The 55,370-nt window shown below is 72.4% G+C and carries 57 protein-coding genes (2 of these 57 cut by a window edge); 22 read left to right on the forward strand and 35 right to left on the reverse strand.

The annotated features are described in order from the left end of the window. Window positions 1–452, reverse strand: the 5' portion of a protein-coding gene (locus B7R87_RS05545; protein ID WP_006350066.1) for a DNA-3-methyladenine glycosylase. 190 nt of this gene lie to the left of the window's left edge; the window shows 452 of its 642 coding nt (coding positions 1–452); its start codon is at window positions 450–452; its stop codon lies beyond the left edge, outside the window. An 84-nt stretch (window positions 453–536) separates the two neighbouring features. Between B7R87_RS05545 and B7R87_RS05550 the strand changes: the two genes are divergently transcribed. The 3 genes from B7R87_RS05550 (at window position 537) to B7R87_RS05560 (ending at window position 2,628) form a co-directional block, all read left to right on the forward strand. Then, window positions 537–1,319: a sporulation protein gene (locus B7R87_RS05550; protein ID WP_006350065.1), complete on the forward strand. Its 783-nt coding sequence runs from the start codon at window positions 537–539 to the stop codon at window positions 1,317–1,319. 52 nt (window positions 1,320–1,371) lie between these two features. After that, entirely contained in the window at window positions 1,372–1,908 is a 537-nt protein-coding gene (locus tag B7R87_RS05555; RefSeq protein ID WP_006350064.1) for a YbhB/YbcL family Raf kinase inhibitor-like protein, read from the forward strand. 207 nt (window positions 1,909–2,115) lie between these two features. Then, complete coding sequence (locus tag B7R87_RS05560) at window positions 2,116–2,628, forward strand: HNH endonuclease (RefSeq protein WP_006350063.1); 513 nt, start codon at window positions 2,116–2,118, stop codon at window positions 2,626–2,628. Between the two features lie 74 nt (window positions 2,629–2,702). On the opposite strand, the gene B7R87_RS05565 is transcribed toward B7R87_RS05560, so the two are convergent. The 5 genes from B7R87_RS05565 to B7R87_RS05585 form a co-directional block, all read right to left on the reverse strand. Then, window positions 2,703–3,479 carry a sulfite exporter TauE/SafE family protein gene (locus tag B7R87_RS05565; RefSeq protein WP_006350062.1) on the reverse strand — a complete coding sequence of 259 codons (777 nt, stop codon included), beginning with the start codon at window positions 3,477–3,479 and terminating at the stop codon, window positions 2,703–2,705. Between the two features lie 57 nt (window positions 3,480–3,536). Beyond that, the gene (locus B7R87_RS05570; RefSeq protein ID WP_006350061.1) at window positions 3,537–4,499 is read right to left on the reverse strand and encodes an SPFH domain-containing protein; all 963 of its coding nucleotides are present in this window, start codon (window positions 4,497–4,499) and stop codon (window positions 3,537–3,539) included. Between the two features lie 88 nt (window positions 4,500–4,587). Further along, on the reverse strand, window positions 4,588–5,016 hold the full coding sequence (locus B7R87_RS05575) for an NfeD family protein (RefSeq protein WP_006350060.1): 429 nt from the start codon (window positions 5,014–5,016) through the stop codon (window positions 4,588–4,590). A 74-nt stretch (window positions 5,017–5,090) separates the two neighbouring features. Next, window positions 5,091–5,882, reverse strand: a complete 792-nt coding sequence (locus tag B7R87_RS05580; RefSeq protein WP_006350059.1) for an ABC transporter ATP-binding protein — start codon at window positions 5,880–5,882, stop codon at window positions 5,091–5,093. Between the two features lie 178 nt (window positions 5,883–6,060). Then, window positions 6,061–6,501, reverse strand: coding sequence for a DUF4190 domain-containing protein (locus B7R87_RS05585; RefSeq protein WP_006350058.1), 441 nt, complete (start codon window positions 6,499–6,501; stop codon window positions 6,061–6,063). 220 nt (window positions 6,502–6,721) lie between these two features. Between B7R87_RS05585 and B7R87_RS05590 the strand changes: the two genes are divergently transcribed. Continuing rightward, complete coding sequence (locus B7R87_RS05590) at window positions 6,722–7,516, forward strand: hypothetical protein (protein WP_078902413.1); 795 nt, start codon at window positions 6,722–6,724, stop codon at window positions 7,514–7,516. A gap of 58 nt (window positions 7,517–7,574) precedes the next feature. Here B7R87_RS05590 and B7R87_RS05595 read toward each other — a convergent pair whose 3' ends face one another. From B7R87_RS05595 to B7R87_RS05605, 3 genes are all read right to left on the reverse strand, one after another. Beyond that, window positions 7,575–7,820 carry a chaplin gene (locus B7R87_RS05595; protein WP_006350056.1) on the reverse strand — a complete coding sequence of 82 codons (246 nt, stop codon included), beginning with the start codon at window positions 7,818–7,820 and terminating at the stop codon, window positions 7,575–7,577. Window positions 7,821–7,980: 160 nt separating this feature from the next. Then, window positions 7,981–8,631: a response regulator gene (locus B7R87_RS05600; RefSeq protein WP_006350055.1), complete on the reverse strand. Its 651-nt coding sequence runs from the start codon at window positions 8,629–8,631 to the stop codon at window positions 7,981–7,983. Then, on the reverse strand, window positions 8,624–9,769 hold the full coding sequence (locus B7R87_RS05605; RefSeq protein ID WP_006350054.1) for a GAF domain-containing sensor histidine kinase: 1,146 nt from the start codon (window positions 9,767–9,769) through the stop codon (window positions 8,624–8,626). The genes B7R87_RS05600 and B7R87_RS05605 overlap by 8 nt, the downstream gene beginning before the upstream one ends. A gap of 219 nt (window positions 9,770–9,988) precedes the next feature. Between B7R87_RS05605 and B7R87_RS05610 the strand changes: the two genes are divergently transcribed. Next, window positions 9,989–10,684, forward strand: coding sequence for an SDR family NAD(P)-dependent oxidoreductase (locus B7R87_RS05610; protein WP_006350053.1), 696 nt, complete (start codon window positions 9,989–9,991; stop codon window positions 10,682–10,684). A gap of 561 nt (window positions 10,685–11,245) precedes the next feature. Next, complete coding sequence (locus B7R87_RS05615; RefSeq protein ID WP_130584514.1) at window positions 11,246–12,016, forward strand: transglycosylase SLT domain-containing protein; 771 nt, start codon at window positions 11,246–11,248, stop codon at window positions 12,014–12,016. A 106-nt stretch (window positions 12,017–12,122) separates the two neighbouring features. Here B7R87_RS05615 and B7R87_RS05620 read toward each other — a convergent pair whose 3' ends face one another. Continuing rightward, window positions 12,123–14,654, reverse strand: a complete 2,532-nt coding sequence (locus tag B7R87_RS05620) for an ABC transporter ATP-binding protein/permease (protein ID WP_006350051.1) — start codon at window positions 14,652–14,654, stop codon at window positions 12,123–12,125. A gap of 353 nt (window positions 14,655–15,007) precedes the next feature. On the opposite strand from B7R87_RS05620, the gene B7R87_RS05625 reads away from it, so the two are divergent. Both B7R87_RS05625 and serB read left to right on the forward strand, forming a co-directional pair. After that, on the forward strand, window positions 15,008–16,537 hold the full coding sequence (locus tag B7R87_RS05625) for a streptophobe family protein (RefSeq protein WP_233169026.1): 1,530 nt from the start codon (window positions 15,008–15,010) through the stop codon (window positions 16,535–16,537). A gap of 65 nt (window positions 16,538–16,602) precedes the next feature. Continuing rightward, window positions 16,603–17,838 (forward strand): phosphoserine phosphatase SerB, encoded by a 1,236-nt coding sequence (gene serB / locus B7R87_RS05630; RefSeq protein ID WP_130584516.1) that lies wholly within the window; start codon window positions 16,603–16,605, stop codon window positions 17,836–17,838. A gap of 276 nt (window positions 17,839–18,114) precedes the next feature. Here the strand turns inward: serB and B7R87_RS05635 are convergent, their stop codons facing one another. From B7R87_RS05635 to B7R87_RS05645, 4 genes are all read right to left on the reverse strand, one after another. Next, a complete protein-coding gene (locus tag B7R87_RS05635; protein ID WP_006350049.1) occupies window positions 18,115–18,666 on the reverse strand; it encodes a SixA phosphatase family protein in 552 nt (183 codons plus the stop codon). Window positions 18,667–18,748: 82 nt separating this feature from the next. Continuing rightward, entirely contained in the window at window positions 18,749–18,946 is a 198-nt protein-coding gene (locus B7R87_RS05640; RefSeq protein ID WP_006350048.1) for a hypothetical protein, read from the reverse strand. Window positions 18,947–19,133: 187 nt separating this feature from the next. Then, window positions 19,134–19,253, reverse strand: coding sequence for an SGM_5486 family transporter-associated protein (locus tag B7R87_RS34045; protein WP_006350047.1), 120 nt, complete (start codon window positions 19,251–19,253; stop codon window positions 19,134–19,136). Between the two features lie 4 nt (window positions 19,254–19,257). Next, window positions 19,258–20,601, reverse strand: a complete 1,344-nt coding sequence (locus tag B7R87_RS05645; RefSeq protein WP_006350046.1) for a CynX/NimT family MFS transporter — start codon at window positions 20,599–20,601, stop codon at window positions 19,258–19,260. A 112-nt stretch (window positions 20,602–20,713) separates the two neighbouring features. Here B7R87_RS05645 and B7R87_RS05650 point away from each other — a divergent pair, with 112 nt between their 5' ends. Beyond that, window positions 20,714–21,400: a FadR/GntR family transcriptional regulator gene (locus B7R87_RS05650; RefSeq protein ID WP_006350045.1), complete on the forward strand. Its 687-nt coding sequence runs from the start codon at window positions 20,714–20,716 to the stop codon at window positions 21,398–21,400. Here the strand turns inward: B7R87_RS05650 and B7R87_RS05655 are convergent. From B7R87_RS05655 to fabG, 3 genes are all read right to left on the reverse strand, one after another. Continuing rightward, window positions 21,372–21,749: a hypothetical protein gene (locus B7R87_RS05655; RefSeq protein ID WP_040916700.1), complete on the reverse strand. Its 378-nt coding sequence runs from the start codon at window positions 21,747–21,749 to the stop codon at window positions 21,372–21,374. The genes B7R87_RS05650 and B7R87_RS05655 overlap by 29 nt on opposite strands. Window positions 21,750–21,965: 216 nt before the next feature. After that, on the reverse strand, window positions 21,966–22,739 hold the full coding sequence (gene fabI / locus B7R87_RS05660) for an enoyl-ACP reductase FabI (RefSeq protein WP_006350043.1): 774 nt from the start codon (window positions 22,737–22,739) through the stop codon (window positions 21,966–21,968). A 4-nt stretch (window positions 22,740–22,743) separates the two neighbouring features. Beyond that, on the reverse strand, window positions 22,744–23,448 hold the full coding sequence (gene fabG / locus B7R87_RS05665) for a 3-oxoacyl-[acyl-carrier-protein] reductase (RefSeq protein ID WP_006350042.1): 705 nt from the start codon (window positions 23,446–23,448) through the stop codon (window positions 22,744–22,746). Window positions 23,449–23,736: 288 nt separating this feature from the next. Between fabG and B7R87_RS05670 the strand changes: the two genes are divergently transcribed. The 3 genes from B7R87_RS05670 (at window position 23,737) to tyrS (ending at window position 28,204) form a co-directional block, all read left to right on the forward strand. Beyond that, entirely contained in the window at window positions 23,737–25,260 is a 1,524-nt protein-coding gene (locus B7R87_RS05670; protein ID WP_006350041.1) for a TldD/PmbA family protein, read from the forward strand. A gap of 180 nt (window positions 25,261–25,440) precedes the next feature. After that, a complete protein-coding gene (locus B7R87_RS05675) occupies window positions 25,441–26,832 on the forward strand; it encodes a metallopeptidase TldD-related protein (protein WP_006350040.1) in 1,392 nt (463 codons plus the stop codon). A gap of 109 nt (window positions 26,833–26,941) precedes the next feature. Beyond that, complete coding sequence (gene tyrS, locus B7R87_RS05680) at window positions 26,942–28,204, forward strand: tyrosine--tRNA ligase (protein WP_006350039.1); 1,263 nt, start codon at window positions 26,942–26,944, stop codon at window positions 28,202–28,204. A gap of 284 nt (window positions 28,205–28,488) precedes the next feature. Here the strand turns inward: tyrS and B7R87_RS05685 are convergent, their stop codons facing one another. Further along, window positions 28,489–28,764 carry a GlsB/YeaQ/YmgE family stress response membrane protein gene (locus B7R87_RS05685; RefSeq protein ID WP_006350038.1) on the reverse strand — a complete coding sequence of 92 codons (276 nt, stop codon included), beginning with the start codon at window positions 28,762–28,764 and terminating at the stop codon, window positions 28,489–28,491. A gap of 182 nt (window positions 28,765–28,946) precedes the next feature. Between B7R87_RS05685 and B7R87_RS05690 the strand changes: the two genes are divergently transcribed. Continuing rightward, window positions 28,947–29,327: a DUF3099 domain-containing protein gene (locus tag B7R87_RS05690; RefSeq protein ID WP_006350037.1), complete on the forward strand. Its 381-nt coding sequence runs from the start codon at window positions 28,947–28,949 to the stop codon at window positions 29,325–29,327. Window positions 29,328–29,465: 138 nt separating this feature from the next. Then, the gene (locus tag B7R87_RS05695; RefSeq protein WP_006350036.1) at window positions 29,466–29,705 is read left to right on the forward strand and encodes a hypothetical protein; all 240 of its coding nucleotides are present in this window, start codon (window positions 29,466–29,468) and stop codon (window positions 29,703–29,705) included. 5 nt (window positions 29,706–29,710) lie between these two features. Here the strand turns inward: B7R87_RS05695 and moaA are convergent, their stop codons facing one another. The 3 genes from moaA to B7R87_RS05710 all read right to left on the reverse strand — a co-directional run bounded on the left by moaA (window position 29,711) and on the right by B7R87_RS05710 (window position 33,054). Continuing rightward, window positions 29,711–30,700: a GTP 3',8-cyclase MoaA gene (gene moaA, locus B7R87_RS05700; protein ID WP_006350035.1), complete on the reverse strand. Its 990-nt coding sequence runs from the start codon at window positions 30,698–30,700 to the stop codon at window positions 29,711–29,713. A gap of 360 nt (window positions 30,701–31,060) precedes the next feature. After that, entirely contained in the window at window positions 31,061–32,692 is a 1,632-nt protein-coding gene (locus B7R87_RS05705; RefSeq protein ID WP_006350034.1) for a solute symporter family protein, read from the reverse strand. Beyond that, window positions 32,689–33,054 carry a DUF485 domain-containing protein gene (locus tag B7R87_RS05710; protein WP_006350033.1) on the reverse strand — a complete coding sequence of 122 codons (366 nt, stop codon included), beginning with the start codon at window positions 33,052–33,054 and terminating at the stop codon, window positions 32,689–32,691. The genes B7R87_RS05705 and B7R87_RS05710 overlap by 4 nt, the downstream gene beginning before the upstream one ends. A 300-nt stretch (window positions 33,055–33,354) precedes the next feature. On the opposite strand from B7R87_RS05710, the gene B7R87_RS05715 reads away from it, so the two are divergent. Next, window positions 33,355–34,893 carry a S8 family peptidase gene (locus B7R87_RS05715; protein WP_006350032.1) on the forward strand — a complete coding sequence of 513 codons (1,539 nt, stop codon included), beginning with the start codon at window positions 33,355–33,357 and terminating at the stop codon, window positions 34,891–34,893. An 81-nt stretch (window positions 34,894–34,974) separates the two neighbouring features. On the opposite strand, the gene B7R87_RS05720 is transcribed toward B7R87_RS05715, so the two are convergent. The 3 genes from B7R87_RS05720 to B7R87_RS05730 all read right to left on the reverse strand — a co-directional run bounded on the left by B7R87_RS05720 (window position 34,975) and on the right by B7R87_RS05730 (window position 37,643). Then, complete coding sequence (locus B7R87_RS05720; protein WP_006350031.1) at window positions 34,975–35,709, reverse strand: lysoplasmalogenase; 735 nt, start codon at window positions 35,707–35,709, stop codon at window positions 34,975–34,977. Then, entirely contained in the window at window positions 35,706–36,752 is a 1,047-nt protein-coding gene (locus tag B7R87_RS05725) for a sterol desaturase family protein (RefSeq protein ID WP_130584517.1), read from the reverse strand. The genes B7R87_RS05720 and B7R87_RS05725 overlap by 4 nt, the downstream gene beginning before the upstream one ends. A 144-nt stretch (window positions 36,753–36,896) precedes the next feature. After that, window positions 36,897–37,643 carry a VIT1/CCC1 transporter family protein gene (locus tag B7R87_RS05730; RefSeq protein ID WP_006350029.1) on the reverse strand — a complete coding sequence of 249 codons (747 nt, stop codon included), beginning with the start codon at window positions 37,641–37,643 and terminating at the stop codon, window positions 36,897–36,899. Between the two features lie 170 nt (window positions 37,644–37,813). Between B7R87_RS05730 and B7R87_RS05735 the strand changes: the two genes are divergently transcribed. The 5 genes from B7R87_RS05735 to B7R87_RS05755 all read left to right on the forward strand — a co-directional run bounded on the left by B7R87_RS05735 (window position 37,814) and on the right by B7R87_RS05755 (window position 42,938). Then, complete coding sequence (locus tag B7R87_RS05735) at window positions 37,814–38,875, forward strand: DEDDh family exonuclease (protein ID WP_130584518.1); 1,062 nt, start codon at window positions 37,814–37,816, stop codon at window positions 38,873–38,875. A gap of 54 nt (window positions 38,876–38,929) precedes the next feature. Next, entirely contained in the window at window positions 38,930–39,163 is a 234-nt protein-coding gene (locus B7R87_RS05740) for a hypothetical protein (RefSeq protein WP_130584519.1), read from the forward strand. Window positions 39,164–39,391: 228 nt separating this feature from the next. After that, window positions 39,392–40,261 carry an SURF1 family cytochrome oxidase biogenesis protein gene (locus B7R87_RS05745; RefSeq protein WP_006350027.1) on the forward strand — a complete coding sequence of 290 codons (870 nt, stop codon included), beginning with the start codon at window positions 39,392–39,394 and terminating at the stop codon, window positions 40,259–40,261. Between the two features lie 120 nt (window positions 40,262–40,381). Then, window positions 40,382–42,169 (forward strand): glycoside hydrolase family 15 protein, encoded by a 1,788-nt coding sequence (locus B7R87_RS05750; protein WP_006350026.1) that lies wholly within the window; start codon window positions 40,382–40,384, stop codon window positions 42,167–42,169. A 4-nt stretch (window positions 42,170–42,173) separates the two neighbouring features. Further along, window positions 42,174–42,938, forward strand: a complete 765-nt coding sequence (locus B7R87_RS05755) for an SDR family oxidoreductase (RefSeq protein ID WP_006350025.1) — start codon at window positions 42,174–42,176, stop codon at window positions 42,936–42,938. A 530-nt stretch (window positions 42,939–43,468) separates the two neighbouring features. Here B7R87_RS05755 and amaP read toward each other — a convergent pair. From amaP to B7R87_RS05780, 5 genes are all read right to left on the reverse strand, one after another. Continuing rightward, entirely contained in the window at window positions 43,469–44,047 is a 579-nt protein-coding gene (gene amaP, locus B7R87_RS05760) for an alkaline shock response membrane anchor protein AmaP (protein ID WP_006350024.1), read from the reverse strand. 7 nt (window positions 44,048–44,054) lie between these two features. After that, on the reverse strand, window positions 44,055–44,696 hold the full coding sequence (locus B7R87_RS05765; RefSeq protein ID WP_006350023.1) for a DUF6286 domain-containing protein: 642 nt from the start codon (window positions 44,694–44,696) through the stop codon (window positions 44,055–44,057). Further along, the gene (locus tag B7R87_RS05770) at window positions 44,693–45,142 is read right to left on the reverse strand and encodes an Asp23/Gls24 family envelope stress response protein (protein WP_006350022.1); all 450 of its coding nucleotides are present in this window, start codon (window positions 45,140–45,142) and stop codon (window positions 44,693–44,695) included. The genes B7R87_RS05765 and B7R87_RS05770 overlap by 4 nt, the downstream gene beginning before the upstream one ends. Next, window positions 45,139–45,330, reverse strand: coding sequence for a hypothetical protein (locus B7R87_RS05775; protein ID WP_040916690.1), 192 nt, complete (start codon window positions 45,328–45,330; stop codon window positions 45,139–45,141). Before B7R87_RS05775 ends, B7R87_RS05770 begins: the two co-directional genes overlap by 4 nt. Window positions 45,331–45,436: 106 nt before the next feature. After that, window positions 45,437–45,907 (reverse strand): Asp23/Gls24 family envelope stress response protein, encoded by a 471-nt coding sequence (locus B7R87_RS05780; RefSeq protein ID WP_006350020.1) that lies wholly within the window; start codon window positions 45,905–45,907, stop codon window positions 45,437–45,439. Window positions 45,908–46,097: 190 nt separating this feature from the next. On the opposite strand from B7R87_RS05780, the gene B7R87_RS05785 reads away from it, so the two are divergent. Beyond that, window positions 46,098–46,811 (forward strand): hypothetical protein, encoded by a 714-nt coding sequence (locus B7R87_RS05785; protein WP_130584520.1) that lies wholly within the window; start codon window positions 46,098–46,100, stop codon window positions 46,809–46,811. Between the two features lie 49 nt (window positions 46,812–46,860). Here B7R87_RS05785 and B7R87_RS05790 read toward each other — a convergent pair whose 3' ends face one another. From B7R87_RS05790 to B7R87_RS05815, 6 genes are all read right to left on the reverse strand, one after another. Further along, window positions 46,861–47,676 (reverse strand): enoyl-CoA hydratase/isomerase family protein, encoded by an 816-nt coding sequence (locus B7R87_RS05790; RefSeq protein WP_130584521.1) that lies wholly within the window; start codon window positions 47,674–47,676, stop codon window positions 46,861–46,863. Between the two features lie 236 nt (window positions 47,677–47,912). After that, entirely contained in the window at window positions 47,913–48,134 is a 222-nt protein-coding gene (locus B7R87_RS05795; RefSeq protein WP_006123601.1) for a helix-turn-helix domain-containing protein, read from the reverse strand. A gap of 390 nt (window positions 48,135–48,524) precedes the next feature. Further along, a complete protein-coding gene (locus B7R87_RS05800) occupies window positions 48,525–50,123 on the reverse strand; it encodes an ABC-F family ATP-binding cassette domain-containing protein (protein ID WP_006350017.1) in 1,599 nt (532 codons plus the stop codon). A 487-nt stretch (window positions 50,124–50,610) separates the two neighbouring features. Beyond that, the gene (locus B7R87_RS05805) at window positions 50,611–52,029 is read right to left on the reverse strand and encodes a hypothetical protein (RefSeq protein WP_078902411.1); all 1,419 of its coding nucleotides are present in this window, start codon (window positions 52,027–52,029) and stop codon (window positions 50,611–50,613) included. A gap of 242 nt (window positions 52,030–52,271) precedes the next feature. Further along, window positions 52,272–53,396: an alpha/beta hydrolase gene (locus B7R87_RS05810; protein ID WP_006350015.1), complete on the reverse strand. Its 1,125-nt coding sequence runs from the start codon at window positions 53,394–53,396 to the stop codon at window positions 52,272–52,274. Window positions 53,397–53,847: 451 nt separating this feature from the next. Continuing rightward, window positions 53,848–54,519 (reverse strand): class II aldolase/adducin family protein, encoded by a 672-nt coding sequence (locus tag B7R87_RS05815; protein ID WP_006350014.1) that lies wholly within the window; start codon window positions 54,517–54,519, stop codon window positions 53,848–53,850. A 258-nt stretch (window positions 54,520–54,777) separates the two neighbouring features. Here B7R87_RS05815 and B7R87_RS05820 point away from each other — a divergent pair, with 258 nt between their 5' ends. Further along, window positions 54,778–55,370, forward strand: the 5' portion of a protein-coding gene (locus B7R87_RS05820) for an inorganic phosphate transporter (protein ID WP_006350013.1). Its footprint extends 679 nt past the window's final position; the window shows 593 of its 1,272 coding nt (coding positions 1–593); the start codon lies at window positions 54,778–54,780; its stop codon lies beyond the right edge, outside the window.

Below are 55,370 nucleotides of genomic sequence, written 5' to 3' on the forward strand. Positions count from 1 at the left end.
TCCGTGCCGTTGAGGGCGCGGTCGACCGCGAGGGCCGTGGCGAGCCGGGCGGGACCTTTGGCCAGTTCCTTGTCATAACGGGCCGAGACTCGACGTTTGCGGGCCAGCTCCTGGCCCTCGACGATCTCGCCGGCCCGCAGCAGGACCCCGCTCGCCCGCCCCTCGGGGCCGCAGACCACATTGAGGCAGTGCCACATCCCGTAGGTGAAGTAGACGTAGGCATGGCCGGGCGGCCCGAACATCACCTCGTTGCGCGGGGTCCGGCCGCGGAAGGCGTGGGAGCCGGGGTCCAGCTCGCCCGCGTACGCCTCGACCTCGGTGATGCGGAGCACGATGGGGCCCTCGGCCGTCCGCCGTACCAGCACACGGCCCAGCAGGTCGGGCGCGACGTCCAGCACCGGCCGGTCGAGGAAGGGCCTGGGCAGAGGCATACGGTCGGGTCGCTCGGTCATGGCGTCCGAGCGTACCTGCGGAACCGGAGGCGGTCGCCGAGCGTTTTCACGGTGCACAACCCCTTATAAGGAGTGGATCAGGACATGGCCTTCAAGAAGCTGCTCGCGAGCCTCGGTGCCGGTGGCGCCTCGGTGGAGACGGTACTGACCGAGGAGAACGTCGTCCCGGGTGGAGTCGTCCAGGGCGAGGTGCGCATCCAGGGCGGTTCCGTGGACCAGCGGGTCGAGGGGGTGTCCGTCGGACTCCAGGCGCGCGTCGAGGTGGAGGGCGGCGACTACGAGACCAAGCAGGACATCGAGTTCGTCAAGCAGCGCATCGGCGGGGAGTTCGAGGTGAAGGCCGGGGCGGTGCACGTGGTGCCGTTCGGTCTTGAGATCCCCTGGGAGACGCCGGTCACCAGCATCGGCGGCCATCGGATGCGCGGGATGGACATCGGGGTGCGGACCGAGCTGGCGATCGCGCGGGCCGTGGACGCGGGCGACCTCGACCCGATCACCGTCCATCCGCTGCCCGCCCAGCAGGCGATCATCGACGCCTTCGGGCAGCTCGGGTTCCGCTTCAAGAGCGCGGACATGGAGCGCGGTCATATCCGGGGTACCCGGCAGAAGCTGCCGTTCTACCAGGAGATCGAGTTCTTCCCGCCGGAGCGGTACCGCGGGCTGAACCAGGTCGAGCTGTCGTTCGTCGCCGACGAGCGGGAGATGGACGTCATCCTGGAGATGGACAAGAAGCCCGGGCTGTTCACCGAGGGCAGTGACTCCTTCAAGGCCTTCCGGGTCGGTCACCACGACTTCTCGTCGACCGACTGGGTCGCCTACCTCAACCAGTGGCTCACCGATGTCGGCGGTCGGCGCAACTGGTTCTAGGCCCTAGGGTCGGTGGCACTACTGGACTGTGAAGTGAACCGGAGGTGCAGACGTGACCCAGCAGCGGGCTCCCCTGCCGCACGACTTCCATCCCGAGGTGCCGGCGTTCACCGTGGTGAGCGACGACCTCGCCCCCGGTGCCGTGCTCGGCGCCGCCCAGGTGTACGCGGAGGGCAATGTCTCCCCGCAGCTGCGCTGGGAGGGTTTTCCGGCGGAGACCAAGAGTTTCGCAGTGACCTGCTTCGACCCGGACGCTCCGACCGGCAGCGGTTTCTGGCACTGGGTGCTCTTCGACATTCCGGCGTCGGTGACCGAACTGCCCGCCGGGGCCGGTGGCGGGTCGTTCGCCGGACTGCCGAAGGGCGCGGTGCACGCCCGTAACGACTACGGGGCGAAGGAATTCGGCGGCGCCGCTCCCCCGGCGGGTGACGGGCCCCACCGCTATGTGTTCACGGTGTACGCGGTCGACAGCGAGACCCTGGGGCCGGACTCCGACGCCTCGCCCGCCGTGGTCGGCTTCCATCTGCGGTTCCACGCCCTGGCGCGGGCTTCGATCATCGGCGAGTACGAGGTGCCGGCCGCGGACTGACGGACTCCCCCGGTCCGATACTGACCGTTCGTTTCTTGTTTGCCCTGTCCGGGTCGTGGAGAGATCTGGACAGGGCAGGTTTTCTGTCCACCGGGGTCCACGGCCCGCGCGGGACGGATATTGCGTTGTCCATCCCGGCGCGTCCGGCCAGAGTTGGTCCATCCCCGGGCCCGCACAAGCCGGGCCGGTGAACGGAGGTGGGGGAACATGCGGGACACGCTGGTGCTCAACGCGAGCTTCGAACCGCTGTCGACGGTGTCGATGAATCGCGCGGTGGTCCTGGTCCTCCAGGACAAGGCCGTTGTCGAGCAGGCCCACCCCGGTCTCCGGGTCCGCGGTGCCACCGTCGATCTACCGGTGCCGCGCGTGATCAGGCTCTGCAGATACGTCAGGGTGCCGTTCCGAAGACAGGCTCCATGGTCGAGACGGGGTGTGCTGGTCAGGGACCAGCACCGGTGCGCCTACTGCGGCAGGCGTGCCACGACCGTGGACCATGTGGTGCCGCGGTCCCACGGTGGTGGGGACACCTGGCTGAACACGGTCGCCTCCTGCTCCGAGGACAACCACCGCAAGGCCGACCGCACACCGGAGCAGGCGGCGATGCCGCTGCTGCACCAGCCGTTCGTGCCGTCCCCGGCGGACGCGATGCTGCTGGGTCTGCGGGCCGGTGAGCGGTCCGAGCTGCCGGAGTGGCTGCGGACCGCGCGGACCGCGGCCTAGTTTCCGTACCGCGAAGGCTGTGACGAGGGCCCGCTCCCCCGGGGGAGCGGGCCCTCGTCCGTGCGTGGGGGCGGTCAGCCGTAGCGGTAGATCAGAAGTTGGATCAGGGCGATCGTGCCGACGGCGACGATGAGGGCGCGCAGGGCGCCCGGGGGGAGTCGGCGGCCGGCCTTGGCTCCGATCTGGCCGCCGATGGTGGAACCGGCGGCGATCAGTGCGACTGCGGTCCAGTCGAAGTCGGCGACGAAGAGGAAGAAGACCGCGGCGACGCTGTTGACGACGACGGCCAGGACGTTCTTGACGGCGTTCAGCCGCTGGAGGGTGTCGTCGATCAGCATGCCCATCAGGGCCATGTAGATGATGCCCTGGGCCGCGGTGAAGTAGCCGCCGTAGATGCTGGAGAACAGCAGTCCGACGATGAGCAGGGGGCCGCCGTCGGAGCCTGCCGTGGTGCCGTTCTCGGCGCGGCGGCGCTGGACGGCCCGGGAGATCCTCGGCTGGAGGATCACCAGCACCAGGGCGAGCGTGACCAGGACCGGGACGATGGTCTCGAAGGCCGTACTCGGCAGGGCGATCAGCAGGGCGGCGCCGATGATGCCGCCGACCGCGCCCACCGCGCAGAGTTTCAGTACCCGGTCGCGCTGGCCGACGAGTTCGGCCCGGTAGCCGATGGCTCCGCTGATGGAGCCGGCCACCAGGCCGAGGCCGTTGGAGACGGTCGCGGTGACCGGGGGCAGGCCGACCCCGAGAAGGACGGGGAAGGTGATCAGGGTTCCGGAACCGACGATCGTGTTGATGGTTCCGGCACCGATGCCCGCGGCGAGGACAGCAAGCATCTCCCAGATGGTCACAGTGTGCCCCTCCATGATCAGTGCAGTGGGCACTGATCATGCCGGAGGAGTGACCGGTCAGTCGACCGGGGGCACCTCGCGCCGCTCGGTGCCGTTGCCGCCGCCGTTGCCGGGGGAGGAACCGCCGGTGTTGAAGCCGGGGACGCCGCCGCCGAGGTTGCCGAAGGCGCCGGAGAGGCCCTTGAGGGCGTCGCCGATCTCGCTGGGGACGATCCAGAGCTTGTTGGCGTCGCCCTCGGCGATCTTCGGCAGCATCTGGAGGTACTGGTAGGAGAGGAGCTTCTGGTCCGGGTCCCCGGCGTGGATGGACTCGAAGACCGTACGGATTGCCTGGGCCTCGCCCTCGGCCCGCAGTGCGGCGGCCTTGGCCTCGCCCTCGGCCCGCAGGATGGCCGACTGCTTCTCACCCTCGGCGGTCAGGATCTGGGACTGGCGGATGCCTTCCGCGGTGAGGATGGCGGCGCGCTTGTCACGGTCGGCACGCATCTGCTTCTCCATCGAGTCCTGGATGGAGGTCGGCGGCTCGATGGCCTTCAGCTCGACGCGGTTGACGCGGATGCCCCACTTGCCGGTCGCCTCGTCGAGCACTCCGCGCAGGGCCGCGTTGATCTCCTCGCGGGAGGTCAGGGTGCGCTCCAGGTCCATGCCGCCGATGATGTTCCGCAGGGTGGTGACGGTGAGCTGCTCGATGGCCTGGATGTAGCTGGCGACCTCGTAGGTCGCGGCGCGGGCGTCGGTGACCTGGTAGTAGATGACGGTGTCGATGTTGACGACCAGGTTGTCCTGGGTGATCACCGGCTGGGGCGGGAACGGGACGACCTGTTCCCGCAGGTCGATCCGGTTCCGGATGGAGTCGATGAACGGGACGACGATGTTGAGGCCCGCGTTGAGGGTGCGGGTGTAGCGGCCGAAGCGTTCGACGATGGCGGCGCTGGCCTGCGGGATGACCTGGATCGTCTTGATCAGGGCGATGAAGACCAGCACCACCAGAATGATCAGGACGATGATGATCGGTTGCATCGCGTTTCCCCGTGCCCTTCGCTGCCGGATGATGGTGTGATGATGATCGAGTTTCCCAGATCAGGGGCGGTCGTGGGGCTCTTTCCGGTCAGATGACGACGGCGGTCGCTCCGTCGATCTCGACCACGTCGACCTGCCGGCCGGGTTCGTAGCTCGCATCGGGGTCCAGGGGCCGGGCGGACCACACCTCACCGGCGAGTTTGATCCGGCCGCCGTTGCCGTCGACGCGTTCCAGGACGACGGCCTGACGGCCTTTCAGTGCTTCGACACCGCTGGTGAATCCGGAGCCCTGGGAGCGGTGCCGGGCGGCGATCGGCCGGACGACGGCGATCAGCGCCACGGACACGACGACGAAGACCAGCACCTGGACGACGATTCCGCCGCCGAGCGCCGCCGTGACGGCGGCGGCCACCGCGCCCGCCGAGAACATGCCGAATTCCGGCATCGCCGTCAGGACGAGCGGAATGCCCAGTCCGACCGCGCCGATCAGCCACCACACCCACGCGTCGATTTCCACATGGTCATGGTAGGTCGGCGGATCGGCTCGGGACAGAGGGCGACGGCTCCGGACCGGCGCGGGCCGGGCGCCGGTCAGCCCAGCGGGAGTCCGTGGGCGGTCCAGCGGTCGCCCCGCTGCTCGACGACGAGCGGCAGGCCGAAGCAGCGGGAGAGGTTGCGGGAGGTCAGTTCCATCTCGATGGGACCGGCGGCGAGGACCTTGCCCTGGCGGATCATCAGAACGTGGGTGAACCCGGGGGCGATCTCCTCGACATGGTGCGTGACCATGATCATGGAGGGGGCGTACGGGTCCCGGGCCAGCCGGCCGAGGCGGCGGACCAGGTCCTCCCGGCCTCCGAGGTCGAGTCCGGCGGCGGGCTCGTCGAGGAGGAGGAGCTCGGGGTCGGTCATCATGGCGCGGGCGATCAGGGTGCGCTTGCGCTCGCCCTCGGAGAGGGTGCCGAACTTGCGGTCGAGGTACTCGGTCATGCCGAGGCGGTCGAGGAAGGCGCGGGCGCGCTCCTCGTCGACCGGGTCGTAGTTCTCGTGCCAGGTCGCGGTCATGCCGTAGGCGGCGGTGAGGACGGTCTGGAGCACGGTCTGGCGCTTGGGGAGCTTCTCCGCCATGGCGATGCCCGCCATGCCGATGCGGGGGCGGAGTTCGAAGACGTCCACCCGGCCGAGGCGTTCGTCGAGGATGCGGACGGTGCCGGTGCTGGGGAAGAGGTAGCTGGAGGCCAGGTTGAGCAGGGTGGTCTTCCCGGCGCCGTTGGGGCCGAGGATGATCCAGCGCTCGCCTTCCTTGACCGACCAGGAGACGTCGTCCACCAGAGCGCGTCCGTCGCGGACCACGGATACGTCCACCAGCTCCAGTACATCGCTCATGAGCGCGTTGTCTCCCCATCCAGTCGTGTTGTGAGGTGTCCGGGGGCTTGACGTGTGCGGGCCGCCCCCTCGATGAAATCTACGCCACCTGCCGGGCTTCCCCGTCCCCCGGGCCGCTCGTCGGCGGTGCCGGGGCGGGGGCGGATCGCCTGATCGCGCCGTGTCCCGGTGCCGGGGGCTAAGGGGTGACGGTACGGACGAGGGAGTAGGAGTAGGGGTCCGATTCGTCGTACCGGTCCTCGTCTTCCGGGAGGTGCTCCCAGAAGACGGCGATCAGGACGAGGAAGGCCGCGCCGAGTGCGATCCCGATGGCGCCGGTGACGAGGCCGATACGGGCCTGGCTGCCGTTGTCGGCCTCGCCCCGCTTCGCCTTGCGGAGGCCGATCACGCCGAAGACGACCGCGAGGATGCCGAGGACGATGGCGGGGACGCCGTACACGTAGAAGCTGCTGAGGGCGCAGAGTCCGAGCACCATGGCCGTGGTGCCTTTGCCGTTCTGCAGGGACGGCAGCGGCTTGACGCCCGGGTAGGGGTACGGGTGGGGGTAGGGGCCCTGGCCGGGCTGGGGGGTCCAGGCGCCGTAGGCGTTGCCGGGCGGTCCGGCGGGGGCGGTGGGCACCGGGGGGCCGTACGGTCCGGCGGGTGGTTGTCCGGGAGGGACGGGCGGCGGTGGTACGGCTGCGGTAGGGTCTCCGGCCTGCTGATCGGTCATGTGTCCCCCTGGTTCGTTGTCGGCTCCATCGTAGATCGCGTCCGGTGGCGGTCACCGGGCCGGTTCGGGGCGGGTGTTCCGGGCTGGTTCGGGGCGGGTGGCCCGGGCGGGAATCTAGGCTGGGGGCATGATCTCGGATGCTTCGGAACCACGTTCAGGACGGCTCGCGGTGTGGGGCAACGCCCTGTTGGCGGGGCTGGTGTCACCCGACGACGCGGCGGTGGCGATCCGCGGCGACGACGCCGTGCACCGGGTGCGGGGGCTGCCCGGTGAGTCGGGGCCGGTGGGGCTGACGCTGGCCCTGGGGCGGTTGCGGGCGCTGGGGGTGACGGGCTGGCGGGTGGCGCTGCCGGTGGCGGGGCATCCGCTGGGGCTGAGCGGTCCTGCGGAGTTCAACGCCCGGGCGCTGGAGGCCGGGGAGGCGGTGGTCGGTCACGGGGCGGCGTGGGGGCTGGTGCCGTCGGTGACCGAGGCGGGGCCCGCGGGCGATGTGCATGCGGAGGTCGTCTGGGAGTGCCTGCCGGTGCGGGAGGCACCGCCTGCGGACGTGCCGTCGCTCGGGGAGGCGGAGCGGGAGCTGGCGGAGGGGCTGCGGGAGGCGACCCGGGTGCTGTCGCAGCTGGACGTCGCGGGCTCGGGGCCGGTGGCCGAGGCGGCGATCGACGCCTACCGGGCCCGGGCGGAGGCCGGGCGGGTGGGCCTGGCGCCGGGCTATCCGCCGCGGGCGGTGCGGGTGCTGGAGCTGGCGGAGCGGGTGGGGCTGCTGGTCTCGGTGGCGTACGAGAACGGGCACGGGGGTGCGGTGAGCGCTTCCGAGATGGCGGCGCGCGGGGAGGCGCTGCGGCCTGTGGAGCGGGTGGCGCGGCGGGCCCGGGTGGCCGCGTACAACGCGTATGTGGAGGAGCGGGAGCGGGGGCGCTGAGGTGTGCTGCCCGGCCGGAGGACTGCGACGGTTCCTCCGGCCGGGCGGGCGGGGACGGTCAGCCGTTGTGGGCGAAGTTGCCGAAGGCCGGGTTCAGCAGGCCGATGACGTTGACCGAGTTGCCGGAGGCGTTCACCGGGATGTGGACCGGGACCTGGACCAGGTTGCCGGAACCGACGCCCGGGGAGTTGACCGCCGAGCCCGCGGCGTGGGCGCCGGGGGTGGCGGAGGCGATGCCGGCACCGGCGGCCACCAGGCTGCCGGTGATCATGGTGAGAGCGGCGGCCTTCTTCAGGTTCTTCACGTGCGTTGTCCTCCTGGGCGTCGGCCGCGGCGGTCGCCGCGGCACGCACTGGAGAACGGCCGGGCGGCGCGGGAGTTGCGCCGTACGGGTGACATTCATCCGACGGTATGAATCTCCGATGTTCCGGGAACTCCCGGGGTGTGCTCCCGGCGGCCGGTGATCAGGTGGTCAGGCCGTGGCGTACGGCCCAGAGGGCGGCCTGGGTGCGGTCGGCGAGGTCGAGCTTCATCAGGATGTTGGACACATGGGTCTTGACCGTCTTCTCGGAGAGGACGAGGGCCCGGGCGATCTCGCGGTTGGAGCGGCCGTCGGCGATCAGGCCGAGGACCTCGCGCTCCCGTTCGGTGAGGGTTCCGCCGCGGCCCGAGCCGGTGTTCGGATCGTCCTGGGAGAGCAGGGCCCCGGCGACCTCCGGCTGGAGGAGGACGTGTCCGGCGTGGACGGAGCGGATGGCTCCGGCGAGCGCCTCGGGGTCGATGTCCTTGTAGACGTATCCGGAGGCGCCGGCGCGCAGGGCAGGGACGACGGTCCGCTGTTCGGTGAAGCTGGTGACGATGAGGACCTTCGCCGGATTGTCCAGTCCGCGGAGCCTGCGGAGCGCCTCGATGCCGTCGGTGCCGGGCATCTTGACGTCCATGAGGACGACGTCCGGCCGCAGTTCCTCGGTGCGGGCGACTCCCTCGTCGCCGTCGCCCGCCTCGCCGACGACCTCGATGTCCTCCTGGACCTCCAGGAAGGTGCGCAGTCCGCGGCGGACGACCTGGTGGTCGTCGACGAGCAGGACCCTGATGCGGCTGCTGCGGTCACCCACCGGGGACCTCCATTTCGATCGTGGTGCCCCGGCCGGGGGCGGAGTTCACCCGGAGCCGCCCACCGACGCCGCTCGCGCGGTCGCGCATGGAGACGAGTCCGAGGTGGCGGCCGGCCCGGCGGACCGTACGGGGGTCGAACCCCTTGCCGTTGTCGGTGACGCTGAGGGCGGCGCCGGGGCCGCGGCGGGTGAGGCTGACGTCGACCCGTTCGGCGCCGGAGTGGCGCAGGGCGTTGTGGAGGGCTTCCTGGGCGACGCGGAGCAGGGCTTCCTCCTGGGCTGCGGGGAGGGCCTTGAGGCCGCAGGTGTCGAAGGTGACCCGGGCGGTGTGGGCCCGGTCGAGCACCTGGACCTGGGTGCGGAGGGTGTTGATCAGCCCGTCCTCGTCGAGTGCGGCGGGGCGCAGTTCGACGACGGCCGCCCGCAGTTCGTCGGCGGCCTCGGCGGCGAGGTCGGCGACCTGCTGGAGCTCCTCCTTGGCGCGGGCCGGGTGGCGGTCGACGAGGGCGGCGGCGGCCTGGGCGGTCAGGCGCAGGGAGAAGAGTTTCTGGCTGACGGCGTCGTGGAGCTCGTGGGCGAGGCGGGAGCGTTCCTCGGAGATGGTCAGTTCGCGGCTGCGCTCGTAGAGCCGGGCGTTGGTGAGGGCGATCGCGGCGTGCTGGGCGAGGATCGACAGGAGTTCCTCGTCGTCCTCGGTGAAGCCGCAGCCGCCGTCGGTGCGGGGGCAGCGTTTGTTGGCGAGGAAGAGGGCGCCGATGGTCTCGTCGCCGTCCTTGACGGGGAGGCCGAGGAAGTCCTTCATATCGGGGTGTGCGGCGGGCCAGCCGCCGAAGCGGGGGTCCTCACGGACGTCGGCGAGCCGCTCGGTGCGGGCGTCGTGGAGCATCGCGGCGAGCACGCCGTGCTGTCGCGGCAGGGGGCCGATGGCCTTCCACTGGTCGTCGCCGACGCCGTCGACGACGAACTGGGCGAAGCCTCCGTGGTCGTCGGGGACGCCCAGGGCCGCGTACTCGGCGTCGAGCAGTTCACGGGCGGAGGCGACGATGGTCTTGAGGACGTCCCGCACCTCCATCTGTCTGCTCATCGCGAGGAGTGCGGTGCTCACGGCGGCGAGGCCGGAGCTGGGTCGGTGGCTCATGTGCTCACCGTACCGGCGGCCGGGCGGGGCCGTATCGGCCTGTGGACAGCGGGGGGCTAGGACCCGGGACCTAGGTCGAAGTGCCTGGTCGGAAGGGGTCCGGTGGATGAGGCAGGGCCTGTGGGGCGGTTTCTACGGTGGTCGGTGCGGGCGCCGGTGAGCGGGCGCGCCCCGGGGGCCGGGGCCAAAGAGGCCGGAGCTGGACGAGGAGATGCCGATATGCCGGTAGCGGTGGTCACAGGGGGTTCGAAGGGGCTGGGCCGGGCGCTGGCGCTGGGGCTGGCCGCACGGGGCTGGGATCTGGTGCTGGGGGCGCGTACCGCGGCCGTCCTGGCCCGGGCCGCGCGGGAGGCGGAGGCCTACGGGACGCGGGTGGTGGCCGTGCCGGGGGATGTCGCGGACGCGGGGCACCGTGCGGAGCTGGTCGCCGCGGCCGGGCGCATGGGCGGTCTCGACCTGCTGGTCAGCAATGCGAGCGTGCTGGGGGCCGAGCCGCTGGTACGGCTGGACGTACACCCCCTGGCGGGTCTGCGGGAGGCGCTGGAGGTGAATGTGGTGGCGGCGCTGGGGCTGATGCAGGAGGCGCTGCCGCTGCTGCGGGCGGCGGAGGCGGGCACGGTGATCGCCATCAGCTCGGAAGCGGCAGCGGAGGCGTACGAGACATGGGGCGGCTACGGGGCGGCGAAGGCGGCGCTGGACCAGCTGGCGGCGGTGCTGGCGGTGGAGGAGCCGGGGCTGCGGGTGTGGGCGGTGGACCCGGGGGACATGGACACCGATCTGCATACGGCGGCGGTCCCGGCCGGAGGCGAGTACCGCCCCACTCCGGAGTCGGTGGTACCGGCCTTCCTGCGGTTGCTGGACGAGCGGCCCGTGAGCGGACGGTACGGGGCGCGGTCCCTGCTGTCGTCGGGATGAGCCGGCCGGGACAGTGACCGGTGGCCGGTGGCCGATGACTGGGGCCGGTGACTGGGGGCCGGGGGCGGATCCGGTGTGAGGCGCGGGACGGGCGCGGGACGGGGGGACGGGGGCGGGCTGTACGAGGGCGCGGGGGCCGTGCGGCCGCAGGGGCCGCGCGGCCCCTTTCCGGTACGGCGGCGCCGCGGCCCGGCGGTCTGTAGCGCGGGTTCGGGGGTGCTCGTCTCCGCTGCCCGGCCAATCCCCTCACGTATCGAATTGCTGTGGCAACGCATGGTGAAATCGGTGGGGTGGCGATGTGAGCCCGGGCATAGGGCGCAGGTCACTTACGAATCCCGATAGTGGAGAAATAAAGAGGCTGTGAGCGGGTGCGGACCCGGAGAATGGACGTTCTCCCGGGGCCCCGGTCCACTATCCGGGGTCGTACGTCACATGATTGCCAGGGGTTTTTGCGGGCGCTAAGAATTGTTTCTCGTTGCCGCCCCGCCGTGGAGCGCGACGCCGCTCCGGCCCGAATTTGCTTTCGGGCGGCAATTCCCCGATCCGAAGAGGTACGTCTGTATGTCCGCGCCCAGCATCCGTATGACCAAGGCCCGCAAGGTCTCGATCGCCGGTATCGCCACCGCCGGCGCCGCAGCCATCACCCTCTCCCTCGTCCCCGCCGGTGCCACGCCTGCCGAGGCCGCCCCGGTGAACACCAAGGCCGCCGCTTCGGCCGCCAATGTGGCCGTCAGCGCCGAGGCCGTCCAGGCCGCCGTGCTGAGCACCGGTCTCGACGCCCAGAAGTCCAACCTGGACACCCAGGTGCAGGCGGCCGTGGAGAAGGCCGTCCAGACCAAGGCCGACACCAAGAGCGCCGCCGAGACCGCCGTGAAGAAGGCCGCCGCCGAGGCTGCCGCCAAGAAGGCCGCCGCCGCGAACGCCGCCAAGAAGCGGGCCGCCCAGGCCCAGGCCGCGACCCGGGCCGCCGCCGCTCCGGCCGCCGCGCCCGCCGCCGCGCCGAAGGCGTACGCGAACAACCTCGACGGCTGGATCCGCGAGGCGCTCGACATCATGGACAAGCACGACATCCCGGGTACGTACAACGGGCTGCACCGCAACATCATCCGGGAGTCCAGCGGTAACCCGCGGGCGATCAACAACTGGGACATCAACGCCCAGAACGGCATCCCGTCCAAGGGTCTGCTCCAGGTGATCCAGCCGACGTTCAACGCCTACCACGTCAAGGGCACCCCCTTCGACCTGTACCACCCGGTCGCCAACATCGTCGCCGCGGCCAACTACGCCGCCGACCGCTACGGCTCCATCGACAACGTCTTCGGCGCCTACTGAGCCGACGACGGACCTCTCCGGACGCCGGAAGGGCGGCACCCCGCACGGGGTGCCGCCCTTCCGGCGTCGTCGTATGCGCGCCCGGCTGCGGGCGCGCGGCGGCGGACTACTTGCGCATGACCTCGGGCTCGTGCCGGCGCAGCAGCCTGGCGACGACGAACCCGCAGATCAGGCCGATGGCGAGCAGAACGGTGAGGTTGATCCCCCACTGGGCGGCCGTGTTCTCCCACAGGGGGTCGGTGTCGCCGGGGTTCTTCTGGTCCCAGGGCGGCATCACCTGCCCGAGGTCGAGCGTGGTCGCGACGCCCGCGACCGCCCAGCGCGACGGCATCAGCCAGGTGAACTGCTCCAGGCCGGGTGATCCGTACACCTTGAAGAGCACCCCGGTGAAGACGACCTGGACGATCGCGAACATCACCAGCAGCGGCATGGTCTTCTCGGCGGTCCTGACCAGGGACGAGATGATCAGGCCGAACATCATCGAGGTGAAGCCGAGGGCGATGATCATCAGACACATCTCGACCGCGGGCGGCATCAGCAGGCCCTCGTCGGGCAGGGCGCGGCGGGCGAAGCCGATCGCACAGATGATCACGCCCTGGAGTGCGGTGATCATTCCGAGGACGATCACCTTGGACATCAGATAGGCGGAGCGGGAGAGGCCGGTGGCCCGTTCCCGTTCGTAGATCACCCGTTCCTTGATCAGTTCGCGGACGGAGTTCGCGGCACCGGAAAAGCACATACCGACCGCGATGATCAGGATGATCGTGCCCGCATCCGGATTGAACTTTCCCGCGGTGGGTGCCGGGGCCAGGCCGAACTTCGCCGGAATGACCACGCTGACCAGTCCGAGTACCGCGGGCAGGATCACCATCAGGCCCATGAAGCCCTTGTCGGAGCCGATGACCGAGAGATAGCGGCGGATCAGGGTGAACAACTGGGCGCCCCAGCTCTGCGGTTTCGGCGGGCGGAGCTGCCGGTCCGGCGCGGGGGCGGGCTGGGGCGGGACGGCGGCGTCCGGCTCCCCGGCGTAGAGCCGGTAGTGCTGCGAGCCCCTCCAGCGTCCCGCCCAGTCGTAGTCGCGGTAGTTCTCGAAGGCGGAGAACACATCGGCCCAGGTGTCGTAGCCGAAGAAGTTGAGCGCCTCGTCGGGCGGGCCGAAGTAGGCGACGGCGCCGCCGGGGGCCATCACCAGCAGTTTGTCGCAGAGGCCCAGCTCGGCGACCGAGTGGGTGACCACGAGGACCGTACGGCCGTCGTCGGCGAGGCCGCGCAGCAGCTGCATCACATCGCGGTCCATACCGGGGTCGAGGCCGGACGTCGGCTCGTCGAGGAAGATCAGCGACGGTTTGGTGAGCAGTTCGAGGGCGACGGAGACCCGTTTGCGCTGGCCGCCGGAGAGGGCCGTGATCTTCTTGTCCCGGTGGAGGTCGAGCTTCAGCTCGCGCAGCACCTCGTCGATCCGGGCCTCCCGCTCGGCGGCGGCGGTGTCGCCGGGGAAGCGGAGCTTGGCCGCGTAGCGCAGCGCCTTCCGGACGGTCAGTTCCTTGTGCAGGATGTCGTCCTGCGGGACGAGTCCGATGCGCTGGCGCAGCTCGGCGAACTGCTTGTAGAGACTGCGCTGGTCGTAGAGGACTTCGCCCCGGTTGGCGGGGCGGTAGCCGGTGAGCGCCTTGAGCAGGGTCGACTTTCCGGAGCCCGACGGGCCGATCACGGCGACCAGCGACTTCTCCGGGACGCCGAAGGAGACGTCCTTGAGGATCTCCTTGCCGCCGTCGACGGTGACGGTCAGATGGCGGGCCGAGAACGAGACCTCACCGGTGTCGACGAATTCTTCGAGGCGGTCACCGACGACCCGGAACGTGGAGTGGCCGATGCCGACGATGTCCGACGGGCCGATGAGGACGGTGCCCGATTTGGCCATCGGCTGGCCGTTGACGTAGGTGCCGTTGTGCGAGCCGAGGTCGCGGAGCTGGAAGCGGCCGTCGGGGTCGGCGGTGAACTCGGCGTGGTGGCGCGAGACCTGGAGGTCGGAGACGACGAGTTCGTTCTCCAAGGCGCGGCCGATGCGCATCACCCGGCCGAGGGCGAGCTGGTGGAAGGTGGTCGGGCTGCGGTCGCCGTAGCCCTGCGGGGCGCCGCCGGGGCCCGGGCCCCGGTGGGGCGGGGCCTGCTGGGCAGGGACCTGCGGAAGGTGCTGCTGCGGGGATATGTAGTGCTGCTGTTGGGGGTCCGGCCCGGCGGGCGGGGCGTAGGCCCGGGGTGCCTGGGCCTGCGCCTCCGCCTGGACGGGTGCCTGGACGGGTGCCTGGACGGCGGTGGCCGGTGCCTCCGCGGTCCCGCCCGCGGGTGCGGCGGACAGCTTCAGCAGTGGACCGTCGTCGGCGTTGCCCAGACGCACCGTCGAACCGGACGCGAGGTCGGCCTGCTGGATCCGCCGGCCCTCCGCATAGGTGCCGTTGGTGCTGCCGTGATCCTCGATGAGCCAATTGCGGCCGCTCCAGCGGATACCGGCGTGCCGCCAGGAGACCCGGGCGTCGTCCAGTACGACGTCACCCTGTGGATCCCGCCCCAGTGTGTACGTTCTGGACGTGTCGAGCGTCCAGAACCGGCCGTTCCATTCCAGTACGAGTTCCCGCACTCCATGCCCCACTTGCTTGTCCCCCGAACGACCCCCGTGACTGGGAGTCCAAAGGGCTGCGAACAGTCGGGGGAACTATTCCAGGCGTGGTGGCCGGGAGGGAAGCCGGGCCGTGCGGCGAGCGCGACGGCCGGAAACGCACGGCCCGTTGACGGGACGCGGGCCCCGCCGGACAGTGGTATCCGTCCATCACTCCCCGCAGCGCCCCGGAGCCCGGCGGCCCCGGCGCACGGGCGGGGGGATCGGGGGGTCTCGTGGAGGGCACGGGCGGTTCGGGCGGCCGGACCGGCGGGGCGGGGCGGCATCGGGCCCCTGCTCCGCCGACGCCACGGACGGTACGGGCGGTGCGGCCGATGCCGTGGGGCGATGTGCTGCTCACCTCCGTCGCCGCGGTGAGCTGGGCGTACGTCGGCATGGGCGCGGTGGCCGCGCTGGGGCTGCACCTTCTGGAGGCGGATGCCCACGGGCGGCTCGGGCCGCTGACCGCCGCCGTGGTGGTCCTGGCGGTGGGCGGCACCGTGAGACCGTCCGGGGACGTATCGGCGTTCGGCCTGGAGGGCGGGCAGGCGCGGACGGCCGTCGACCTCGCCCCGCTGGGTGTGGGGCTGGCCGGGGCCCTGTTACTGGCGTACGTCTTCCTGCGCTCGCTGCGCCGGGCGGGCACCGGCGTCGGGGCGAGCGAACTCGCCGTACGGGCCGGGGCGGTGGTACTGCTGTTCGCCGGGGTCACCGCTGGGCTGGCCTGGGCGGGCCGCGATGCGGTCACGTTCGACGGGCAGGGCATCAGCGGCGACGGCGGCGGTGACGGCGGGATCCGGGTGCCCGGGCTGGGCAGCGTCGACGTCGACGATCTCATCGGGGGCGGCGGGGGCCTGCGGGACGGACTGGCGGATCTGGTGGGCGCGCGGGCGTCGGTCGGCTTCCGGGTGGACGCGGTGCCGTCGGTCCTCGGGGCACTGCTCTGGGCGGCCGGGGTGCTGGCGATCGCGCTGCTGGTGGGCCGGTGCCCGCTGCCGGGTGTCCTGGGCCGGATCCACCGTCAGGTCAGGCCCGCGGCTTCGGCGCTGGTCTCGGTGGCGCTGGCCGCCGTGGCGGCGGGCTGGGCAGCGGCGGCGTACGCGGCCGTCGGGGACGAGCATCCGAGGCTGATCGCCGGATCGACGCTGCTCGGGGCGCCGAACGGGGTCTGGACCGGGGTGCCGCTCGGGCTGTTCGTGCCCTTCGACGGGCGGGCCGAGGGCGCGCTGGCCGAGGCTGCGCTCCCCGATCCGCTCGGTGAACTCCTCCGGCTCGCGGCGGACGAGCCCGTGACGGTCGCCCGGCTCGCCGGTCTCGACGGGCGGGTCTGGCTGCTGGCGGTGGGCGCGGCGGTGCTGATGCTGCACGCGGGGGTGCTGGCGGCGGCCCGTACCCCGATCGGCGCAGGGGGCGCGGCCGGGTTCGCCGTCCGGTGCGCGGTACGCCTCGGGGCGCTGACGGCCCTCGCGCTGCCGCTGCTGGTGTGGCTGACCCGGGTGTCCGTGGGCGCGTCCCTCTCGGTGCTGGGCTTCGACGCCTTCGGGGCGGGAATCGAACTGGCCGGCCGTACGGGCCGGGCGGCGGCGCTGGGCGCACTGTGGGGCGCGGGCGCGGGCTGCGCGGGCGCACTACTGGTGTACGGGGCCTGGCACCGGGGGCGCGGGCGGCTCACCGGGGAGCCCGTGCCGGTGCCGTCCGGCGGCGGAACCGGGCCGGAGGGGCCCGGCGCCGCCCCGGACGCGGCGGGTCCCGGGCGGTACGGTCCGGGGGCCGGCACCCCGGGCCCCTACGATCCGGCGCCGCCGTACCGGCCGCCGAATCCCGGGACCAATCCCTATCTGCGGCGGCCGCCGGATCCCCGGTGACCGGTGTCCAGCAACCGGGACGCGTCGTCTCGCCGTAACCTTTCGCGGTTACGGTGGGACACACCATGAGCGCTTCGCAGAATTCCGACGTACGTACTCTTCTGGTCAAGATCTTCGGGAAGGACCGGCCGGGTATCACCGCCGGTCTGTTCGACACCCTGGCCGCCTACGCGGTCGATGTGGTCGATATCGAGCAGGTCGTCTCCCGGGGCCGCCTGGTGCTGTGCGCCCTGGTCACCGCGCCGAAGGCGGCGGGTGCCGACGAGGGCGAGCTGCGGGCCACCGTCCACAGCTGGGCCGAGTCGATGAAACTCCAGGCGGAGATCATCTCCGGCACGGGCGACAACCGCCCGCGCGGGGTCGGCCGCTCGCACGTGACGGTGCTCGGGCATCCGCTGACGGCCGAGTCGACGGCCGCCATAGCGGCCAGGATCACGGAGACCGGCGGCAATATCGACCGGATCTTCCGGCTGGCCAAGTATCCGGTGACCGCGGTGGAGTTCGCGGTGTCGGGAGCGGCGACCGAGGCGCTGCGGACGGCGCTGGCGACCTGCGCGGCCGAGATCGGTGTCGATGTGGCGGTGGTCTCCGCGGGGCTGCACCGGCGTGCCCAGCGGCTGGTGGTGATGGACGTCGACTCGACGCTCATCCAGGACGAGGTCATCGAGTTGTTCGCGGCGCACGCGGGCTGCGAGGAGCAGGTCGCCGAGGTCACGGCCGCCGCTATGCGCGGGGAGCTCGACTTCGAGCAGTCGCTGCACGCCCGGGTGGCGCTGCTGGCGGGGCTGGACGCCTCGGTGGTGGACAAGGTGCGGGCGGAGGTACGGCTGACGCCGGGCGCCCGGACGCTGATCCGGACGCTGAAGCGGCTCGGGTTCCAGGTGGGTGTGGTCTCGGGCGGGTTCACCCAGGTGACGGACGATCTGCAGGAGCGGCTGGGGCTCGACTTCGCCTCGGCGAACACGCTGGAGATCGTGGACGGCAAGCTGACCGGGCGGGTCACCGGCGAGATAGTGGACCGGGCGGGGAAGGCGAGGCTGCTGCGGCGGTTCGCGGCCGAGGCCGGGGTGCCGCTGGCGCAGACGGTGGCGATCGGCGACGGCGCCAATGATCTGGACATGTTGAACGCGGCCGGGCTCGGGGTGGCGTTCAACGCCAAGCCGGTGGTCCGGGAGGCTGCCCATACGGCGGTGAACGTGCCGTTCCTGGACGCCGTGCTCTATCTGCTGGGCATCACCCGCGAGGAGGTCGAGGCCGCGGACGCCGCGGAGCCGGCCGGGCGCGGCGAGGCCGCTCACTAGGCCGGGTCCGCCCGGAGGGGCCGGGCGGGCCTGCCATGGGGCATGGGGGGCGGATGCGTTAGGGCCGGGGGCTGCGCCCGCAGCGGGCCCGTCGCCGGTTCCCGGCGCGCAGGAGGGCCGTCGGGCCACCTGCTCCGGAACCCGGACCACCCGGCGGAACGGCGAACGGCCCCGGCGCGGATGCGTGCCGGGGCCGTCGTCGTCGGCCGGGGTCGTTCTTCCGGGATCGGGCCGGATCAGCGGGCCCGGCAGGATCCGAAAGAGAGGCCCCGGGGGTCAGGAGTGGGGCGTCCAGAAGTCGACGAGGGTGCCGACGCCGTGCTCGACGGCCTTCCAGGAGCCGGTGAAACCGAGGACGGCGAAGGCGGCGGTCGGGAAGCCGCTGCGGTTCATCCGGGCGAGGAGATCGCCCTCCGCCTCCCCGGTCAGAGCGTCCGCCAGGGCGTGCATCCCGGGGTTGTGGCCGATCAGAACGATGTCCCTGACCTCGTCGGAGACCTCGTTCAGCAGGGCGATCAGCTCGCCCAGCGAGGCCTCGTACATCCGCTCCTCGTAGACCGTCCGGGGGCGGTGGGGCAGCTCGCCGACGGCCAGCTTCCAGGTCTCGCGGGTGCGGGCGGCAGAGGAGCAGAGGGCGAGATCGAAGCTGATTCCGGTACCGGCGAGCCGGCGTCCGGCGACGGGGGCGTCCTTGCGGCCGCGGTCGGCCAGGGGACGCTCGTGGTCGGACACCTCGGGCCAGTCGGCCTTGGCATGCCTGAGGAGGACGATCCTGCGGGACTCGGGAGATCCGGAGGCTGCCCCTCCGGAAGTCGTGGCGACGCTCATGCCACCAGCTTCGCATGAAACGGGCCAGCGGGCGCGGGGTGTTGACGTCCCGATCACCGGGCGGACCTGCGGGAGTCCGGGGTCAGCGGATCAGCAGCTGCCGGAGGTACTCCAGCACCGGGGCGAGGGCCGGGGACCCGTCGGCGGACTCCGCCCGGGCCGGTTCGGCTATCAGGGCGAGGAGGACGAAGACGAGCACCGGGATGGCCAGTCCCCACCAGGGCAGACGGCCGGCGGCTCCGGCGCCCGGGGGTGAAGGGCTGGGCGTGTGGGCGGACATGAACGCCTCCTGGGGCCGGTCCGCGGATGAGGGCGAGTGGTTCCACCGTAGTGATCACGGTTCCCGGCGCCCATCCGGAAGTCCACCCACTCGCCCCTGATGCCCGCCCCCTAGGGGATACGGGGGTTAACCCCCGTACCCGCCGCCGGGGCGGGGTGCCGCGGCGGCCGGTCCGGCAACTGCCGGTTCAGGGCGAGGCGATGGTGGCGATGATGCCGACCACGACGAAGAAGCCGATCATCGTCGCGAAGACGAGGAGCAGCTTGCGCTGTCCGTTCTGGGGATTGGGTTCGAGAACTGGCTTCATGGGCTCAGTCTCGCATCCCCGTCTCGTCCTCTATCGTCCGGTCCCGGCCTGCCAGCGTCCCGAGCACGATCTGCGGTACCAGCAGCCCCGCCATCAGTGCGACGGGCAGCCCCCAGCTGCCGGTGTGCTCGTAGAGGACGCCGACCAGCAGCGGGCCGGGGATGGAGATCAGATAGCCGGTGGACTGGGCGAACGCGGAGAGCCTGACGGTTCCGGCCGCGGAGCGCGAACGCATGCCGATCATGGTGAGGGCGAGCGGGAAGGCGCAGTTGGAGAGCCCGAGCAGCAGGGCCCAGGCCCAGGCGCCCTCGGCGGGTGCCAGGAGCAGTCCGGTGTATCCGGCGAGTCCGCTCAGGCCGAGGACGGCGGCGATGGGGCCCTGGGTGCGGAAGCGGGCGGCGAGCCGGGGGATGACGAAGGCGAGCGGTACGCCCATGACCATGGTGACGGCGAGCAGCACCCCGGCGGTGGAGGCGGGGACGCCCGCGTCCCGGAAGATCTGCGGCAGCCAGCCCATGGTGATGTACGCGCCGGTGGCCTGGAGGCCGAAGAATCCGGCGAGCGCCCAGGCGGTGGGGCTGCGGACGATCGACCCGGCGGGGCGGCCGGCGGCCGGGGCGGAGTCCGGGGCAGCGGAAGCGGCCGGGACCGGGGCCGTATCGGGGTGGCGCCCCCGGCTCCGTACCACCAGAACCCACGGCAGCACCGCGGCGACCGCGAGCAGTCCCCAGACCGCGAGCCCGGTCCGCCACTCGCCGCCCAGCGCACCGGTCAGCGGGACGGTGGCGGCGGCCGCGACGGAGGTGCCGATGGCCAGGGACATGGAGTAGAGCCCGGTCATGGTGCCGACCCGGTCGGGGAAGTACCGCTTGACGATCACCGGCATCAGGACGTTGCTCACGGCGATGCCGATCAGCGCCAGGGCGGTGGCGGCGACGAATCCGGGGGTGCCTCCCGCGTAGGGCCGGATCAGCAGCCCGGCGGCGATGGCGGCCATGCCCGCGCAGACGACGGCGGCGGGTCCGTGGCGCCGGGCCAGCCGGGGTGCGGCGATACCGAAGACGGCGAAGGTGACCGCGGGGACCGAGGTGAGGACCCCGGCGACGGCTCCGCTCATGCCCAGCCCGGCGCGGACCTCCTCCAGCAGGGCGCCGAGGCCGGTGATGGCGGGGCGGAGGTTGAGGGCGGCCAGGACGACGGCGACCATGACGAGCCGGGGGAACCAGACGCTCCGGAAGGCGGCGGACGCCGGTGGGGCCGGGTCCACGGGGCCGGGGACCGGCCGTGCGCCGGAGGGCGTACGGACGGCCGCCGGGGCAGCGGTACGGGCAGCGGACTCGTCAGACATGGCACCATCATAGAATCATGGGATGATTGGTTGTCCACTGGTGACCGCTCATACTGGACCCCGTACGCAGATCCCGTACGCCCCGGGCCGTCCCAGAACCTACGGAGCACTGATGTCGTTGACCTCTCCCCGGCGCTCGGGGCTCACCGACCAGGTGATCGCACAGCTGCGGAACCAGATCACCTCCGGCGAGTGGCCGGTCGGCTCGCGCATCCCCACCGAACCGGAGCTGGTGGAGCAGCTCGGCGTGGCCCGCAACACGGTCCGCGAGGCGGTTCGCGCCCTGGCCCACAACGGTCTGCTGGACATCCGCCAGGGTTCGGGCACCTATGTCCTCGCGACCAGTGAACTGGCCGGGGTGATGCACCGCCGCTTCGCCGAGGCCTCGCCTCGCCATGTCGCCGAGGTGCGCTCGGCCCTGGAGTCCACCGCCGCCGGGCTGGCCGCCGAGCGGCGTACCGAACGCGATCTCCAGCAGCTCGACGCACTGCTGGTCCGGCGGGAGGAGGCCTGGCGGAGCGGGGACGCGGCGCAGTTCGTCGCCGCCGATATGACCTTCCACATGGCGGTCGTCGCGGCCGCCCACAACGAGGTGCTCGGCGAGCTGTACGCGGACCTGGGGGACGTCCTGCGCAACTGGCTGACCGAGGACGTCGGGCCCGAGCTGCGGCCGGAGCACCATATGGACCACGCGACGCTGGTCGAGGCGATCCGCTCCGGCGACGGCGAGACCGCGGCGGCGGAGGCGGCCGGCTATCCGTTCGCCTGTCTCAGCCGCCCCCGAACGGCTGGTGGGTGACCCAGACCGCCCGGATCTCCTTCCAGCAGCGGTCCGTCAGCTCCACGTATCCGGCGGGGCCGATATCGGAGGGCGTCCCGTCGGCGTCCACGTCCCACCAGCGGTCGCACTCCACGTGCAGTCGGACCCGGTCGGTCACCGGATAGGGGTTGTGGCAGTAGGCCGTGGCCCGGGAACCGGTGATCTCGGTACGGCAGTCCGCCTCGTACGTCCGCGGCTCCTGGTACGCCTCCGGCCCGGGCCCGTCCGCACCGGCCCGGCCCGAGGCGGCGCCGGAGCCCGCCCAGAGCAGTACGACGGCCGACAGGGGGGCAACGAGGAGCGGCGCAGTGCGGCGGATCGTCAGCACGGGCGTGACCTCCTCGGCCGTACGGCGGCCCGCCGGGCCGCGGCTGCACCACAAGGGGGATTGACGGTTCCACCCTCCCCCGCCCGGCCGTCCGCCGCACCCGGCGGGGGCCGAACGGGCGACGCCCCGCCCCCCGCGCGCTGCGGGGAAGCGGGGCGTCGTCGCGCTCTGCGCCGTACCGGAAGTGCCGGTCAGGCACCCGGCATGAAGTACCGGTCAGGCACCCATCATGTGGACGCCGCCGTCCACGTGCAGGACCGAGCCGGTGGTGCGGGGGAAGAAGTCCGACAGCAGACCGACGATGCCGCGGCCCGCCGGGTCCGGGTCGGTCTGGTCCCAGCCGAGCGGCGCCCGGTGGTTCCACACGTCCGAGAGGTCCTCGAAACCGGGGATCGACTTGGCGGCCATCGACTTGAGGGGGCCGGCGGAGATGAGGTTGCAGCGGATGCCCTTGGGGCCCAGATCGCGCGCGAGGTAGCGGTTGGTGGACTCCAGGGCCGCCTTGGCGACGCCCATCCAGTCGTACTTCGGCCAGGCGACGGTGGCGTCGAAGGTGAGGCCCACGATCGAACCGCCGCGCTCCTCCATCAGCGGCAGACAGGCCATCGCCAGCGACTTGTGGGAGTAGGCCGAGACCTGGACGGCGGTGGACACGTCCTCCCAGGAAGCCCCCAGGAAGTTGAACGCGCCCTGCGGCCCGAAGGCGATGGAGTGGACGATGCCGTCGAGACCGGAGTCGTCGCTCGCGTGCTCCCGGATCCGGTCCGCGAGCCCGTCGAGGTGCTCCTGGTTGGTGACGTCCAGTTCGATCACCGGCACGGGCTTGGGAAGCCGCTTGGAGATCCGCTCGACGAGGGAGAGCCGGCCGAAGCCGGTGAGGATGACCTCCGCGCCCTCCTCCTGCGCCACCTTGGCGGCGTGGAAGGCGATGGAGGCGTCGGTGAGGACACCCGTGACGAGGATGCGCTTGCCGGCGAGGATTCCACTCATGTGATCAGTGACCCATGCCCAATCCGCCGTCAACGGGAATGACGGCTCCAGTGATGTACGAGGCGTCGTCGGAGGCGAGGAAGCGCACGGCGGCGGCGATCTCCTCCGGCTGCGCGTAGCGGCCGGCCGGGACCTGGGCAATGATGCCCTTCCGCTGCTCCTCGCTGAGCGACTGCGTCATGTCGGTGTCGACGAAGCCGGGCGCGACGACGTTGAAGGTGATGTTCCGGGAGCCCAGCTCCCGGGCGAGGGATCGGGCGAAGCCGACGAGACCGGCCTTGGAGGCGGCGTAGTTGGCCTGTCCGGCGGAGCCGAGGAGTCCGACGACGGACGAGATCAGGACCACGCGGCCCTTCTTGGCGCGCAGCATCGCCCGGTTGGCGCGCTTGACGACGCGGAAGGTGCCCGTGAGGTTGGTGTCGAGGACGGAGACGAAGTCCTCCTCCGACATCCGCATCAGCAACTGGTCCTTGGTGATGCCGGCATTGGCCACCAGCACCTCGACCGGGCCGTGCTTCTCCTCGATCTCCTTGTACGCCTGCTCCACCTGCTCGGAGTCGGTGATGTCGCACCGGACGGCGAGGAAGCCCGCCGGAGGCTCGCCGGAGCGGTATGTGATCGCGACCTGGTCGCCCGCGTCGGCGAATGCGCGGGCGATGGCGAGGCCGATGCCCCGGTTTCCTCCGGTGACAAGAACCGAGCGGCTCAACGGATCACCCTTTCGAATAGCGGACTGGTACCCCCGATAACCCCGAAACTATCGGGCGGGGGACGCTCCCGGAGAATCGGGCCGTGACAGCGCCTTCCACGCGGCACTGTTGGATCCCTACATAAGGGCGCGGCGCCGGACGCCCCGCCCGGCCCGGGCCCGGTCCTCCGCCGGGGCCGTCCGGCGGTCGGGGCAAAGCCGCTGGGCAAGGGCTGCTCCCCCACGACATGATCGGGCACGACCGGTAGGGCGAACGCGGACCGCCGGTCTCGACGACAGGAGACATTGGTGCCTCATTCCATCGACGCGGCGTTCACGGCGCTGCCGCTGCGGGCGCTCGCCGACGCGGCGCTGGCCCGGGCGAGGGCCCTCGGCGCCGATCACGCCGACTTCCGGCTCGAACGGGTCCGCAGTGCCTCCTGGCGGCTGCGGGACGCCCGCCCGGCCGGGTCCTCCGACACCACCGACCTCGGGTACGCGGTCCGGGTGGTGCACGGCGGTGCCTGGGGCTTCGCCTCCGGGGTGGACCTGACCATGGACGCGGCGGCCCGGGTGGCGGGGCAGGCGGTGGCGATGGCGAAGCTGTCGGCGCGGGTGATCGCGGCGGCGGGTTCGGACGAGCGGGTGGAGCTGGCCGACGAGCCGGTGCACGCGGACCGGAGCTGGGTCTCGTCGTACGAGATCAACCCCTTCGACGTGCCGGACGCGGAGAAGGCCGCGCTGCTGGCCGAGCGGAGCGCGCGGCTGCTCGCGGCGGACGGGGTCGCGCATGTCGACGCGTCGCTGCTGACCGTGCAGGAGAACAAGTTCTACGCGGACACCGCGGGGACCGTCACCACCCAGCAGCGGGTCCGGCTCCACCCGGAGTTCACGGCGGTCGCGGTGAACGAGTCGTCCGGCGAGTTCGACTCGATGCGGACGATCGCGCCGCCCGCGGGCCGGGGCTGGGAGTATCTGACCGGCACCGGCTGGGACTGGGAGTCGGAGCTGGAACGGATCCCGGAGCTGCTGGCGGAGAAGATGCGGGCGCCGGGCGTCGAGGCGGGCCGCTACGACTTGGTCGTCGACCCCTCCAACCTCTGGCTGACCATCCACGAGTCGATCGGTCACGCCACCGAGCTGGACCGGGCGCTGGGCTACGAGGCGGCGTACGCGGGCACCTCGTTCGCCACCTTCGACCAGCTGGGGAAGCTGGAGTACGGCTCCTCGGTGATGAACGTGACCGGCGACCGTACCGCGGAGCACGGACTGGCGACGGTCGGGTACGACGACGAGGGCGTCGAGGCCCAGTCCTGGGACCTGATCAGGAACGGCAGGCTGGTGGGCTACCAGCTCGACCGGCGGATCGCGAAGCTGACCGGTCTCGGCCGGTCGAACGGCTGCGCGTTCGCGGACTCCCCCGGGCACGTACCGGTGCAGCGGATGGCGAACGTCTCGCTCCAGCCGGCGCCGGGCGGGCTGTCCACGGAGGACCTGATCGGGGGCGTCGAGCGGGGGATCTACGTGGTCGGGGACCGTTCCTGGTCCATCGACATGCAGCGGTACAACTTCCAGTTCACGGGACAGCGGTTCTTCCGTATCGAGAACGGGCGGCTGGCGGGACAGCTCCGGGATGTGGCGTACCAGGCCACGACCACCGAGTTCTGGGGGTCGATGGAGCAGGTCGGCGGCCCGCAGACCTATGTGCTGGGCGGCGCCTTCAACTGCGGCAAGGCCCAGCCGGGCCAGGTCGCGGCGGTCTCCCACGGCTGCCCGTCGGCGCTGTTCCGCGGCGTCAACATCTTGAATACGACGCAGGAGGCGGGCCGGTGACGGGGCAGGCCGAGCACCGACACTGCCGGGGGTCCGGGGGTCGCCCCCCGGGTCAGCACAGTTTGAACACGACACAGGAGGCGGGTCGGTGACGGAGCAGGCCGAGCACCAACTCCGCCGGAGGTCCGGGGGTCGCCCCCCGGGCACGCACAGTCTGAACACCACGCAGGAGGCCGGGCGATGAGCCGTACCACCAAACCGCACGAGATCGTCGAGCGGGCGCTGGAGCTGTCCACCGCCGACGGCTGTGTCGTCATCGCGGACGAGCACTCCACCGCCAATCTGCGGTGGGCCGCGAACGCGCTCACCACCAACGGGGTCACCCGGGGCCGGACCCTCACGGTCATCGCGACCGTGGACGGCGCCGAGGGCACGGCGTCGGGGGTGGTGACCCGGTCGGCCGTCACCGACGCCGATCTGGAACCGCTGGTACGGGCCGCGGAGGCGGCCGCCCGGTCCGCCGGGCCCGCCGAGGACGCCCAGCCGCTGGTGCCGGGCCGGGCTGCCGATCCGGGGTTCACCGAGGGGCCCGCCGAGACCTCGTCCGCCGTCTTCGAGCGGTTCGCCCCGGCACTGGGCGAGTCGTTCGCCCGCGCCCGGGCCGGCGGCCGGGAGCTGTACGGCTTCGCCAACCACGAGCTGACCTCGACCTATCTCGGCACCTCGACCGGGCTGCGGCTCCGGCACGACCAGCCGAACGGGACGCTGGAGCTGAACGCCAAATCCCCCGACCGGTCCCGGTCGGCCTGGGCCGGACGGGCCACCCGTGACTTCACGGACGTGGACCCGGCGGCGCTGGACGAGGAGCTGGCCGGACGGCTCGCCTGGGCCGGGCGGCGCATCGAGCTGCCCGCCGGACGGTACGAGACGCTGCTGCCGCCCACGGCCGTCGCGGATCTCCTGATCTACCAGTCGTGGTCGTCGGCCGCCCGGGACGCGGCCGAGGGCCGTACCGTCTTCTCCAGGCCCGGCGGCGGCACCCGGCTGGGCGAGAAGCTGGCCTCGCTGCCGCTGACCCTGCGCAGCGACCCGAACGAGCCGGGACTGGAGTCGTCGCCGTTCGTGATCGCCCACTCCTCGGGCGACGACGCGTCGGTCTTCGACAACGGAATGCCGATCGCGCCGGTCGACTGGATCCGGTCCGGGACCCTGGAGCATCTGGTCACCACCCGGCACAGCGCCGGGCTGACCGGGCTGCCGGTGGCGCCGGGCGCGGGCAATCTGATCCTCGACGGCGGCGGGGACCGTTCGCTCGCGGAGATGGTCGCGGGTACCGAGCGCGGGCTGCTGCTGACCTGCCTCTGGTACATCCGCGAGGTCGATCCGGCGACCCTGCTGCTGACCGGTCTGACCAGGGACGGGGTCTATCTGGTCGAGAACGGCGAGGTGGTGGGCGAGGTGAACAACTTCCGCTTCAACGAATCGCCCGTCGATCTGCTGTCCCGGGCCGTGGAGGCGGGCCGCACCGAGCGGACGCTGCCGCGGGAATGGGGCGACTGGTTCACCCGGGCCGCGATGCCCGCGCTGCGGGTCCCCGATTTCAATATGAGTTCGGTCAGCGCGGGCGTATAACCTCGAAGGGGCGGCGGCACACGCCCGGAGCGTGTGCGGGCCGCCTTCCCGGCCCGTCTGCGCAGCCGCGTATGACGGGCATCACATCCAGCAAGGAGACACGAGAGTCGTGACGGACATCGTCGACGAACTGCAGTGGCGGGGGCTGATCGCCCTCTCCACTGACGAGGACGCATTGCGCAAGGCGTTCGCGGACGGTCCCGTCACGTTCTATTGCGGCTTCGACCCGACCGCGCCCAGTCTCCACCTGGGCAATCTGGTCCAGATCCTCACCATGCGCCGCATCCAGCAGGCGGGCCACCGCCCGCTGGGTCTGGTCGGCGGGGCGACGGGTCTGATCGGTGACCCCAAGCCGACGGCGGAGCGGACGCTCAACGATCCGGAGACCGTCGCGGCCTGGGTCGGCCGGCTCCGCGGCCAGATCGAACGGTTCCTCGACTTCGAGGGCCCGTACGCGGCCACCATGGTCAACAATCTGGACTGGACGCAGGGCCTGTCGGCGATCGGGTTCCTCCGGGACGTCGGCAAGTACTTCCGGGTGAACAAGATGATCGCGAAGGAGGCGGTCGCCCGGCGGCTGAACTCCGACGCGGGCATCAGCTACACCGAGTTCAGCTACCAGATCCTCCAGGGGATGGACTTCCTGGAGCTGTACCGGCGCCACGGCTGTGTGCTCCAGACCGGCGGCAGCGACCAGTGGGGCAATCTGACCGCGGGCACGGATCTGATCCACCGGGTCGAGCCGGAGGCCCGGGTCCACGCCCTGGCCACCCCCCTGATCACCAAGGCCGACGGCACCAAGTTCGGCAAGACGGAGTCGGGCACGGTCTGGCTGGACCCGGAGCGGACCAGTCCGTACGCCTTCTACCAGTTCTGGCTGAACGCGGACGACCGCGATGTCTCGAAGTTCCTCCGGATCTTCAGCTTCCGCTCCCGGGCGGACATCGAGGAGCTGGAGCGGCAGACCGAGGAGCGCCCTCAGGCGCGGGCGGCCCAGCGGGCCCTCGCGGAGGAGCTGACGACTCTGGTGCACGGCGCCGACCAGTGCGCGGCTGCCGTGAACGCGTCGAAGGCGCTGTTCGGGCAGGGCGAACTGGGTGAACTCGACGAGGCGACGCTGCGCGCCGCGCTGGCGGAGCTGCCGCAGGCGCGGCTCGCGGAGCCGGGTGCCGTGGTCGACCTCTTCGCCGAGGTCGGCCTGGTCGCCAGCAAGTCGGCGGCGCGCCGGACCGTGAAGGAGGGCGGGGCCTACGTGAACAACGTCAAGGTCACCGCCGAGGACGCGGTCGTCTCGCGGGACGAGCTGCTGCACGGCCGCTGGCTGGTGCTGCGCCGGGGCAAGAAGAACCTGGCAGCGGTCGAGATCGGCTGACGCGGGAGCCGCGGCGGACGGTGCCGTGCCCCGGAGCGGGCGCCGGTACGGCACGGCACGTCCCGGGCGAAGCCTGCCGTACCGTCGCGGCCCGCTCCCGCGGCACCGCGGCCGCGGGCCCGGCCCGGCCCGGCCCGGACAACGGTCCCCCTCCCGGCTCTCCGCGCGTAACGCCCGGGACGGCACCGTACCGATGAATCGGTGCGGTGCCGTCGTGCCGGGGCGGGCGCCGGAGCCGTACCGGAGGGCGGGGCAGCACCCCGCCCTCCGGTAGTCGGCGGCCGTCACGCTTTCTGTTTGCTGCCCTTCATCGCCACCCAGGCGCGGTCGCCCAGGAAGACGAGGATGACGGCGGCCACCAGCTGGAACGCGTGGCGGCTCCAGTCGATGCCGGCGGTTTCCGCGACTCCGAGTCCGGCCGCGATCCAGTTGCCGATCACGGCGCCACCGATGCCGCAGATGGTGGCGAGCCACAAGGGGAGGTGCTGCTTGCCGGGCAGGACCAGCTTCGCCAGCAGGCCCAGCACGAATCCCACGATGATCGCCCACAACCAGCCCATGGCTGCCTCCTCGTCAGGCTCTGCGTGAGCAGGTACGCCGCCATTCTCGGCCTTTGCACCAAATGGCGCATGTCGGGCAATATCCGCCCTTCCCCCGGTGGCCCGCCCGCCGGGGGCCCGGCGTACCGTGGTGGACGGCGGAACCGGGGAGCGTTCCGCGGACGATCGGGCGGTGGAACGCGATGCGGCGGAGCGTGGGTACGGAGGTCTTCCGGATCACGGGGGCCCGGCAGGGGCTGGCCGAGGACGTCCGGGGGCGGCAGCGCCGCTATGTGATCTCCATGGTGGTGCGGACGGTGTCGTTCGTGGCGGCGGCCGTCCTCTGGAACGTCGAACGTCCGGTGGCGGTCGTCGCCATCGTGCTCGGGATGCTGCTCCCCTATGTCGCGGTGGTGATCGCCAACGCGGGCCGGGAGCGGCCCCCGTCCCTGCCCTCGACCTTCGTTCCGGTGACCACCCGGCCGATGCTCGCGGCCCCGGCGCCGACGCCGGAGAGCGCCGCCGAGCCCGCAGAAACCGTGAACAACGGAGCGGCAACCGCCGGTAAAACATCGGATCAATAGTTCAAGTTCCGGTGCCCGGCGGCGTGTTGCCCATGGCATACTGCCTACGCGCTCCGCATCCCCCGTCGGGGCGACAGACCGACGCCGGGCAGCTCCCCCCGTGGCTGCCCGGCGTCGCTGTGTGTGGACAATGAACCGGTGCTTATCGACCCGGTGAACGAAGAGAACCCGATCTGCTCGGCCAAGGGCTGCCGTACGGCGGCGGTCTGGGTGCTGGCCTGGAACAATCCGAAGCTGCACACCCCCGAGCGCCGTAAGACCTGGCTGGCCTGCGACGAGCACCGGGAGCATCTGTCGCAGTTCCTCGGCGTCCGGGGTTTCCTCAAGGACGTCGTGACGCTGGAGGAGTGGCACTCCCGGCCCGGCGCGGAGGGCTGACGGCGTCAGCCGCCGATGGCGGACATGGGGCGATCGGGCTGGAGGAACGCCGGGTCGTCGAGGCCCGATCCCGCCTTCTTGCCCCGCATCGCCAGCCGCCAGAGGCCGGCTATCTCCTCGTCCGGCCGCCCGGAGCGCAGGGCGGTGCGCAGATCGGTTTCCTCCCGTGCGAAGAGGCAGGTCCGCACCTGGCCGTCGGCGGTGAGCCGGGTGCGGTCGCAGTCGGCGCAGAAGGGCCGGGTGACCGAGGCAATCACTCCCACGCGGTGCGGCCCGCCGTCGACGGTCCAGCGTTCGGCGGGGGCCGAGCCGCGTTCGTCCGGCTGCTCGGGGGTGAGGGCGAAGCGGGTGCGGAGCGAGTCCAGGATGGCCCCGGCGGTGACCATGCCGTCGCGCTTCCAGCCGTGCTGGGCGTCGAGCGGCATCTGCTCGATGAAGCGGAGCTCGTACCCCTGCTCGACGGCCCAGGCCAGCAGGGCGGGGGCTTCGTCGTCGTTGATCCCGGGCATCAGGACGGCATTGACCTTGACCGGGGTGAGTCCGGCGGCGCGGGCGGCCTCCAGCCCGTCGACGACATCGCGGTGGCGGTCCCTGCGGGTGAGGGTCCGGAAGACCTCGGGCCGCAGGGTGTCCAGGGAGACGTTGACCCGGTCGAGACCGGCGGCGCGGAGCGCGGCGGCGGTACGGCGGAGCCCGATGCCGTTCGTCGTCAGGGAGAGCCGGGGGCGGGGGGTGAGCGCGGCGCACCGCTCGACGATCCCGACGAGCCCGGGCCGGAGCAGGGGTTCGCCTCCGGTGAAGCGGACCTCGGTGATACCCAGCTCGGTGACGGCGATCCGGACCAGCCGGACGATCTCGTCGTCGGTGAGCAGCTCGGGTTTGGCGAGCCAGCGCAGCCCCTCTTCGGGCATGCAGTAGGTGCACCGCAGATTGCACCGGTCGGTCAGCGAGACCCTCAGGTCCGTGGCGATCCGGCCGTAGGTGTCGACGAGCACGGTCGGTCTCCTCCCCCGGCGAGACGAACTTGGCGGACGTGTGCCGGAGGCGCAGGGCTCCCGGTCGCACTTGCGAGCCTACGCCAGGGGTCCGACATGATCGCCGGTGTCGGGGGCGACGGGCGGGGGTCGAGGGGTCCGGGAGGGGTCCGGGAGGGGTCCGGGAGGGGCCTCGGGACGGGGAGGGCCCGGAGGTAGTGCGGGAAGCGGTACGGCCGCGCCGCGGGGGCTGCGGCGCGGCCGGTACGACGCGGGGCCGGGGGCCGAGGGCCGGGGGCCGACGGCCAGGGGACGAGGGCCGGGGGCCGCGTACGGTCGTCGCGCGGTCACAGTGCGCCGACCGCCCCCGGCCGCCCGGGTTCAGTGGGCGCCGACGCCGGTCAGCGACTTGACCTCCAGTTCGGCGTACTTTCCGCGGTCGGGCTTCTCCTTCGTCAGGACCGAGCCCAGCCAGCCGAGGAGGAAGCCCAGCGGGATGGAGACCAGTCCGGGGTTCTCCAGCGGGAACCAGTAGAAGTCGGCGTTCTTGAACATCGACGTGGGCTTGCCGGAGACCACCGGCGAGAAGACCACCAGCACGACGGAGGAGATCAGCCCGCCGTAGATGGACCAGAGTGCGCCCTGGGTGGTGAACCGCTTCCAGAACAGGCTGTAGAGGATCGTCGGCAGATTGGCGGAGGCGGCGACCGCGAAGGCGAGGGCGACGAGTCCGGCGACGTTGAGATCGCGGGCGAGGGCGCCGAGCGCGATGGAGGCGACGCCGATGGCCACGGTCGCCCAGCGGGCCGCCCGTACCTCCTCCTTCTCCGTGGCCTGCCCCTTGCGGATCACATTGGCGTAGATGTCGTGGGCGAAGGACGACGAGGAGGCCAGGGTGAGCCCCGCGACGACGGCGAGGATGGTCGCGAAGGCGACCGCGGAGATGACGGCGAGCAGGATCGCGCCGCCCGCCGAGTCGGTGCCGCCGAGATGGAGGGCGAGCAGCGGGGCCGCCGTATTGCCCGCCTTGTTGGACGCGGTGATCTCGGCCTGGCCGACCAGGGCCGCGGCGCCGAAGCCGAGGGCGATGGTCATCAGGTAGAAGCCGCCGATGATGCCGATCGCCCAGAGCACGGACTTACGGGCGGCCTGGGCGGTGGGGACGGTGTAGAAGCGGATGAGGATATGCGGCAGTCCGGCGGTGCCGAGGACCAGGGCGATGCCCAGGGAGATGAAGTCCAGCTTGGAGGTGCCCGTGGCGCCGTACTTGAGCCCCGGCTCCAGGAACGCGGCGCCGTGCCCGCTCTTCTCGGCGGCGGTGCCGAGGAGGTCGGAGATGTTGAAGTTGAACTTGAGCAGCACCAGGAAGGTGATGAGCAGGGTGCCCGCGATCAGCAGGACGGCCTTGACCATCTGCACCCAGGTGGTGCCCTTCATCCCGCCGATGGTGACGTAGAGGATCATGATGATGCCGACGAGGGCGACGATCAGCACCTTGCCGGTGTCGGTGGTGATGCCGAGGAGCAGGGAGACCAGGACGCCCGCTCCGGCCATCTGGGCGAGCAGATAGAAGATGGACACCACGATGGTGGAGGTGCCCGCGGCGGTACGGACGGGGCGCTGGCGCATCCGGTAGGCGAGGACGTCGCCCATGGTGAACCGGCCGGAGTTGCGCAGCGGTTCGGCGACCAGCAGCAGGGCGACCAGCCAGGCGACGAGGAAGCCGATGGAGTAGAGGAAGCCGTCGTAGCCGAAGAGGGCGATGGCACCGGCGATGCCGAGGAAGGACGCGGCGGACATGTAGTCGCCGGAGATCGCGAGCCCGTTCTGGAAACCGGTGAACTGCCGTCCGCCCGCGTAGAAGTCGGCGGCGCTCTTGGTCTGCCGCCCGGCCCAGACGGTGATGATGAGGGTGGCGACCACGAAGAGGCCGAACAGGGTGATGATCAGCGGCCGGTGCTCGGTGGTGGCGTTTTCGGCCGCCAGGGTGAGGGAGTACGGGGAGGGGCTCACGCGTCGGCCTCCATCCGGGCCTTGATGGCCTCGGCCCGCGGGTCCATCACACGGGCCGCATGGCGGGCGTACCACCACGCGATGAGGAAGGTCGTGGCGAACTGGGCGATCCCGAGGACGAGGGCGACGTTGATGTTGCCGAAGAGCTTGGCGCCCATGAAGTCGCCCGCGTAGCTCGACAGCAGGACGTACAGCAGGTACCAGGCGACGAAGGCGAAGGTCAGGGGGAAGGCGAAGGAGCGGTAGGAGCGGCGCAGTTCGCCGAACTCCTCGCCCTCCTGCACCCTGATGAACTGCTCGGTGGTGGGCGGGCCCGGTTCGGGGGCGGTCGTGCTGAGCGGCGGCGGTGCGTCGGTGGTCACGGAATCTCCTGATGACGCCGGGGTCGTCGAAGGGGACAGGCTGCTCAAAGCGGTCCTCGGTTCCATTGGGTCAGGGGGCGGTTCGATGGTGCTCCACCTCCTGCCCACGGCACGGAGAGCACGCCGGGCAGGTTCAACTTCGGTCGTTTTTCCCTCGGCTCCGAGGATTGTCGCTTCGAACACATTGATGAGGACCAAGATCGGCGCTAGTTTCACTGGTCATGTACCCGCCTACCGGTACTCGGGGTACCGGGAGGCGGACGGCACTGTTCCGGCACCGATTGATGATGTGGAGAACCCATGGCTCTTCCGGGATCCAGACGACGGCGTGCGACGGCTCTGACCGCGGGTCTGGCGCTGACCGCCACCCTCGGCTTCCTTCCGGCCGGGTCCGCTTCGGCGGCTGACGCGACCGAGGCGGCAGCCGCGGTTCCGGCGGTGACCGACGGCCCGAAGCTGTCGTACGTGGTGAACGTGAAGAACGGTTACGGCAACGCCAAGGCGGCCAAGAAGGCGATAGCCGCGGCCGGTGGCACCATCGTGATCGCCTACGACCAGATAGGCGTCATCGTCGTCCACTCGCAGAACCCGGCGTTCGCGCAGACGGTCCGCAAGGGCAAGGGCGTCCAGTCGGCCGGTGCCAGTCGTACCGCTCCGATCGCCCCCGCTCTGGACACCGCGATCGACTCGGAGCGTCCGCTGACGGCCGCGGAGGCCAAGGAGTCGGCCGAGGTCGCCGGCGACGGCCAGGACCCGCTGGAGCCGCTGCAGTGGAGCCTGCCGGCCATCAAGGCGGACCAGGCCCATGAGCGCACCCTGGGCAGCAAGAAGGTCACGGTCGCCGTGATCGACACGGGTGTCGACGACACCCACCCGGACCTGGCGCCGAACTTCGACGTCCGCTCCTCGGCCAACTGCGTCACCGGCAAGCCGGACACCACCCCCGGCTCCTGGCGGCCGGGCCCGACCGAGTCGGACCACGGCACCCATGTCGCGGGCACCGTCGCCGCCGCCAAGAACGGCGTCGGCGTCACGGGTGTCGCGCCGGGCGTGAAGGTCTCCGGCATCAAGGTGTCCAACCCGGACGGGTTCTTCTACACCGAGTCCGTGGTCTGCGGCTTCGTCTGGGCCGCGGAGAACGGCGCCCAGATCACCAACAACAGCTACTACATCGACCCGTGGCTGTTCAACTGCAAGGACGACCCGGACCAGGGCGCCCTGGTCGAGGCCGTCACCCGGGCCACCCGCTACGCGGAGCGCAGGGGCACGGTGAACGTGGCCGCCGCCGGCAACTCCCGGATGGACCTGGCCTCCGACAGCCTGACGGACACCACGAGCCCCAACGACACGACGCCGGGCACCCGGGTCATCAACCCGAGTGAGTGCCTGGACATCCCGACCCAGCTCCCGGGGGTCGTGACGGTCTCGTCGCTCGGTGCCAAGGGCCTCAAGTCGTCGTTCTCGAACTACGGCAACGGTGTGGTGGACATCTCGGCGCCCGGCGGTGACGCCACCCGCTTCCAGGCTCCCGAGGGCCCGGCGGTCGACGGCCGCATCCTGTCGACGCTGCCCGGCGGCAAGTACGGCTACAAGGCCGGTACGTCGATGGCCTCCCCGCATGTCGCGGGCGTCGCGGCGCTCATCAAGTCCAAGTACCCGTGGGCCCCGCCGTCGGTCGTGAAGGCGGTCCTGGCCGGACAGGCCGACAACCGCGCCTGCACCAACCCGTACGACTACAACAACGACGGTGTCGTCGACGCGGTCTGCGAGGGCGACACCCGGAAGAACGGCTTCTACGGCGAGGGCGTCACCGACGCGCTCGACGCGGTGCGCCGCTGACGCGCCGACCGCTAGCGCAGTGACCGTCCGATGACGGTGGAGGGCCGGACGATCCCGTCCGGCCCTCCTTGCTGTCCGGGGCTACCGGCCGGGGGCGCCGGTGGCCGCGTTGCGGCCGGATGTCCCGAGCACCCCGAGCACCCCGATCGCCAGCAGCAGCTGTCCCGCGCTGTAGATCAGCATGATCCAGAAGTCGGGCTCCGGAAGCTGCGGCCAGCCGGCGATCCCGGTGGCGATGATCAGGTCCGAGACGAGGAAGAGGGCGCCGCCGAGACCGGCGAGCAGGCCGAGGGCGGTCGACTGCCGTGCCATGACCGTCAGCAGGGCCGCGTATCCGGCGACGGGGACGCGCAGTTCGGCCGGGAGACCGGGCCAGAGCAGCACCACGAGGACGACCAGGGCGGTGCCGTAGACCGGTGCGGTCCACCGCGGGGGTGCGGCCGCGCCGCGGACGGCGGCGAAGAGCGCGAGATAGCAGAGGTGTCCCACGGCGAAGGAGCCCATGCCGACGAGGAAGGCCCAGTCCGCTCCGGAGAGCAGGAACACGTCCCCGCCCCAGCCGAAGAGCAGCGCCGCCACCAGCAGCCTCGGGCCGCCGCGTACCACGACGAAGGCGGCGATCAGCGGCATCAGCAGCGGTTTGGCGATCCGGTGGCCCGTCTCGGCCTCGGCGACGAGGGACCCGAGGTCGGTCAGGAGCGCCAGCCCGAAGGCGGCGAGCAGCACCTTGGCTGCGAGCACGGCCCGGGCCGTCGGCGGGGGCGGCGCGGTCGGCGTGGTCGGCGTGGTCGGCACGGGGTGCTGATCGGTGGTCACGCGGCACGTCCTGCGGGGGTCTCGGGGGCGGGGGTCGGGGAGGCCGGCCCGGGCGGTGGGGACGGTGGAGTAGCCGAAGCGGTCTGCGGTACGGGCTGCGCCGGTACGGCCTCCGGCCCGACCGGGGGCGGCGACGGAGCTTCCGGCAGTACGGGCGGGGGCGCCGGGTTTGCCGAAGCGGCCTGCGGTACGGGTGGGGGCGGCGCGGCAGGTGGTGCGGGCTGCCAGCCCGGGCCCCGCAGCAGCCGGCCCGCGCGCTCGCGCCACGAGGCCGCCGCCCGCAGATCGCGGGCGATGGCCGCGTACTCGTGGGTGGCGACCCGCAGCGGGTTGTAGGTGTCGATGTTCTTGGTCAGCCCGTAGACGGGCCGTTCGGTCTCGGCCGTGAAGGAGCCGAAGAGCCGGTCCCAGAGGATGAGGATGCCGCCGAAGTTGCGGTCCAGATAGCTCCCCTGGGACGCGTGGTGGACGCGGTGGTGCGAGGGCGTGTTCAGCACGTACTCGAAGGGCCGCGGCAGTCTGCCGATCCGCTCCGTGTGGACCCAGAACTGGTAGACGAGATTGACCGACGAGCAGAAGGCCACCGCGGCCGGATGCACCCCGAGGGCGACCAGCGGCAGATAGAACGGCCAGACCGTCCAGGTGGTCCACGGCTGGCGCAGCGCGGTGGTCAGGTTGAACTTCCGGCTGGAGTGGTGGACCACGTGGCAGGCCCAGAGGATCCGCACCACATGGTGGCCGCGGTGGGACCAGTAGTAGAGGAAGTCCTGGGCGAGCAGCAGCAGCGGAACGGTCCACCACACCACCGGGACCCGCGCCGGGGTCAGCTCGTACACCGCCGTGTAGACCGCGACGATCGGGATCTTCCAGAGGAGGTCGAAGGCGATGCTGCCGAGGCCCATGCTCACGCTGGTGACCGCGTCCCGGGTGTCGTAGCCGGCGGCCCGCTCGTCGGGGCGGAGCCGGCAGCTCACCAGCTCCACGGCCGTGAGCAGCACAAAGGCCGGTATCGACCACAGCACGACATCGGGCAGGTTCGGCATGGGTGCACCGTAAATGCGGTTCGCGGGGGCGGGCTAGACGGTGTTACCGACAAGTATGCGAGACAGAATGTCAGCAAGTTTTGGCGGGTTCCACCAATCGGGGCGCTCCCGGCGGGGGGCGGCCGTACGTCCGGACCGGACCGGTCAGGCCCCCACCGCGCCGAGCAGTGACCCCGCCGCGTAGGTCACGGCCATCGCCAGCGCCCCTCCGCCCGCGTTCCGGGCGATCGCGGTCCCGGGCCGCGCCGCGCCGAGCCGGGCGCTCCACCAGCCGGTGAGGACGAGGGCGGCGAGCACCGACCCGACCGTCACGGCGAGCCGGACGTCCGCCGGGGGCAGCACGATCGCCAGCAGCGGCAGCAGCGCCCCGACGGTGAAGGCGAGAAAGCTGGCACCGGCGGCGTGCCAGGGGTTGGCCAGTGCGTCCGGGTCGATGCCCAGCTCCACCCGGGCGTGGGCGCGCAGCGCATCGCGCTCGGTGAGCTGGACCGCAGCCTCGCGGGCGGTGTCGCGGGCGAGTCCGCGCTCCGTCAGCAGGGTGGTCAGCTCTTCGAGTTCGGCCTCGGGCTCCTCCCGCAGCTCGCGCTTCTCGACGGCGAGCGCGGCCTTCTCGGAGTCGCGCTGGGTGGAGACGGAGACGTACTCGCCCGCGGCCATGGACATGGACCCGGCGAGCAGTCCGGCCAGTCCCGAGGTGAGCAGCGCCGACCGGTCGGCGGTGGCGCCCGCGACACCGACCACGAGTCCGGCGGTGGAGACGATGCCGTCGTTGGCGCCGAGGACGGCAGCCCGCAGCCAGTTGAGCCGGGTGCCGAGACCGGTGTCATGGGGCTCGTGATGCGGCCCGGGCGGTGGCTCCGGGGCCGCTCCCCCGGTGGTGTCGTACGTCATCCCGGGAGGGTCCCACCCTCCGGCCGGCAACAAACGGAACGACTCGTTCAGGGGGCGGTCCGGACTGAGGGGGCGTAAGGGGCGTACGGGGCAGGCGGATCGGAGTCCGGACCGCGCCGTAGGAGGAGCGGCGGCACGAGTGTCGGTGGCGGCCCGTATTCTCTGTGACCATGCTCGACGACAGCGCGGCGACAGCGGAGACCTGGCCCACCGCATACCCAGAGGGGTATGCGGTGGTCGATGTGGAGACCACCGGGCTCGCCCGCGACGACCGGATAGTCTCCGCCGCCGTCTACCGGCTGGACGCCCGGGGCGAGGTCGAGGACCAGTGGTACACGCTGGTCAACCCCGAGCGGGATCCCGGCCCGGTGTGGATCCACGGGCTGACCCGTGAGGTGCTGGCGGGCGCTCCGCTCTTCGCCGAGATCGCCGACGCATTCGCCGAGCGGCTCGCGGACCGGGTGCTCGTCGCGCACAACGCCCTCTTCGACTGGTCCATGATCGCCCGGGAGTACGCCAGGGCGGGCCGCACCGCACCGGTGAGCCGCAGGCTGTGCACGATCGCGCTGGCCAAGGAGCTGAGCCTGCCGCTGCCCAACCACAAACTGGAGTCGCTGGCGGCGCACTTCGGCGTCGTCCAGCAGCGCGCCCACCATGCGCTGGACGACGCCCGGGTGCTGGCGGAGGCCTTCCGGCCGAGTCTGCGGGCGGCCGCGCGCGACGGGGTGCGGCTGCCGCTCCTGGAGTGCCGCCCGCTCACCGAGTGGTCGGACTCCCCGGCCGGCGGCGCGCGGATCGGCCACCAGCCGTCGTACGGACACCGGCCGCCGGGCGGCTCCGCCTCCTACGGTTCGTACGGCACCTGGCGACCGTCCCGGAGACGGCCCGCCTGCCCCCATCCGAACCCCGGCCGGTATGTGCCGGGGCAGCCGCTGAAGCAGGGCATGCGGGTGGCCTTCTCCGGGGACACGTCCGTCGACCGCGAGCTGCTGGAGGACCGGGCCTTCGACGCGGGGCTGCACATCGCGTCGAGCGTCTCCCGGCTGACCAGCCTGCTGGTGACCAATGACCCGGATTCGGTGACCTCCAAGGCGGCCAAGGCGCGGGCCTTCGGCACTCCGGTGCTCGACGAGGCGGCGTTCACCCAGTTGCTGCGGGACGTGGCCCCGGGCGGCGCGGTGCCCGGCCCGGCCGGGCCCGGCACCGCGCCGCCCGGGGGCGCAGTCGGGTGACGGCCGGGCGTGCCGCACCCCGATCGGCGGCCCCCGCCCCGCACTCTGTGGCCCATGGCACGTTGCGAGGTCTGCGGTAACGAGTACGGGATGTCCTTCGAGGTGCACGCGCAGGGCGCGGTGCACGTCTTCGACTGCTTCGCCTGCGCGATCCACCGGATGGCGCCGATCTGCGAACACTGCCGGGTGCAGATCATCGGGCAGGGTGTCGAGGTGGACGGCCACTGGTACTGCGGTGCGCACTGCGCCCGGGCGGAGGGCCGGGTCGGGATCATCGACCGGGTCTGAGCCGGGGAGGCGGCGGACGGCCGCCGGGAGGTCCGGCCCGGGTACGGCTCCGGCCGGTGCTCAGGAGGCGGTCCGGACGCGGTCCGGATGCGGTCCGGACGCGGTCCGGCCGTGCTCGGGGCCGCCGGGCCGAGCGGCGGACGGCGAGTACGGCCCCGGGCGCCGCCGGGGCGGCCCGGAAGGGGCCCCACCGCCGGGGGCGCCGAGGGCGACAGGTACCGTCGATCCGTGTACCGCTTCCTGTTGACCCGGCAGTGGGTTTGCCTCACCCTCATCGGCCTCGTCCTCGTCCCCGCGATGATCGAGCTGGGCTTCTGGCAGTTCCATCGCCATGAGCGCCGGGTCGAGCAGAACGCGCTCATCGCGCGGAACCTCGACGCGAAGCCGGTCCCGGTCACCGAGCTGACGTCCCCCGGCCACCGGGTCCCCCGTTCGGACTACTGGCGCGGGGTCGTCGCCACGGGCACCTTCGACACCGCGGGCGAGGTCGTCGTCCGGCGCCGTACCGACTCCGACGAACGGGTCGGCTACCACGTACTGACCCCGCTCGTCCTCGGTGACGGCCGGGTCGTCATGGTCAACCGCGGCTGGGTGCCGTCGGCCACCGACCCCACGGCCTTCCCCGAGGTGCCCGCCCCGCCGCGGGGCGAGATCACCGTCACCGGCCGCCTCAAGGCCGACGAGACGACGAAGGCCAGCGGCATCAAGGACCTCGCCGGGCTGCCGCCGCGCCAGGTCATGCTGATCAACAGCGAACAGCAGGCGAAGCTGCTGGGCCGGGAGGTCCTCGGCGGCTATCTGGAGCTGACCGGCCCCGAGCCCGCCGGCAATCTGCCCAAGCCGGTGCACTCGCCGGACCACGACTCCATCGGCGCGCATATGGCCTATGCCATCCAGTGGTGGCTCTTCACCACGGCCGTACCGATCGGATGGGTGATCCTGGTCCGCCGCGAGCTGCGCGACCGGCGCGAGGCGGCGTCAAAGGAAGCGGCCGGGGCGGCCCGGGCGGCGGAGCCCGCCGGGAGCACGGACGCCGGGGCCACCGGGGCCGCTGGGGCCGCCGGGACAGAGGAGCCCAAGGAGCCCGCGACGGCCTGAGCCGCGCCCGCCGCGCGCATCACCCGTAGCTCCCCCTACTCCGTACCGCCTTCCCTCCTGCCCCTCACGTCCCCCGCGCCCGCCTGATTGCCTCTCGTACACAGCGGGAACACGCTTCACGTGACCCTACGCATCGAGGACTACGCCCTCATCGGCGATCTCCAGACGGCGGCCCTCGTCGGCACCGACGGCTCCGTGGACTGGCTCTGTCTGCCCCGCTTCGACTCCGGCGCCTGCTTCGCCGCCCTGCTCGGGGACAAGGAGAACGGTCACTGGCGGATCGCCCCCAAGGGCTCCGAGCGCTGCACCTCCCGCCGCTACCTCGGTGATTCCCTCGTCCTCGAAACCCGCTGGGAGACCCGTACCGGCACGGTGAAGGTCATCGACTTCATGCCGCAGCGGGACATCACCCCCGATGTCATGCGGATCGTGGAGGGCGTCAGCGGCACCGTCGAACTGGAATCCGTACTGCGGCTCCGCTTCGACCACGGTTCGATCGTGCCGTGGATGCGCCGCTCCGGCAGCCATCGGGTGGCCGTCGCAGGCCCCGACTCGGTGTGGCTGCGCAGCGAGCCCCCGGTCCGGACCTGGGGCCACCAGTTCAGCACGGTGTCGTCGTTCTCCGTCGAAGAGGGCGAACGGGTGGCGTTCGTCCTGAGCTGGCACCCCTCCCACGAACAGCGGCCCGATCTCATCGACCCCCACGAGGCGCTCCGGTGCAGCCTCGGGGACTGGGCCCAGTGGTCGGACTCCTGCCGGTCCGGGGGCCGCTACCGGGAGGCGGTGGTCCGTTCGCTGATCACCCTGAAGGCCCTCACCTACGCCCCCACCGGCGGGATCGTCGCCGCGCCCACCACCTCCCTGCCGGAGGAGATCGGCGGCGTACGGAACTGGGACTACCGCTACTGCTGGCTGCGGGACTCCACCCTCACCCTCGGGGCCCTGCTCGCCGCCGGCTACCAGGAGGAGGCGGCGGCCTGGCGCGACTGGCTGCTGAGGGCCGTCGCCGGGGACCCCGCCGACCTCCAGATCATGTACGGCCTCGCCGGGGAGCGGCGGCTGCCCGAGACCGAGCTGACCTGGCTGGGCGGATACGCCGGCTCCGCTCCCGTACGGACCGGGAACGCGGCCGTCGACCAGCTTCAGCTGGACGTCTACGGGGAGGTGATGGACTCCCTCTTCCTCGCCGCGCAGCAGGGCATCCCCGGCGAGCGGCACACCTGGTTCATCCAGCTCAGCCTGCTCGGGTTCCTGGAGTCCAAATGGCGCGAACCGGACGAGGGCCTGTGGGAGATCCGGGGGCCGCGCCAGCACTTCGTCCACTCCAAGGTGATGGCCTGGGTGGCAGCGGACCGTGCCGTCCGGACCCTGGAGGCCGATCCGTCCCTGCGCGGCGACATCGGCCGGTGGCGGGCGATGCGGGACGAGGTGCACCAGGAGGTCTGCGCGAAGGGGTACGACCCGGTGCGGAACACCTTCACCCAGTACTACGGCTCGCAGGCGCTGGACGCGGCAACCCTGCTGATCCCCCGGGTCGGCTTTCTGCCCCCGGACGACCCCCGGGTCGTCGGTACCGTCGACGCGGTCCGCGCGGAGCTGGGCGCGCACGGCGGTCTGGTCCGCCGCTACAGCACCGAGGGCGCGTCCGTGGACGGTCTCCCCGGCCGCGAGGGCGCCTTTCTGGCCTGCTCGTTCTGGCTGGCGGACGCACTGCGGATGACGGGCCGGGTCCGGGAGGCCCGGGAGCTGTTCGAGTATCTGCTGACGCTCCGGAACGACGTGGGGCTGCTGGCCGAGGAGTACGATCCGGTGGCGCGGCGCCAGTTGGGGAACTTCCCCCAGGCCTTCAGTCATATCGCCCTGGTGACCACCGCCCTCGCGCTCCAGGACGTCGAGGGGGAAAAATAGCGGCATGGATCTTGGACTGAAGGACCGTGTGTACATCGTCACCGGGGGCTCCCGGGGACTGGGCAATGCCTCCGCGCGGGCATTGGTCGCCGAGGGCGCGAAGGTCGTCGTCTCCGGGCGGGACGAGAAGACCGTCCTGGGCGCAGCCGCCGAACTGGGGCCGGACGCGGTGGGCGTCGCCGTCGACAACGCCGACCCGGAGGGCGCGGAGCGGCTGCTGGCCGCGGCCCGGGCCCACTTCGGGCGGATCGACGGGGTGCTGATCAGCGTCGGTGGTCCGCCGCCGGGATCGGCCACGGACAATACGGATGAGCAGTGGCGTACGGCGTTCGAGACCGTGTTCCTCGGCGCGGTCAGACTGGCGCGGGCGGCCGTGGCGGCCCTCAACGACGGGGGAGACGGGGGCGTTGTCGGATTCGTCCTCTCCGCCTCCGCCCATGAGCCGGTCCCCGGCCTGACCATCTCCAACGGCCTGCGGCCCGGTCTCGCGGGCTTCGCGAAGTCCCTGGCGGACGAGGTCGGCCCGCGGGGGATCCGGGTCGTCGGCCTGCTGCCCGCGCGGATCGACACCGACCGGGTCCGTGAACTCGACGCGCTGACGGGCGACGCGGACACGGCACGGGAGGGCAACGAAGCGCGCATTCCGCTGCGGAGGTACGGAACGCCGGAGGAGTTCGGCCGGGTGGCGGCGTTCGTGCTGTCGCCGGCGGCGTCGTACCTCACGGGCATCATGATCCCGGTGGACGGCGGCACCCGCCGCGGCTTCTAGCCTCCGGCGGTACGGGGTCGGGGGCGGCGCGCCCCGGCTACCCGCGGCGCCCGGGGCGGGCGGTGCGTGCCCGCGTCAGCCCCCGGCGCCCGGGTTCAGCGCCGCGCGGGCCGGGAGGCGCCGGGGCCGGAGCGGTCCGTGTCCGTGCCTCCGGGCCGCCCAGGAGCGGGCCGGGGCATGCCCGGGCGCGGGCGGCCCGTCACCAGGCCGTCCGCGAGTGGGGGCAGTAGCCCGTCCCGGAACCGGCCGGAAGAACCGGCGCCGATCGGGTGGCCGCCGCAGTCTCCGCACCGGCAGAGCGCAAGGCCAACGGCCGGGTACCGGAAGGGACCAGGGCGCGGACCCCGCTCCTCCCGCGCGCTCCGCGTGGCCCGGGGCGTCCCGGCTGCCCGCGGCAGAGCCCGGCGCGCCCGGGTTCACTGCCGCGCGCTGCGCGGGGCCGGGGCGCGTGATGGGGTGGGCGGTCCGGTTTCGGGCCGCCCACTCCGAGCGGGCCGGAGCGGTGGGTGCGCGGCCCCGGGCCCCGCCCGTCAGGAGACCCGGCGCGGGCCGTGTTTGGCCGCCTGGAGGCGGCATTCCGTGGGGAGCACCGACAGGCCCGTGGAGGTCCGGGCATGCGCCACGGCCTGCGAGGTCAGGGTGTGCAGGGTACGGACGGGGGACGCGTGCGGCTCCAGCAGCAGCCGGGCGCGCGCCTCCGGAGCGCCCTTGCGGCGCCGGAGCGTGATCCGGGCCCGCCGTACCCCTTCCAGCGACTCCGCCTCGGCCTCCATCGCGCCCTCCAGCGCCCGGCCGCGCAGCCGCGCGCCCTCGCCGTCACCGCCGTCGACCAGCAGCTCACCGAGCCGGGCGCGCCGCAGTTGGGCCAGCAGCAGCCAGAGTGCCAGGACGACCAGGACCGCGAGGGCCGCGATGACGACGGGCCACCACCAGCCCTCGGCCCGCCACCGCTCCCGGTCCGCCGTGCTCAGCAGCACATCGCCGGGGCCGTACCAGGGCCACCACGACGGTACGGAGAGCCCCGCGCCCGCCGCGAGCACCGCGCCGCCGACCGCCACCAGCACCAGCCCGCCGACGCCGAGCGCCACCCGGTTCACGGTCCGCAGCATGGCCGCCTCACTTCTTCCCGCGGGGCGGCCGCACCACCCGTACCGACGGCACCGGCGGTTTCGCCAGGCCGAGTTCGCCGACGGCGTCCGCCAGCACGTTCTCCACATCGGCCCGGACGTCGTCGAGGGCGCGGAAATGGGAGCGGGCCCGTACCGACGCCTTGCGGCGGCCCACCCGTACCCGTACGGACTCCACTCCGGCCACCTCCAGCACCCGGTCCCGCAGCACCAGGGCAGCCGCGTCACGCGTCAGCCCGGCCCTGACCGGCCCAGGCGCCCCGGGGTCCGCGTCGCGCCGCATGGGCAGCAGCTTCCGCAGACCGGGCGCGAGGGCCATGACGAGCAGCCAGATTCCGGCGGCGACGGCGACCGCGGCGCCCACGGTCACCCAGATGTCGTCGAGTCGGGTGTCCGCGAGACCGTCGGCGAGCGTCCGCCGCCAGGCCATGCCGGGACGGCCGGCCCGGACCGCCGCGACGTCGTAGAGCAGCAGCCCCGCGGCGCCGAGGACCACGAGGGCCGTGAGCGCTGCCGGGAGGCGCCGTACGGACCAGAACCGGCGGGCCCTGGCGGCGGGGGCACCCGGCGGGGGCGGGGATCCGGAGTCGGACACCGGGACCGGACCGGGTCCTGAGGCGTGCACGCTCATCGGCTGACACGCTCCCCGCGCCCGTCCGTGCCGCGCGTGTGCGCCGACAGCAGCCGCTCCACCGATACCTCCACCTCGGGAACGTCCATTCCGGCCAGCGTGCTCACCCGTTCGACGACCCGGCGGCGCACGGCACCGCACCGGCGGCCGATGTCGGAGGGGTAGTCGAGGTCGAGACTGATGCGGACCCTCGCGCTGTCCTGGTGCACGACGACTCCGGCGTGCGGTGCGGATCCGCCCTCCGGTACCCGGCCGATCGCCTCGCGCGCTGCCTGTGCGGCGATCTTGGCGACGACCCGCTCGGCGATGACGGTGGCGCCCCGGTCGGCCGCGGCGATCCGCTCCGTACCGGAAATCCGCTCCGTACCGGAAATCCGGGAACTGACGGGGCCGTCGGGCCCCGAGGGGCCGCCGGGGCCGCCCCGCTCACCGGCCACCCGCGTCACCGCGTCCGGTCGCCGCGCTCACGGCCCCGGAAGAAGTCGCCGGGTTCGAGATCACCGTCGAGGAAGCGGCCCGCCACAAAGCCGACCGCCCCGAGCGCGGCCACGAGCAGAAACGCCCCGAAGCCACCGAAGTACCCGGCGAAGCCGAGTGCCATGCCGGCCAGCAGGCCGACCGCGGACATGCTCATCATGAGCTCCTTCGTCTCCGACTTGCCGTTACCGAAGCCCGTTCACCGAGGGCCCGCCCGTACCGCCCCGGAAACGGGTAACGGGAAACGGAACGGGAGGCCGTGGCTACTGAAGCCGCGATTCCGGCTCCTCGTCCTCCTCGTCGGGGAGCTTCACATCGCTGACGGCGATATTGACCTCGACGACTTCGAGGCTCGTCATCCGCTCCACCGCCGAGATCACGTTCTCCCGCACCGCCCGGGCGACATCGGAGATCGACACGCCGTAATCGACCACGATCTCCAGGTCGAGCGCCGTCTGCACCTCGCCGACCTCGGCCTTCACCCCACGGCTGACACTGGCCTTGCCACCGCCCGGCACCCGGTCGCGGACCGCGCCGAAGGTACGGGAGAGGCCGCTGCCCATGGCATGGACGCCGACCACATCGCGCGCCGCGAGCCCCGCGATCTTCTCGACGACACCGTCCGCGATGGTGGTACGGCCCCGGGACCCGGGGTCGCCACCGCCGCGCTTGGTGACGGACGTCCTCCTCGGCTCGCCGCCCGAGCCGACTCCGGTGCTGGCGGTGTCACTCATGCCGGTGTCCTTTCCAGGCCTCTGCTCACGGCCCTGCTGACGGCCCTGCTGACAGTGCCGGGCGCCACGGGCGGCGGCCGGTGTGCCGCCTTGCGCGACCCGGCCGCATCCGCCTGATGAATGCACCCTTTCGCCCCACATTAAGGGGAAATGCAGTGTCTTGCGTCGGGGAGTACGGCAGGCTGGGGTCATGACCACTGCTGACGCGGTACGGGAGCGGCTCGCCCCCGGCAGGCTGCTGCCGCTGGGCCCCGCCGAGGACGGCGCCTGGCTGACGGAGCGGGCCGCCCGGGCGGTGCTGCGCCGGGCGGCGGACCCGATCGCGGGGGTACGGCTGATCGGGTCGCGCCGGGGTGTTCCGGGGGTACGGCTGGCCCTGGACGATCCCGAGTCGGCGGCCGTCTCCCCCGTACCGCCGCCGCCCGGGGCACTGCCGCACGGACCGCTGAGGATCACCGGGGAGGTCGCGGTGGAGCGGGCGGCACTGGCCCGCGCACCGCTGCCCGAACTGGCGTCGGAGCTGCGCGGCGCCCTGCTCACCGCGGCGGAGGAGACGCTGGGTCTGGTCGTGGCCGGGGCCGACCTCCGGATGGCACAACTGCTCGACACGGCGGCGGATCCGGCGGAGTCGAACGAAGCGGCGCCGCCGTCCACGGTGCCCGCCGACGGGCCGGTGGCCGAGGCGGTCGCGGGCGTGGAGGGGGTCGCCGGGCTGACGGGCACCCTGGGCCGTCCGGTGCACCGGACGGAGAACCGGGTGCGGGTGGAGTTCGCGGTGGCCGCCGGTCACCGCCCCCTGACGGTCGTCCGAGCGGTCCGCGCGGCAGTGGCCCCCCTGGTCGCGGGCATCCCGGTAGCCGTGCTGGTCACGGAGGTCCGTACGGCGGGCGGGCCGGACGGCTGAGGGCCCGGCACCCCCGGCGAGTGCCGGCGGCCGGGCCCGGACCGCACCGTCAGTCGCCGAGGCCCGCCAAGTCCCGCAGCCGGCGGGCCTGCGCCGCGCGTTCGGCGGTGCGCTGCTCTTCGTACGAGCGGGTGACCGCGCCCTGGAGCAGCGCCTTCGTCTCGACGACCGCATCCCGTGGACCGGCGAGCAGGGCGGTCGTCAGATCGGCGACCGCCGAGTCGAGTTCGGCTCCTGGCACGACCAGATTGGCCAAGCCGGTGCGTTCGGCCTCCTCCGCATGGACGAAGCGGCCGGTGACGCAGATCTCCAGGGCACGGGCATAGCCGACCAGGGAGACCAAGGGGTGGGTGCCGGTGAGATCGGGCACCAGCCCGAGACCGGTCTCGCGCATGGCGAACTGGGCGTCCTCCGCGACGATCCGCAGATCGCAGGCGAGGGCGAGCTGGAAACCCGCACCGACGGCATGCCCCTGCACCGCGGCGACCGAGATCAGATCGGGCCGCCGCCACCAGGTGAACGCCTCCTGGTACTCGGCGATCACGGCGTCCAGCGCGGCATCGTCACTGCGCGCCAGGTCCAGGAAGGACGGCTCGCCTTCGAAGCCCTCGGGCGTGAACGCCTGCCGGTCGAGCCCCGCGGAGAAGGACCGGCCCTCGGCGCGCAGCACCACGATCCGGACCGCACCCGGCAGGGACCGTCCGGCCTGCGCCAGCGCCCGCCACATGGCGGGCGACTGGGCGTTCCGCTTCTCCGGGCGCACCAGTGCGACCGTGGCCACCGGGCCCTCGATGGTGAGCCGGACACCGTCCTGCTCCAGCACGGTGTCGCGGGCAGGCCGGTGCACGGCTTCCGGCGTGGTCATGGGAGCCTCCGGTCGGGGTGGGGCACGGTGCAGCCCACGCTAGACCAAGCGACTGCACAGTAACCACCCCGGCCGAACGGCGAATCCGGCCGGACAAACACCGTGCCGACACCGTGCCGACCGGGATACCGGACCCCGGCCGACTCCGGCCCGCTCACCAGCAGCGGGCCCATGACCTGCGCTCGCGCGGTGCGAGGGGGAAAGAAGACGCATCGGCGCACCGGCGCCGCGGCGCGTCAGGCCGAAGCGGCCTTCTTGCCCCGGGTCGCCCCGCCGCGTCCGCGCAGCGTGACTCCGGACTCACTCAGCATCCGATGGACGAATCCGTAGGAGCGGCCGGTCTCTTCGGCCAGCGCCCGGATACTCGCACCGGAGTCGTACTTCTTCTTCAGGTCTGCCGCGAGCTTGTCGCGCGCGGCGCCGGTCACCCGGCTGCCCTTCTTCAGAGTCTCGGCCACCCGTGCCTCCTCATGGGAAGTGCGCTCTGGACTTCTCATGATCACCCCTTGCAGGCTTCCTGGCCACCCATTCGGCAAGGTCCATGAGACGAGCTTTGCCGTGCAAAGCCGCGTCCAGCCGCTCGGAACCATGGATTCCACACTCTCCGGAACCGGGCCCGGAAGCTCTGATTCCGGAGAGTTGGCAGGTCAGAACGGTCGACCGGGGAGGAGCGCTGTTCCGGGAACACGCGGGAGGAAAAAACCGCTCCCCCGCCAGCAACCACACCGGGGTACCAGAGCGTCTCACTCAGATGACGGATCACCTGTGGGCCGAATGATCCCTACGGAAGTGATCACCGACGGCGTTCCGGGCGGGCGCGGCCCGCCCCGGACGCCTCCGCCGGGGGCTCAGGCGAGCGCCACCAGATCCGCGTAGTCGGCACCCCACAGGTCCTCGACGCCGTCGGGCAGCAGGATGATCCGCTCCGGCTGGAGCGCCTCCACCGCGCCCTCGTCGTGCGTCACCAGGACGACCGCGCCCTTGTAGGTCCGCAGCGCCCCGAGGATCTCCTCGCGACTGGCCGGGTCGAGGTTGTTGGTGGGCTCGTCGAGGAGCAGCACATTGGCCGATGAGACCACCAGGGTGGCCAGCGCCAGCCGGGTCTTCTCACCGCCGGAAAGCACCCCCGCCGGCTTGTCGACGTCGTCGCCGGAGAACAGGAACGAGCCCAGGGTCTTGCGGACCTCGACCAGGTCGAGATCGGGCGCGGAGGAGCGCATGTTCTCCAGGACCGTACGGTCGGGGTCCAGGGTCTCGTGCTCCTGGGCGTAGTACCCCAGCTTCATACCGTGGCCGGGGGTGACCTCGCCGGTGTCGGCCTGCTCGACCCCGGCGAGCAGGCGCAGGAGCGTGGTCTTGCCCGCGCCGTTGAGGCCGAGGATGACGACCCGGGAGCCCTTGTCGATCGCGAGGTCGACGTCGGTGAAGATCTCCAGGGAGCCGTAGGACTTGGACAGGCCCTCGGCCCGCAGCGGGGTCTTGCCGCAGGGCGCCGGCTCGGGGAAGCGGAGCTTGGCCACCTTGTCGGCGACGCGGGCGTCCTCCAGCCCCGCCAGCAGCCGCTCGGCGCGCCGGGCCATGTTCTGCGCGGCGACCGTCTTGGTGGCCTTGGCGCGCATCTTGTCGGCCTGGGCGTTCAGCGCGGCGGCCTTCTTCTCGGCGTTCTGGCGCTCCCGCTTGCGGCGCTTCTCGTCGGCCTCGCGCTGCTGCTGGTAGAGCTTCCAGCCCATGTTGTAGACGTCGATGGTGGCGCGGTTGGCATCGAGGTAGAAGACCTTGTTGACGACCGTCTCGACCAGGTCGACGTCGTGGGAGATCACGATGAAGCCGCCGCGGTAGGTCTTCAGGTAGTCGCGCAGCCAGACGATGGAGTCGGCGTCGAGATGGTTGGTCGGCTCGTCGAGGAGGAGGGTGTCGGCGTCCGAGAAGAGGATCCGGGCCAGCTCGACCCGGCGGCGCTGACCGCCGGAGAGGGTGTGCAGCGGCTGGCCGAGCACCCGGTCGGGCAGGCCGAGCGCGGAGGCGATGGTCGCGGCCTCGGCCTCGGCGGCGTACCCGCCCTTGGTGAGGAACTCGGTCTCCAGGCGCTCGTACTTCTTCATCGCCTTCTCGCGGGTGGCGCCCTTGCCGTTCGCCATCCGGTCCTCGTTCTCGCGCATCCGCCGCAGCACGGTGTCCAGCTCGCGGGCGGAGAGGATGCGGTCGCGGGCGAGGATGTCGAGATCGCCGGTGCGCGGGTCCTGCGGGAGATAGCCGACCTCGCCGGAGCGGGCGATGGTGCCGCCGGCGGGGACGCCCTCGCCCGCGAGGCATTTGGTGAGGGTGGTCTTCCCGGCGCCGTTCCGGCCGACGAGGCCGATGCGGTCGCCCTTGGCGACGCGGAACGTGGCGGACTCGATGAGGATGCGGGCGCCGGCGCGCAACTCGATGCCGGAAGCGGTGATCACGGACAGACTCCAGAAACAGGCGGTATGGACGGCGGGAGGGTGGGCGTGTCTGCTACGCCGTCTATTGCGCGAGGAGAATGGCCATGGGGCCAGTTTAACGGGGTGTGCAAGTGCTTTTGCCGCTGCCGCGGGCTCCCGTGGGCTCTCGTGGGCTCCTGCGGGCGGAGCCCTTCCGGGCAGGGGCAGGCGGTGCGGGACGGTCCCGGGAGACCCGGGCCGGGTGCCCGGAAGGGGCACCCGGCGGGACGGCTCCGCGGGGTGATCGTGCTCGGGCCGGTCCGGCGGCGGCCCGGTACGGCCCGGCCGACGGCGGCCCGGCCCGCGCGGGGCCGGTGACCGCGGGCGTCGCGGCCGGACCCCGAGGGGCCTGTGACCGCGGGCGTCGGCCGGAAGCCCCGGTGGACGGCCCCGGCGGGGCGGCTCCGCCGCGGGCGTTCCCTGAGCGGCCGGAGCCCCCGTGGACGGGCCCCGGCCCGGGCGGGGTGTTTCAGGCGCCGCCGGTGTGGACCTGGAAGGCCGCCCGGCGCAGCGCCTTGGCGAGGGCCGGATCGGGATGGGCGGCCGCGAGGGCGACCAGGACCTGGACCGTCCGGGGGTGGCCGCCGGAGCGGACCTCGTCCAGCAGCGCGGGGACCGTGCCCTGGACGGCCGCGTCGAGATGGCGCAGCAGCAGCTGGGGCTCGCCGTGGTCGGCGACGGCCGCCGCGGTGTCCACCCAGAGCCAGGTGGCCTCGTCCCGGGTGAGGACGTCATGGGCGTCCTCGGGGTCGACTCCGTCGTACTCGGCGAGCCACAGCAGGGCGTACGGCCGCAGGGACGCCTCCGTGGCCGCCGCCCGTACCTCGGACTCGGCGGGGGCGCCGACGACCCGGAGGGCCTCGAAGGCCAGTCCCCGCAGCAGGGCGTCCTCGCCGCGGGCGACGGCGAGCAGTTCCGCGACGGCGACGGCGACGGTCCGGGCGGCCAGCCAGGCACGGTACTCGGCGCGGGCGGGTCCGGGGGTGAGCCGGGCACAGCCGCGGAGCATGTCCTCGGCGGGCTGCTCGATGTTCCCGGCCGGGCTCTGGGCGGCGACGCAGATCTGCTCCAGCTTGACCCAGACCGCCCAGTTGCCGAGCGGGGTGAGGGTGGCGGAGCGGCCCCGGTCGAGAGTGAGGGCGCCGACGGCGGCGAGGCCGTCGAGGGCCCAGTCGAGGAGGGGTGCGACGGGTACGGGCGCCGCGGTGCGGCCGGCCGGGTCCACAGGGGCGTCCGGGGCACCCGGGGCGCCCGGGGCGCAGGCCACCTCGCAGCGTTCCTCGCGCAGCTCGGCGACCCGCTGCTCCAGCAGGTCGAGCAGCGCGGGCACCAGGACGGGGCCCGCGGAGAGCTGGAGCAGGGACAGCAGCTGGGGCACCGCCTCGACGACCTCGGCGACGGCGGTGGGCGCCACGTCGCCCGGGGCGGGGTGCACCAGGGACCAGGCGTCGAAGAGGGCGACCCAGCCCCGCAGGACGGCCATGTCGTCGCGGTCCCAGGCACGCAGCCGCCAGCCGGGGCGTGCGGTGCCGCCGTGGAGTTCGACGAGGCCGGCGAGGCGGGCCCGGTCCCAGCCCGCGCGGACCTGGTCGAGACTGAGCGCGAGGGCGGCGGCGGCCCGTTCCTCGGTGCCGCCGGTGAGCGGGACCGTACCGGCGGCATCACCGTCGACGGCGGCGGCCCAGCGGGCGATACGGACCGCCTCGGACAGCACGCCGCGGGCCTGGCGGGCCAGTTCGGACGGGGGTGGGGTGCCCTCGGGGGGCCTCGGCGCGGGCCGGGTGCGCCGGGTGGTCACGGCCTTGCGTGCGCTGGTCAGCGGTCGCGGGCGGACAAGACGGAGTCTGGGGTTGCGCGCCAATTGCTCATCAGGCTTTCGGGACGTCACGGGGAGCAGTCTTCCCGTTGACGGGCCGAAAGCCCAAACGGAACCGGGCGGACCGGCCCGGTGAGGTGGTCGCGGCGGACGGGACGGTCCGTGCGGAAGCCGGTTTCGGGAGGGGTGCGGGGGTCTGTCCCGGGGGCGAACAGGGGCACAACAGGGGGCGCATCAGGGGTTGAGCCGGGGGATCCGTCGAGGGTTCGGCCGGGGGTTCGGTCGGCGGTTCGGCCGGGGGTTCGGCCGGGGGTTCACATCAGGGGGGTGAGGAAGCGGCGGAGCGCCTCTTCGTACGCATCGGGGTCGGCGTTCCACATCGCCGCGTGGGGGGCGTCGAGTACGGCCCTGAGGGTGACCAGGTCGGGGCGGGCGGCCGCGAGTTCCCGGGACGCCGCCCAGGGGGCGACGGTGTCGTCCGGGCCGTGGAAGACCAGGGTCGGTACGCGGACAGACCGGGCGTCGGCGGCGACCGGCACCCGGTCCCGGTAGAGCCCTGCCCGGCCGCGGGCCGCGCGGACGAGCAGCGGCACCAGCGGGGCGGGGGTGTGCCGGGCTCGGGCCAGGGCGCGCAGGGCGGCCTCCTGGTCGAGGACCGGGGAGTCGAGCACCAGACCGGTGACCCGGTCGCGGAGCGCGGAGTTGGCCGCGGTGTGCAGGGCCATGGTGGCGCCGGTGGACCAGCCGTGGAGGACGATGCGGCGGGCGCCGCGGTCGGCCGCGTACCGCAGGGCGGCGTCCAGATCGCGCCACTCGGTGTCGCCGAGGTGTCCGAGGCCGTCGGGCGACCGGGGCGCGCCGGGGTCGCCGCGGTAGGCGACGGCGAGTACGGGGAGGCTGCGGCGGTGCAGGAAGGGCAGCAGGTTCAGGGTGTGTTCGCGGGTGGCGCCGAGGCCGTGGACGGCGATCACCCAGGTCTCGCGGACCCCGGGTACGAACCAGGCCGGGAGGGGGCCCAGCTCGCCGGGGACGGTGACCTCTTCGTAGGCGATGCCGAGGGCGTCGGCGGGGTTGCCGGTGTGGAGGCGGGGGGTCATCCGCACCTTGGTGCCGCGCACCGGGGGGTGCGGGCCCGGGGAGTCCAGCCGGCGGACGACGGTGTCGGGCGATTCGGCGAGCCCCTCCAGGACGGGTCCGGCGACGGCGTGGACGCCGTGTCCGGCGAGGCCGTAGGTGCCGGGGCGGCGGGAGGCCAGGCTGCGGGTGAGCGTGATCCGGCCGGGGGCGGTGGCGTGGACGGTGAGGCGGCCGCCGCCGGGGAGGGCGCGGTCGGTCGCGGGCCGGAGCGTGGTGTCGACGGCGTGGCGGGCGGCGGCGAAGGCGGTGCCGAGGCCTGCGAGCGTGGTGACGGCGGCGGCCGTCGCGATTACCGGGCGCACCGTTCCAGTGTGGTGACCCCCGCGCTCCTCTGCCAGCGGGGCGCCTCCCGGCGGGGGCCTCCGCAGTTCCGGCGGCAGGGGCGGCGAGGCAGTGACGGGGCGCTGGGGGCGGGCCCGGTCGCGGGGACCGCCGCTCCGGCGACCGGAACGGCAGGGCGGAGGAGGGGTGCCGGGTTTCCCCTTGCCGAAGGCACGGCGGGCTGCCGAGAAGCGGCCCCCGGCCTGCGGCCCGGCAACGGCCGGCACCGCGCCGTACGCCTCCGGCGCGGCCACCTGCGACGGGGGCATATGGGCGCCTCCCCGTCATCGCCGCCGTCAGGCCGACCCGTAGACCCGCGCCGGAGGCGTACGGGCGGCCCGGGCGGGCCCTTCGCGGGTCCGGGCCCGTGGGAGGGCCCGGGCGGGCCCTTCGCGGAGCCGGGCCCGGGGGAGCCGGGCGGCCCGGGGGCGGTCAGCCCGGCTGGCCGTACCCCCGAAGGCGCCCGCCCGCCTCCGCCAGCTGCTCCGGTGTGAGGAGCTTCGGCGCGAGCCCGGGGACCGAGGACGCGAGCAGCCAGACCCGGCACATCCACTCCAGCTGTGCCGTGCGGTCGTACGCCTGGTCCAGCGTCGCGCCCACGGCGACCGTGCCGTGGTTCCCCAGCAGGCAGGCCCGGCGGCCGTCGAGCGCCGTGAGCATCCGGGCGGCGAGCTCCTCGGAGCCGTACACCGCATAGGGCGCGACCCGCACCGGTCCGCCGAGGTCGGCCGTCATGTAGTGGACCGGCGGCAGCTCGCTGACGAGCGTGGAGACCGCGGTGGCGTGCGCCGCATGGGTGTGGACGACGGCCCCCACCTCCCGGGAGCGGTGGACCGCCAGGTGGAGCGGCAGTTCGCTGGTCGGCTCCAGGGTTCCGAGGACCCGGCGTCCTTCGAGGTCGACGGCGGTGACGTCACCGTCCGTGAGGCGGTCGTACGGCACTCCGCTCGGGGTGACGAGGACCAGTGGCCCCACCCGGGCCGAGACATTGCCGGAGGTCCCCACGACGAGCCCCTCCGAGGCCGTGCGGCGGGCCGTGGCGACGAGTTGCCGCCAGGTCTGTTCGATGGCGCTGTCGGACGCGTGTGCGGTCGCTCGGGTCATGGGGCGATCCTGTCAGCCGGTCCCCGCGCGGGACAGAAGCCCCGTGATGGATATCACCACAAGATCGGATGAACGGCGCTTTTCCCTCACCGGAGGGGCACCGCACCCGGCATCCAGGCCTCCGGAAGGGCCTCCGCAACCAAAACGGAATGATGAGAACCGCTTGGGGTCACCCCCAGTCCGGCCCCAGTTCACCTTCCGTTCACCCAGGTTACTTACCTTCGGCGAGCCACTGACCTCCAAAGATTGCCTGGGTAAATGGAACACATCACGCTGCTGCTCGCGATTGTGATCGTGACGGCTCTCGTGTTCGATTTCACGAACGGTTTCCACGACACCGCCAACGCGATGGCCACCACCATCTCGACCGGCGCCATGAAGCCCAAGACCGCGGTGGCCATGTCCGCCGTGCTCAACCTCGTCGGCGCGTTCCTGTCCGTGGAGGTCGCCAAGACGATCTCCAGTGGCATCGTCGACGAGGCAGGCATCACCCCAGAAGTCATCTTCGCGGCGCTCGTCGGCGCCATCCTCTGGAATCTGCTGACGTGGCTGGTCGGACTGCCGTCCAGTTCCTCGCACGCCCTCATGGGCGGTCTGATCGGCGCCACCGTCGCTTCCGTCGGCTTCAGCTCGGTCAACGGCGGCACGGTGATCACCAAGGTCCTGATCCCGGCGATCGCGGCGCCGCTGGTCGCGGGCCTGGCCGGTTACCTCGGCACCCGGCTGACGTACCGCATCGGCCGCAACACCGACCAGAAGAGCACCGACAAGGGGTACAAGGCGGGTCAGATCGCCTCCGCGGGCTTGGTCTCCCTGGCCCACGGCACCAACGACGCCCAGAAGACCATGGG

The sequence above is a fragment of the Streptomyces tsukubensis genome, from assembly GCF_003932715.1.
Classification (GTDB): Bacteria; Actinomycetota; Actinomycetes; order Streptomycetales; family Streptomycetaceae; genus Streptomyces; species Streptomyces tsukubensis.

Excerpts from the sequence above, each read along its gene's own strand:
- B7R87_RS05610 (WP_006350053.1), top strand. The coding sequence starts at position 9,989 with ATGCCGGTAGCGGTGGTCACAGGGGGTTCGAAGGGGCTGGGCCGGGCG.
- B7R87_RS05650 (WP_006350045.1), top strand. The coding sequence starts at position 20,714 with ATGTCGTTGACCTCTCCCCGGCGCTCGGGGCTCACCGACCAGGTGATC.
- B7R87_RS05590 (WP_078902413.1), top strand. The coding sequence starts at position 6,722 with ATGATCTCGGATGCTTCGGAACCACGTTCAGGACGGCTCGCGGTGTGG.
- B7R87_RS05625 (WP_233169026.1), top strand. The coding sequence starts at position 15,008 with ATGCCGTGGGGCGATGTGCTGCTCACCTCCGTCGCCGCGGTGAGCTGG.
- B7R87_RS05775 (WP_040916690.1), bottom strand. The coding sequence starts at position 45,330 with ATGAGCATGTCCGCGGTCGGCCTGCTGGCCGGCATGGCACTCGGCTTC.
- B7R87_RS05690 (WP_006350037.1), top strand. The coding sequence starts at position 28,947 with ATGCGGCGGAGCGTGGGTACGGAGGTCTTCCGGATCACGGGGGCCCGG.
- B7R87_RS05765 (WP_006350023.1), bottom strand. The coding sequence starts at position 44,696 with ATGAGCGTGCACGCCTCAGGACCCGGTCCGGTCCCGGTGTCCGACTCC.
- B7R87_RS05560 (WP_006350063.1), top strand. The coding sequence starts at position 2,116 with ATGCGGGACACGCTGGTGCTCAACGCGAGCTTCGAACCGCTGTCGACG.
- B7R87_RS05615 (WP_130584514.1), top strand. The coding sequence starts at position 11,246 with ATGTCCGCGCCCAGCATCCGTATGACCAAGGCCCGCAAGGTCTCGATC.
- B7R87_RS05755 (WP_006350025.1), top strand. The coding sequence starts at position 42,174 with ATGGATCTTGGACTGAAGGACCGTGTGTACATCGTCACCGGGGGCTCC.
- B7R87_RS05785 (WP_130584520.1), top strand. The coding sequence starts at position 46,098 with ATGACCACTGCTGACGCGGTACGGGAGCGGCTCGCCCCCGGCAGGCTG.
- B7R87_RS05685 (WP_006350038.1), bottom strand. The coding sequence starts at position 28,764 with ATGGGCTGGTTGTGGGCGATCATCGTGGGATTCGTGCTGGGCCTGCTG.
- B7R87_RS05740 (WP_130584519.1), top strand. The coding sequence starts at position 38,930 with ATGGCACGTTGCGAGGTCTGCGGTAACGAGTACGGGATGTCCTTCGAG.
- B7R87_RS05790 (WP_130584521.1), bottom strand. The coding sequence starts at position 47,676 with ATGACCACGCCGGAAGCCGTGCACCGGCCTGCCCGCGACACCGTGCTG.
- serB (WP_130584516.1), top strand. The coding sequence starts at position 16,603 with ATGAGCGCTTCGCAGAATTCCGACGTACGTACTCTTCTGGTCAAGATC.
- B7R87_RS05725 (WP_130584517.1), bottom strand. The coding sequence starts at position 36,752 with ATGCCGAACCTGCCCGATGTCGTGCTGTGGTCGATACCGGCCTTTGTG.
- B7R87_RS05635 (WP_006350049.1), bottom strand. The coding sequence starts at position 18,666 with ATGAGCGTCGCCACGACTTCCGGAGGGGCAGCCTCCGGATCTCCCGAG.
- B7R87_RS05605 (WP_006350054.1), bottom strand. The coding sequence starts at position 9,769 with ATGAGCCACCGACCCAGCTCCGGCCTCGCCGCCGTGAGCACCGCACTC.
- B7R87_RS05570 (WP_006350061.1), bottom strand. The coding sequence starts at position 4,499 with ATGCAACCGATCATCATCGTCCTGATCATTCTGGTGGTGCTGGTCTTC.
- B7R87_RS05780 (WP_006350020.1), bottom strand. The coding sequence starts at position 45,907 with ATGAGTGACACCGCCAGCACCGGAGTCGGCTCGGGCGGCGAGCCGAGG.
- amaP (WP_006350024.1), bottom strand. The coding sequence starts at position 44,047 with ATGCTGCGGACCGTGAACCGGGTGGCGCTCGGCGTCGGCGGGCTGGTG.
- B7R87_RS05645 (WP_006350046.1), bottom strand. The coding sequence starts at position 20,601 with ATGTCTGACGAGTCCGCTGCCCGTACCGCTGCCCCGGCGGCCGTCCGT.
- B7R87_RS05580 (WP_006350059.1), bottom strand. The coding sequence starts at position 5,882 with ATGAGCGATGTACTGGAGCTGGTGGACGTATCCGTGGTCCGCGACGGA.
- B7R87_RS34045 (WP_006350047.1), bottom strand. The coding sequence starts at position 19,253 with ATGAAGCCAGTTCTCGAACCCAATCCCCAGAACGGACAGCGCAAGCTG.
- B7R87_RS05550 (WP_006350065.1), top strand. The coding sequence starts at position 537 with ATGGCCTTCAAGAAGCTGCTCGCGAGCCTCGGTGCCGGTGGCGCCTCG.
- B7R87_RS05715 (WP_006350032.1), top strand. The coding sequence starts at position 33,355 with ATGGCTCTTCCGGGATCCAGACGACGGCGTGCGACGGCTCTGACCGCG.
- B7R87_RS05730 (WP_006350029.1), bottom strand. The coding sequence starts at position 37,643 with ATGACGTACGACACCACCGGGGGAGCGGCCCCGGAGCCACCGCCCGGG.
- fabI (WP_006350043.1), bottom strand. The coding sequence starts at position 22,739 with ATGAGTGGAATCCTCGCCGGCAAGCGCATCCTCGTCACGGGTGTCCTC.
- B7R87_RS05640 (WP_006350048.1), bottom strand. The coding sequence starts at position 18,946 with ATGTCCGCCCACACGCCCAGCCCTTCACCCCCGGGCGCCGGAGCCGCC.
- B7R87_RS05675 (WP_006350040.1), top strand. The coding sequence starts at position 25,441 with ATGAGCCGTACCACCAAACCGCACGAGATCGTCGAGCGGGCGCTGGAG.
- B7R87_RS05735 (WP_130584518.1), top strand. The coding sequence starts at position 37,814 with ATGCTCGACGACAGCGCGGCGACAGCGGAGACCTGGCCCACCGCATAC.
- B7R87_RS05815 (WP_006350014.1), bottom strand. The coding sequence starts at position 54,519 with ATGACCCGAGCGACCGCACACGCGTCCGACAGCGCCATCGAACAGACC.